The sequence below is a fragment of the Micromonospora rubida genome (assembly GCF_009908295.1).
GTDB lineage: Bacteria > Actinomycetota > Actinomycetes > Mycobacteriales > Micromonosporaceae > Micromonospora > Micromonospora rubida.
Window position 1 is genome coordinate 1 of record NZ_JAAALO010000006.1, and the last position, 56,387, is coordinate 56,387.

The window sequence follows — 56,387 nt, forward strand, 5'->3', positions numbered from 1 at the left end:
AAGCCCTACGACATCGCCGGCGGCATCGTCAACAACGACGGCAAAGTCCGCCTCGACGACGAATCCATCGTCATCGACAACGACCCCACCAACTGCACCGGCCACATCCCCAACTGCTTCGCCTGACGGCAGGCAGGGCTGGTAGCCGGCAACGGTGACACCGGCCACGGGCAGTCCACCGGCCCCGCTCGGAAGGATCCGTACACGGATCCCACCGGGCGGGGCCGGCGGCCGTCTCCGGCGCGGACGGGCCGGGCGGGCGACGGCTACTCCTGGACGAAGACCGCCACACTGCGCGCCGGCACCGTGAAGGTGCCGGTGCCCCGGTCGAACGACGCGGTGCGCAGCACCGGGTCGGCGGAGGCCCTCAGCACCGGGTGCAGCGCCACGTCCGCCCCGCGCAGCCCGGCGACCCGCTGCCGCGCCGCCTCCGGGGTGGCGTTGAAGACGACGGTCACCGACCGCCACTTCCCGTCGAGCCCGCGGGCGTCGAGGGTCATGGTGAGCACGCCCGGGGTCTCACCGGTGCCGGAGAGCGGGAAGGCGACCCTCCTCTGCACCTGCTCGGCGGTGGTCAACCCGAACACCGGCGAGGACTCGCGGATGCGCAGCAGCTCCGCGTACCGGGCGTCGGCCAGGTCGATCGCCGCGCAGCCCGGCACCAGCGACGGATCGGCCAGCAGCGGCTTCGCGTACGGCCACTTGTCCTGGTTGTCCGCCGCCGGCGGGAGGCCGGCGCCGAAGCCGTTGCCCTCGGCGCAGTCCCAGCGGATCTGGTTGAACCAGTCACCGGAGTTGAAGGAGTTGCGGTCCAGCGACTTCGAGCGCAGCCGCTCCGAGCCGGCCGCCACGAACCCGGTCCCCTGGCCCATCACCACCGTGGAGAGGGCGAGCACCTGCATCCGGGCCCGGTCCGCCGCCGAGGTGGCCTGCGGCAGCTTGTACGCCAGCGCGTCGTACAGGATCTCGTTGTCGTGCGCGTCGACGTAGGTGACCGCCTCCCCCGGCGCGGCGGTGTAGCCGGCGGGCGAGCCGTTGTAGTCGACCTGGCCGCCGGTGACCTGCCGGCCGGCCGAGTCGGTGAACCGGTAGCCGCGCAGGTTGCCCGTCAGCCCGACCTTGATCAGGTCGTGGGCGTGCAGCAGCCGGGCCTTCTGCTCGGCCGCCGACCCGTTCACCGGGTCGCCGTTGGGGTCGGTGAACAGGCCCGACGCGAAGCCCTGCACCCGCGGGTTCGGGTCGAACGGCCCGCCGCCGCGCACCGCGTCGCGGAGCCGGTCGTTGAACGTGCCGATCCCGGTCCCCGCCATGTTGGCCTGGGTGGCCTGCACGAACCGGGCGTCGTCGGCCACCTCGCCGAAGTTCCAGCCCTCGCCGTACAGCAGGATCTTCCGCCCGTCCACGCCGTCGCGGGCGGGGGTGAGCCGGTCCAGGGCGGCCCGCACGGCCAGGATGTTCGCCTTCGGGTGGTGGCCCATCAGGTCGAACCGGAACCCGTCCACCTTGTACTGTTTCGCCCAGGTGACCAGGGAGTCGACCACCAGCTTTCCCATCATGGCGTGCTCGGGGGCGGTGTTCGCGCAGCAGGTCGAGTTGGCGACCGTACCGTCGGACAGCAGCCGGTGGTAGTAGCCCGGCACCACCTGGTCGAGCACCGACTTGCCGTCGGTGCCGGCCGCCGACGTGTGGTTGTAGACCACGTCCATGACCACCCGCAGGCCGGCGCCGTTGACCCCGGCGACCATCTGGCGGAACTCGGTGGTCCGCTTCGACCCGGCCGGGTCGACGGCGTAGCCGCCCTCCGGCACGGTGTAGTGCAGCGGGTCGTACCCCCAGTTGTAGCCGTCGGACTCCGCCACCGCCGCGACGCACTTCTGCTGCTCGTCGGAGTCCGGCGGCAGCTTCGCCAGGTCACACGCCGGCTGCCGCTGGTCGGCGCGGCGCTCGGGGATGGTGGCGAAGTCGAACACCGGCAGCAGGTGCAGGTAGTCGACCCCGGCGCCGCCGAGCGCCCGCAGGTGCCGCATCCCGGCCGTGTCCGGGTCGGTGAAGGCGAGGTAGGTGCCCCGCCGCTCGGCCGGCACGGTGCTGTCGGCGATGGAGAAGTCCCGGACGGAGATTTCCTGGATCTGCGCCTTCGCGGCGGGCGGCGCCGCCGGCTTGCGCAGGTTCGCCCACCCCTTCGGCGCCAGCGCCGGGTCGGCCAGGTCGACGATCTGGCTGTGCGTGGAGTTCGGCGCGAGCGCCACCGAGTACGGGTCGGTCACCGAGGCGGTGACCACCTTCCGCGCCGCCGGCTGCCACGCCTCGACCCGGTACCGGTAGTACTTGCCGGTCCAGCCCCGGTCGCCGCGCGCCGACCAGACGCCGGTGCGGTCGTCGCGGCGCATCGACACGGTGCGCGGAGCGGCGGTCGGCGAGTCGAACAGTTCCAGCGCCACCGTCCGCGCGGTGGGCGCCCACACCGCGAGGGTGGGCACCCCGCCGGCGAAGGTCGCCCCGAGCGCCGCGTCGGTGGCGGCGGCGTAGACGTCGTCGAGCACGCCCGGGACCTGCACCCCGGTCGCGCCGAGCAGCGCGCCCCGCGCGTCCCGCTCGGTCACCACGAGCTGCCCGCGCAGCGCCGCCGGCACCTTCGCCAGGTCGCCCCGGTCCAGGCCGAACGCCTGGTACGCCCACAGGTGTGGGTGCTTCGCGCGCTGGGCCTCGGTGAGCCCGTTGCGCTGCGCCCGCAGCGGCAGCGTGGTGTACGTCCCGGACAGCTCCCCGTCGACGACGGTCAGCCCGCCGGCCGGGGCGGCCACCAGGGCGTACGTCCGGCCGTCGGCGGGCCCGGCCTGCCAGGCGACGGTGGACCGGTCGATCCAGTGTGCCTTCTGGTGGGTGAGGTCCACGTCCCTGGACGCCCCGGACGAGGTCGACGGCAGCAGGCGACCCGGCGTGCCGGCGAGCAGCCACACCTCCCGGCCGGCGGCGACGAAGTCGAGCCGCTGGTCGTCCGGCAGGTCCTTGGCGTCTCCGTTGTGGATGATGTAGCTCAGCCTGGTGGCCCCGGCCGTCAGCGGCACCCGGAAGACCGCGCCGAACGCGTCGGTCCGCTCCGGCCTGAGCGGGGTGGACCACTCGGTCGGGTTGGCCGCGCCGTCCCACAGGTGCAGGCCCCAGCCGTCGTAGTTGTTGTCGGCCCGGCGGTAGTGGATCAGCGCGGTGTTCTCGTCGACCGGCGGGTCCGGCTCGCCGGTGGCGGCCTGCCTCGTCGGGTAGAGCGCGGCGTCGCCCTGCTTCACCCACACCTCGCCGGTCTGCGTGACGTCGATGGTCCGGTCGTTGGCGACGTCCTTGTTCCCGGCGGAGTCGACCACCAGAAAGCCGACCGACTTCGCGCCCGGCTTCAGCTTCACCCAGGCGAACCGGCCGAACGAGTCCTCACCGGCGAACGGCTGCCCCTTCGGCCACTCGGTGGCGTACGCGGGGTCGATGTCGCCCCACGCGTACAAACCCCAGTCGTCGTACCCGCCGGCCGGGCGCTGGTAGTGCACCACCGCCCAGTCCCGCGACGCGCCCTGCGCCGGGGTGCCGACGGTGGCGGTGGAGCGGGTGCTCGCGGTGCGTCCCCTGCCGTCGCGGACGACGGCCTTGTACTCGATCCTCGTGCCCCCGGCCAGGCCGGCCAGGTCGTGGTGCACGGTGTACGGGGCCCGGTGGGCGCTGCCCAGCAGCGTCCACCTGCCGCCGGCGACCCGGGCGGCGACGGTGACGGTGGCCAGCGGATCGCCGGTGACCTGGGCGGTGACGGCGGCGCGGGTGGCCACCGGGGCTTCCGGGGCGGGGGCGGTGATGCCGATCGACGGCTTCGCGTCGGCCTGCGGGATCGCCCGGCCGGCCCGGTACACCACGGCGGACAGCGCCGGCACGGTCACCGTCAGCCTGCCGTCGGCCCCGGCGGTCGCGGTCGCCGCGCCGCCGTAGATCCCGGCGAAGGCCGCCCCGGCCGACCAGGTGTCCACGGTGACGGTCTGCGCGGTGCCGGCGTTGTTCACGGCGACGACGTACTCGGTGCGGTGCTTCGGGTCGATCCGGGAGAAGGCGAAGACGCCGGGGCCGTCGGCGGCGTGCCGGGTGACCTGGATGCCGTCGCGCAGCGCCGGGTGGGCCCGCCGGAGCCGACCCAGCTCGGCGATGGTGCGGTAGAGCGGGTGCGTCGGGTCGAACTGGTCGCCGGCGTGGGTGCGGTCGGTGCCGATCAGGTCGTCGTCGAGGTAGTCGGGCACCTTCGACGCGAACATGTCCTGCCGGGCGTCCTTGTCGCCACCCGGGCCGGTGAAGCCCTGCTCGTCGCCGGAGTACACCACCGGCTGCCCCCTGGTGAGGAACATGAGCTGGTGGGCGAGCTGGTCGCGGCGTAGCTGCGCGGCGTCGTCGCCGCCGGAGGCCGCGATGAACGAGCCGATCCGGCCCATGTCGTGGTTGCCGAGGAAGGTGGTCAGCCGGTTGGCGTCGGTGTCCCGCGAGGCGTAGAGGTCGTCGCGGGCGTACACGTCGGCGAGCGCCTTCGCGGAGCCGTCGGCGGCGGTGTAGCCCCGGGCGGCCTCCTGGAACGCGAAGTCGAGGGTGGCGGGCAGGCCGCCGCGCCGCACGTACGTGGAGGTGATCTCCGGGTCGGCACTGTAGACCTCGCCGAACATGAAGAAGTCCTTCTTGCCGGCGGCCTCGGCGGCCCGCTGGATGCCCCGGCTGAACTGCGGCCAGAACTCCAGGTTGGTGTGCTTGACGGTGTCGAGGCGGAACCCGTCGACGCCGGTGCCGCCGATCCAGTCGCCGTAGACCTTGGTCAGGCCGCGCACCACCTCGGGGCGCTCGGTCCACAGGTCGTCCAGGCCGTAGAAGTCGCCGTACTCGCTGTTCTCGCCGGAGAAGGTCGAGTCGCCCCGGTTGTGGTACATGGTGGCGTCGTTGAGCCACGCCGGGACCTTGGCCTTCGCGTCGGCCGGGGTGTCGAAGACCGGGGTGTACGGGAAGGAGCCGGTGTTCACCTTCGGGAAGTCCCGGCTGCCGTCGGCGTAGTTGCTGTCCTCGAAGGCCCGCCCCTGCGCGTCGGTGTACGGCGCGGTCTTCTTGTCGATGTACGCGTACTTGCCCTCGGCGTACTTGATGACGTCGGCGGTGTGGTTGACGATGACGTCGAGGTACACCTTGATGCCCCGCTGGTGCGAGAGCTTGACCAGCCTCTTCAGCTCCTCATTGGTGCCGAAGTGCGGGTCGACCTGGGTGAAGTCGGTGATCCAGTAGCCGTGGTAGCCGGCCGACACGTCCGCGCCGACGCCCTGCACGGGCCGGTTCTTGAAGATCGGGGCGAGCCAGATCGCCGTGGTGCCGAGCCCCTGGATGTAGTCGAGCTTGTCCAGCACCCCCTTGAGGTCGCCGCCGTGGTAAAAGCCCTTGTCCTTGGGGTCGAGGCCGGTCTTCAGCCGGTCCCCGGCGAGGCCGCCGGAGTCGTTGCGCGGGTCGCCGTTGGCGAACCGGTCCGGCAGGACGAAGTAGAACTGCTCCGCGCGGGCGTCGCCGGAGCCCGCCTTCAGCAGGGCCTCGACGGAGGGTTCGGAGCGCCACTGCACCGCGCCGGCGGCGGCGAGGGGGTCGGCGCCGGTCGGGTTCGGGGCGGCCTCGGCGGCGAGCTGGTGCGCGGCGACGGGGGTGCCGACGAGGGCGAGTGTGAGGGTGGAGACCAAGGCGAGTAACGCCTTACGGGACATCGGCGAGGGTTTCATCGACGGCCTTCCTCTGGTCGTGATTCGCCCGCACGCTAGCCCTTGCCGAAACGTTCTGCAATACCTTGCAAACGAGAGCGCAACAATGCAGTCATCTTGCAAGCGTCGGCTCGCGGGTGGACACCGTCACGGCCGGCCCGGACGCGGCCGGCGGCAGCGACCGGGCCTGGCTGCGGCCCGGGGAGGCGACGCCGTCGTCGCTCAGCGCTGCGGGATGCGTACCTCGATCTCGGCGCCGAGCTGGGCCCCGGCGGCCAGGCCGAGGTCGTCGCCGCTCCAGAACCGGCCCGGGTCGTACCAGTTCGGCCGGCGGCCGGCGGGCAGCAGGCCCATCGCCTCGTAGGTCACCGCGACCACCTCGGCGCAGTACGCCGTCTCCAGCGCCCGGTCGCGCACCGCGCCGCCGCCGGGGGTGTCCCGCCGGGCCGGCAGGGGCAGCCGCACCCGTGGCACCCGGCCCCGCGCCCAGCGCCAGGCGAGCTGGGCGGTGGACGGGAACGGGGTGCCGTCGAGGCGAGCGACGGTGCGAAGCACCGCCTTCTCCATCTCCGCGTCGGCGGACGGTTCGAGCTGCCGGAGCCAGGCCCGCTGGCCGTACCGGTTGGCCCAGACGCAGACCGCGTCCCGCAGGTCGTGCAGCTGCACCCCGCGCTGGTGGGTGCCGGTCCACATGTCCGGCAGCGACCGGCCCAACTCGGCGTGCCACATCAGCGGCGGCATGTCGTCCAGCACCACCGCCATGCCGACGTGGTTGACCGGACTGTTGGTGGTGAACTGGATGGCGCGGTCGGGCGCGCTACGACCCCGGAACACCCACACGTCGCCGGTGCGGGTCAACTCCACGGCCTCGTCCAGGCTGATGCTCATGCCCTCACCCCGGCGCCGTCGCCGCTCTGCTCGCTCATGGGGGTCTACCCTAAGCGGATGCGGCAAGGGATGCGGTGGTGGAAGGTGCTCGGGCTGGCTGGTCTCGCGGGGGTGGCCGCGACCGGGGTGGTCGTCGCCCGGGCGGAGCGACGGCGACGGGCGTACACCCCGGAGGAGATCCGGGCCCGCCTGCGCGACCGGCACGCGGAGGCCAGCGCCCTCGGCTCCGGCTCCGACACCCCGGCCTGAGCCCTTCGGACCGCCCGGCCCGTCCCCCAACAGGGCCCCGGTGTGGTCCGGTCCAGCACCCGCCTCATCGTGTTGATCAAGAGGTTTGTGTCAGGATCCGCCGCCCCGCAGACGCAAACCTCTTGATCAACGGGGTGAGGGACCGAGGGGGTGTTCGGTTTGGGGGGTTTTGGCGTGGAATAGCCGGTGGTCGGGGTCACCGTGGGTGTGGAATCGGTGGGGGGTCGGGGGCGTTGTACATGGTTCACCCGGGTGAGACCGGCCCGGGGCAGCCCCCGGAACCCGGGCCCGCGTGGAATGTGGGGCCGGCCGGGATGGTTACATCCCCCTGGACGCCCGAGCAGGTCCCCTGATCGCCGGGTTGGTCCTCTTGATCTGATCCCCCCTCGCGGTGCACACGTCGTTGTTCTGGCGGGTGTTGCCGTGTGTCCCCCGACCAGAGGAGCACGCCATTATGCGTACCGATCTGATCCGTAAGACTGTTCTGACCGCTGCTGGGTTCGCCGCTACCGCTGGTGGTGTCGCCGCCCCCGCTATCGCCGCGCAGGCCACCCCCACCACCCACACCCCCACCGCGTCGGTGCAGACCGACCGTAAGGCTGGCGGGGAGCGTCAGCTTGATGTGCGGTACGAGGCGCAGCCGAACTTCTACTTCTGTGGGCCGGCTGCCGCGCGTAATGCCCTGTCGGTGCAGGGTAAGGCCATCAGCGTCGACGCGATGGCGAAGGAGATGGGTACCACCGAGGACGGCACTGATTCGATCAACGACATCACTCCGGTGTTGAACAGGGAGACCGGTAAGGCTGACGCGTACCGCAGTGTCGAGATCAAGAGCGGTAAGGCCGATGGCGGTCAGACCGACAAGTTGCGCGCCGACGTCGTGCGTACCGTGGATGACGGTCGTGCGGTGGTGGCCAACATCGCGGGCACCGCCACTGACACCGACGGCACGGTCCACTCGTTCGAGGGTGGTCACTACATCAGCGTCGTCGGTTACCGCGACAGCGGTGGCATCGTGCGGATCGCCGACTCGGCCAACCCTGACCAGGCCAGCTACGAGGTCACTGTCGACAGTCTTGCCGACTGGATCGCCACCCGCGGCTACGCCACCTCCTGACCCGCCACGACGACCAAGGGCCGACCCCACCACGGGGTCGGCCCTTTCGTCGTACGAGGGGGATGTGGCGCCGACCCCGGAGGGTCAGCGGTCGGTGCCCGCGCGGACCGACTCGGCGGCGTCGTCCGCATCGGCCGGCTCCACCGGCTCCAGCCGCCGGGCCCGCCGCCGCAGCCACCAGGTGCTGCCCAGGCCGGCGAGCACCGCGAGGACCAGCCCGGCCCAGGAGATGTCCTTGAGCCAGTGCTCGGCGGCCCGGCCGACGCTGTACAGCAGGTAGGTGGTGCCGAAGGCCCAGACCAGGCCGCCGGCCGCGTTGGCCAGCAGGAAGCGGCGGTACGGCACGTGCAGCGCACCGGCCAGGGGGCCGGCGAGGATCCGCAGCAGCGCCACGAACCGGCCGAAGAAGACCGCCCACACCCCGTGCCGGGCGAAGCTCTGCTCGGCGCGGGCAAGGTGTGCGGGGCCGAGGTGTTTGGGGAAGCGCCGGCCCAGCCGGGCCAGCAGCGGACGGCCGCCCCGACGGCCCACCGCGTACCCGATCGAGTCGCCCGCGATGGCGCCGAAGGCCGCGGCGGCGCCCACCCACTCCGGCTCCACCACCCCGGTGGCCGCGAGCAGGGCAGAGCTGACCAGGACGATCTCGCCGGGCAGCGGGACGCCCATGCTCTCCACGCCGATCACCCCGGCGACGATCAGGTAGACCGCGACCGGGGGCAGCGCGGACAGCCATTGCGACACATCGATCACGCTCGCCCCTTCAGGTTCGGCCTCGAACCCTACCCGCGCCGCTGGGGCACCGAGGCCCCACGCCGCCGGCACCACCCACCCGGGCGGCCCGGCGCTGGTCAGAGCGGGGCGACGAACTCCAGGCGGTTGCCGTGGGCGTCCTCGGTGTGGAAGCGCCGCATCCCGGGCAGCTCGTCCTCGCCGCCCCAGTCGACGGGGTGGCCGGCGGCGGCCAGCCGGGCGGCGAGGTCGTCGAGGTCGGGACGGAGCAGGGCGACGTGGGCCTTGCGGGCGGGACGGAAGTCATCGGAGACGCCGAGGTGCAGCTCGGCGCCGTACCCGGTGAACCAGCAACCGCCGCGGGGGGCGAGGGCCGGGGGTTTGGGCTTCTCGGCCATGCCGAGCAGCCCGACGTAGAACGCCCGGGAAGCGGCTTCGGAGCCGGGTGGGCAGGCGAGCAGGACGTGATGGATCATGGTGACACCTCCTCGTCCCGGAGCCTGGCACGAGGTTGCGCCGATAGCAAGACGGACGTACGGTTTTGTTGGAAGCGGTAATCACGGTAAGTGTCACCTAACCGGGGCGTCGTCCCGGACGGTGCGACAGACTGCTCAGGACTACTCACGGTCGCTGGTGTGAAGGAGTACGACGTGGCGAGCCTCGACACCTTCGGTGCGAAGACCCAGCTACGCGTCGGAGACGCGAGCTACGAGATTTTCAAGATCAGTAAGGTGGAGGGGCAGGAGCGGCTCCCCTACAGCCTGAAGATCCTGCTGGAGAACCTGCTGCGGACCGAGGACGGCGCGAACATCACCGCCGACCACATCCGCCAGCTCGGCGGCTGGGACTCGGCGGCCGACCCGAGCGTGGAGATCCAGTTCACCCCGGCGCGGGTGCTCATGCAGGACTTCACCGGCGTGCCCTGCGTGGTCGACCTGGCCACCATGCGCGAGGCGGTCCGCGACCTCGGCGGCGACGCCACCAAGGTCAACCCGCTCGCCCCGGCCGAGCTGGTCATCGACCACTCGGTCATCGCCGACCTGTTCGGTCGTGCGGACGCCTTCGAGCGCAACGTCGAGCTGGAGTACGAGCGCAACAAGGAGCGCTACCAGTTCCTGCGCTGGGGCCAGTCCGCGTTCAACGAGTTCAAGGTCGTCCCGCCGGGCACCGGCATCGTGCACCAGGTCAACATCGAGTACCTGGCCCGTACGATCATGGAGCGCAACGGCCAGGCGTACCCGGACACCGTGGTCGGCACCGACTCGCACACCACGATGGTCAACGGCCTGGGCGTGCTCGGCTGGGGCGTCGGCGGCATCGAGGCCGAGGCCGCGATGCTCGGCCAGCCGGTCAGCATGCTGATCCCCCGGGTCGTCGGCTTCAAGCTGCACGGCGAGATGCCCGCCGGCACCACCGCCACCGACCTGGTGCTCACCATCACCGAGATGCTGCGCAAGCACGGCGTGGTCGGCAAGTTCGTCGAGTTCTACGGCCCCGGCGTCAGCGCGGTGCCGCTGGCCAACCGGGCCACCATCGGCAACATGTCCCCGGAGTACGGCTCCACCGTCGCGATCTTCCCGATCGACGCCGAGACCATCCGCTACCTGGAGCTGACCGGCCGGGACCCGCAGCAGGTCGCGCTCGTCGAGGCGTACGCCAAGGAGCAGGGCCTCTGGCACGACCCGGCCGCCGAGCCGGAATACTCCGAGCGGCTGGAACTCGACCTGGGCACCATCGAGCCGTCCCTGGCCGGCCCGAAGCGCCCGCAGGACCGGGTGCCGCTGGGCAGCGCCAAGACCCTGTTCCGCTCCGCGCTGACCGACTACGTGGCCGACGACTCCGCCGGCGAGCGGGACCTCAAGCCGGGCGTCGCCCGCGAGCAGCTCCCCCGGGGCGCCAACGGCCCCGCCGACGAGGCCAGCGCCGAGTCGTTCCCGGCCAGCGACCCGCCGGCCAACGACTTCAGCGACCCGGCCGACGAGCCGCGCGACCTGGAGACCGCCGCCGTGGGCTCGGGCGGCCGGGCCAGCAACCCGATCCAGGTGACCAGCGCCGACGGCGTCACCTACGAGCTGGACCACGGCGCCGTGGTGATCGCCGCGATCACCTCCTGCACCAACACCTCGAACCCGCAGGTGATGATCGGCGCGGCGCTGCTGGCCCGCAACGCCGTCGACAAGGGCCTGTCCCGCAAGCCGTGGGTGAAGACCACGCTGGCGCCGGGCTCCAAGGTCGTCATGGACTACTACGACCGCGCCGGCCTGACGCCCTACCTGGAGAAGCTCGGCTTCAACCTGGTCGGCTACGGCTGCACCACCTGCATCGGCAACTCCGGCCCGCTGCCGGAGGAGGTCTCCGCCGCCGTCAACGAGGCCGACCTCGCCGTCGTCTCGGTGCTGTCCGGCAACCGGAACTTCGAGGGCCGGATCAACCCGGACGTCAAGATGAACTACCTGGCGTCCCCGCCACTGGTGGTCGCGTACGCGCTCGCCGGCACCATGGACATCGACCTCGCCAACGAGCCGATCGGCGAGGACACCCAGGGCAACCCGGTCTTCCTGCGCGACATCTGGCCGAACAGCGCCGAGATCCAGGACGTCATCGCCCAGGCGCTCGGCGCGACCGGGTTCAGCGCGGCGTACGCGGACGTGTTCGCCGGCGACGAGCGCTGGCAGTCGCTGCCGACCCCCACCGGCGACACCTTCGCCTGGGAGGGCGAGAGCACCTACGTCCGCAAGCCCCCGTACTTCGAGGGCATGGAGCGCCTGCCGGCGCCTGTTTCCGACATCGGTCCAGCCCGGGTGCTGGCCAAGCTGGGCGACTCGGTGACCACCGACCACATCTCCCCGGCCGGCTCGATCAAGGCCGACTCCCCCGCCGGCACGTACCTCGCCGAGCACGGCGTGCCGCGCCACGAGTTCAACTCGTACGGCTCGCGCCGGGGCAACCACGAGGTGATGATCCGGGGCACGTTCGCCAACATCCGGCTGCGCAACCAGCTCGTCCCGGGCGTGGAGGGCGGCTTCACGGTCAACCACCTGACCGGCGAGCAGACCTCGATCTACGACGCCTCCACCGCCTACCAGGAGGCGGGCGTGCCGCTGGTCATCCTGGCCGGCAAGGAGTACGGCTCCGGCTCGTCGCGGGACTGGGCGGCCAAGGGCACCATGCTGCTCGGCGTCCGGGCGGTCATCGCCGAGTCGTACGAGCGGATCCACCGCTCGAACCTGATCGGCATGGGCGTCCTGCCGTTGCAGTTCCCGGTCGACGTCACCGCCGAGTCGCTCGGCCTCACCGGCACCGAGACCTTCTCGATCACCGGCGTGACCGCGCTGAACGACGGCGAGACCCCGCGCACCGTGCAGGTCACCACCGACACCGGCATCGAGTTCGACGCGGTGCTCCGGATCGACACCCCCGGTGAGGCGGACTACTACCGCCACGGCGGCATCCTGCAGTACGTCCTGCGCCGCATGATCGCCAGCTGACCCGACACGCACGACGAAGGGGCCCCTGCCGCAGTGGCAGGGGCCCCTTCGTCGGGGAACGGAGCGGCTGCCCGGCGAGACGCGCGGGCGGAGCCGGGCTACTCGGCCGGCTCGGCGCGGCGGGCGTCGCGGGTCTTCATGGCGTGCTCCATCAGCGTGATGAGCACCTCCTTGCTCGACTCCCGCTGCCGGGCGTCACAGAGCAGCACCGGCACCCCCGGGTCGAGGTTGAGCGCGGCCTGCACCTCGTGCAGCCGGTACTGGCGGGCCCCCTCGAAGCAGTTGACCGCCACCACGAACGGGGTGCCGCGCCCCTCGAAGTAGTCGATCGAGGGGAAGCAGTCGGCCAGCCTGCGGGTGTCGGCGAGCACCACCGCGCCGAGCGCGCCGAGCGCCAGCTCGTCCCAGACGAACCAGAAGCGGTCCTGGCCGGGCGTGCCGAACAGGTAGAGGACCAGGTCGTCGCCGATGGTGATCCGGCCGAAGTCCATCGCCACCGTGGTGGTGGTCTTGCCCTCCACCCCCGACAGATCGTCGATCCCGACCCCGGTCTCGGTCAGCACCTCCTCGGTCCGCAGCGGCCGGGTCTCGCTCACCGCACCGACCATGGTGGTCTTGCCGACGCCGAAACCACCCGCGATGAGGATCTTGATCGCGGTGGGCAGCGGCACGGCTCCCGCCGGCCGCTCAGAGTGCCCGTAGTCCATTGATAACCGCCTCGAAAATACTGTCGTCGGGAAGGCCCGCGGTGACCCGGGGCTCGCGCACCTCGACCAGGTCACGGGCCACCAGGTCGCCGAGCAGGACCCGGATGGTGCCCACTGGCAGGTCCAGGTGGGCGGCGACCTCGGCGACGGACTGGATCCGCTGGCAGAGCGCGACGATGGCCAGGTGCTCGGGGCCCAGCCCGACCTCCGGTGACGCCTCCACGCGGGTGGCCGTCACCAGGGAGATCAGGTCGAACGTGCCGGTGACCGGCCGGGCCCGGCCACGCGTCACCGCGTACGGGCGGACCACCGGGCCGGCATGGTCGTCGACCCACTGTTCCTCCGTGGACTCCCCTGGGGCCGTCATCGCGGCTACTTCTCGCCGACCGGCTGCTCAGGGAGCCGGGTCGGGGAGGCCACGTACTTGCCCACCCGGGTTACCAGCATGGCCATCTCGTACGCGATGAGGCCGACGTCGGCGTCCTCGGAGGCCAGCACCGCGAGGCAGGCGTTGCGGCCGGCGGCTGTGACGAAGAGGAACGACGACTGCATCTCGATGATGGTCTGCTGGACCTGCCCGCCACCGAACCGCTTCCCCGCGCCCCGGGCCAGGCTCTGGATCCCGGCTGCCATCGCCGCGAGGTGCTCGCCGTCGTCCCGGCTCAGCTCCCGCGACGATGCCATCAGCAGGCCGTCTGTGGAGAGCGCGACAGCGTGTTCGGCCTGCTTCACCCGGCCGACCAGATCATCCAGCAACCACGTCAGGTCGGCACTCGATGCCGTCTTCTGCCCCACTCGTCGTCCTCTTCTTCCCGGCTGGTGTCGCCGTTGTCGTCTGGGACCTGCGGCGCGGGTTCGTCCGCGCCGCCCCTCAGGTGGCCTCGCGCCCACCGGCGTCGGTGCCGTCGGCGGGCTCCGCCTCACCGGTCTCGGAGGCACCGTCGAACAGCAGGGCCGCGTCGGTGCGACCACGCCGGGTGCCGGTCTGGTAGGAGCTCATCATCTGGCGGACCTGCTCCGGCGGCCTGATCACGTCCTCGTCATCGTCCACCTGCTGCGCGGACGGATCCTCCCGCAGCTCGGGCACGATGTTCGCCTGCCGGACCCGCACCGGGAGCCCGGAACCGGTTTGCTGCGCCGGCGACGCCGCCGGGGTCAGCCCGGTCGACGTGTCCGAGGCGTCCGGGGCGTCCGGGGCGTCCAGAGCCGGCGGGCTGGCCTCGTCCGCGACCGGCCGGGGCGCGGTCACCGGGAACCCGCCCGGCACGGTCGGCGCGTCCAACGCCGACTGCCCGGCCGGGCGGCGCGGGCGTACCGGCAGCCCGGCGCCCTCCCCGGCCGACGCGTCCGGGGCCCCCGGAGCCGTGCGCTGACGCGCGCGGGTGGGCAGGGCCGGTCCGCTGTCGGCCTCGGGTGCCGTCGGCGCGACTGGAGCCGTCACGGGCTCCGCCACCGCCACCGCGACCGGCGCGGCCGGCCGGGCGGGCAGGTGGGCTGCCGGGCCGGCGGGCGGCGGGGCCACGGCGACCGGCGCGGAGGTCCCCGGCAGGCCGGGGCGCTCCGGGGCGTTGGCGTCGCCGCCCGGGTCGGCGACCATCTCCGGCGGGATCAGCACGACAGCGGTGGTGCCGCCGTACGCCGACTCCTTGAGCTGCACCCGGACGCCGTGCCGCTCGGTGAGCCGGCTGACCACGTACAGCCCGAGCCGGGCGGCGTTGGCCAGGTTCAGCTCGGACCGGTCCACGATCCGGTCGTTCGCGGCAGCGAGGTCGTCGTCGCTCATCCCGAGGCCCCGGTCCTCGATCTCCAGGACGAAACCGTTGGCCACCATCTGGCCGCGCACCTCGACCGTGGTGTGCGGGGGCGAGAAGGACAGGCCGTTCTCGATCAGCTCGGCCAGCAGGTGGATGACGTCGCCGACGGCCCGGCCGGCCAGCGACACCGCCCCCAGCGGCAGCACGTTGACCCGGGTGTAGTCCTCCACCTCGGCGACCGCGCCGCGCACCACGTCGACCATCGGGACGTTGCGTCGCCAGGCCCGGCCCGGGGTGGAGCCGGAGAGCACGATCAGGTTCTCGGCGTTACGCCGCATCCGGGTGGCGAGGTGGTCGACCCGGAACAGGTCCTCCAGCTCCTCGGCGTCGTGCTCGCGCCGTTCCATCGCGTCGAGCAGGGTGAGCTGGCGGTGCACCAGGGCCTGGGTGCGGCGGGCCAGGCTGAGGAAGACCTCGCGGACGTTGCGGCGCAGCTCGGCCTGCTCGACGGCGGTGCGCAGCGCGGTCTCCTGGACCACGTTGAACGCCTTGCCCACCTGCCCGACCTCGTCGTCGCCGAACTCCAGCGGCGGCGCCTCCTTGGCGACGTCCACCTCCTCGCCGTGGCCCAGCCGCTCGACCACGCTGGGCAACTGGTCGTTGGCGAGGGTGAAGGCCGCCTCGCGCAGCCGTTCCAGCTGCCGCAGCAGCGTCTTGGCGGTGGTGATCGACACGATGATGGACGCCACGACGGCGAGCAGGCCCAGGCCGGTGGCGAGCACCAGTCGGATGACCACCATGACGGCGACCGGGGTGGCCCGATCCACGACGTCGTCGCCGCCCTCGACCACCACCTCGCTCCACCGGGCCAGCGCCGGCGCCACGGCCTCGTCCCACTCGGCGGCCTCGAACCCCAGTCGGGGGGCGCTGCCCCGGCCCTGGAGGATGCTGTCCTCCAGGGCGCGCAGCTTCTCGAACGCCGGACCGCCGACCATGGCGGCGTAGCGCTGGCGGTCGGCGGCCGGCAGTCGGCTCACCGCGAGGTCGGCGGAGAACCGCTGCGCGCCGATGATCTGGGCGACCTGGGCCCGCTCGGCCTCGGTCACCCGGCCCGCCGCGAGCACGCCGGTGAGCAGGGCGTCCTCCTGGGCGAGCAGCTCGCGGGCGCGGTTGAGCTCGATCAGCGCGGCGGTGTCCTCGGCGACCTGCTCGTCGTCGAGCAGGCCCAGGGCCGTGTAGACGTCGAAGATGGACCGCACCACACTGCCGTACATGGTGAAGGTCGACGACCGGTCCGCGCTGCGGGCGTCCACCTCGGCGCGGGCCTGCCCCAGCCGGGACAGCTGCCCGTAGGCCACGTCGAGCCGCTGTTCCAGGGTGTCGCTGGCGGCCACGGCGGTGAGCCAGTCGCCGGACGACTCGCGGAACGCCGCCGCCAACTCGTCGGTGCGCCGCCGCTCCGCGCCCAGCGTCTCCCGTTGTGCGTCGTCCGGTCGCCCGAGGTACGCCAGCGACGCCCGGCGTTCCCGCTGCAACTGGAACACCAACGTCTCGCTCGGCTCGGACACCGACTCGTTGAGCGTCTGCACGCCGAGGAGGTTGAACCCGTCCCGCACGGTCACCCACGCCGCGAAGGCCCAGAGCGCGACGAGCGACGCCAGCAGAGCGACGACTTTGGTACGGAGATTCGTACTGCGGGAACGCATCACACCGTCCTGGCCGGGTGTTCGAGGGGGATGCCGGAGCGCCCGTGGCCGGTACACCGTCGGCCACGGGCGCACGCTAGCAGCGTCCGATTGTTCACTCAAGCGGCACTGATCAACGGGGGCGTCCGGTTCTCGGGCCTCTCGGCGGCGCCGTGACCGGCCCCGGCGCGGACGAGATGGTGGGCGGCGACGACGGCGGCGCGGACGATCACGGCCGGCCGGTACAGGTCCTTGTCGTGCCAGAGCGCGGGCTCCCCGTCGCGTCCGTCCATGGTGGCCAGGTAGCACCGGGCCCGCCCGAGCGCCGCCCCGACGCCGGCCGGCGCGGCAGGCCCGGCGGCGTGCAGGGCGTGCACGGCGTACGCCGTCTCCTCGACCGTGCCGCCCCAGCGCCCCCACGAGCCGTCGGCGCGCTGCCCCGCCAGCACCCACCCGGCCGCCCGGGCCACCGCGCCCGCCACGGCCGACCCCCGGCCGTAGCCGGCCAGGGCGAGCACCGCGCAGCTCGTGGCGTAGTACGGCGAGGCGTGCCAGCGGTCGGACCACCGCCCGTCGGGATGCTGCCGCTCGACGAGCCAACCCGTGAGCCGCCGCACCACCGCGTCGAGCCGGGCGTAGCCCGGCGCCCGGTGCCCCAGGTGCCAGCCGAACGCGTCGAGCACGTGGGCGTTGGTGGTGACCGAGGCTCCGTCCTCCCCCTGCCAGGTGCAGAAGTGCTCGCCGGTGTCGTACCCCCAGAGGCTGTCCGGGCCGACGGGGCGGCCGAGCCGGGCCAACGCGTACAGGGTCACCGCCGTGGTGTCGGCGTCGGCGGGCAGGCCGGGGGCGGTGGCGGTGCCGGCGGGACCGACCGTCGCCACCAGGCCGGCCAGCAGCCGGGGCGGGACCGGCAGCGCGATGCCGGCCCGGCTCATCGTGCTCAGCGCCCAGGCCCGCTCGAACACGGTGATCGGGGTGGCGCAGGGCACCGGCCCGCCCTGCTGACGGGCCACGTCCTCCAGGTAGGACACCGCCGCGCGGACCCCGGCCCCGGGGACGGGCACGCCGAGCCAGGCCGCGGTGGCCGCCGGCGAGGCACCGACGGTGCCCGGCCCGACGGGGGCCACCTCGGCGGCGCGGTGGGCCGCCGGGCCGCCGACCTCCAGGGCGTGCAGCAACTTCTCCGGCAGCGGCCGGCCGGCGGTGAGCAGCGCACGGACCCGGTCGAGCCGGGCGCCGTCCAGCCCTGACGGCAGCGGCAGCGCCCGAACGTCGCGCCAGGCGGTCAGGCCGGGCAGCGGGTCGGCACGCAGCGCGTCGAGGTGCGCGTTGAGCGAGTCGACCAGCGCCGGGACGGTCAGGTCGGTGGCCGGCAGGTCGGGCAGCTCGGGGCCGGCCGGTCCGGTGAGCCGGGCGTACAGGACGCGCAGGCCGCCGTCGACGGCGCGGGTCAGCCGCTCGGCGGCGCGGGCCTCGCGCAGCCAGGCGGCGTCGCCGCGACGCAGGGCGGTGAGCAGCGCCTCGGTGGCGCTCAACGTCGGCACCAGGGCGTACCCCTCCGGGCCGCCCCACGTCCCGTCCGGGCGCTGGGCGGCCAGCAGGTACGCGATCCGCTCCACGTGGTGGGTCAGCCACGGCGCGAGGCCGACCAGACGGGCGGTCTCGTAGACCGACACGGAGGACTGCCCCGAGAAGGTGAGGGTCATCGCGGAGATCAGCTCGCGGGCGTCGGCCGCGGACTCCGGGTCCCGCCGGGGCGGGTGGGTGACGCCGTCGCCGGTGGCCCGCGAGGGCCGGTGGGCGGCACCGCCGGACCCGCTGTCGTGACCGGTCCACGACCGGACGGCCGTCACCGTTCCCCCCAGAAGTCGGTCGACCGGTAGAAGCCGCTGCTGAACCCGATCTGCCGGGACAGGTACGCCGCCTGCAACGGGCAGCCGCCGGCCAGCGGGGCGAGCAGTTCGGTGCACCGCTCGACCAGATCGACGATGCGCTGGTCCACCTCGGCGCGGTCGGCGACGAGCAGCAGGGCGTTCAGGTCCCCCCACTGGAGGTCCCGCTCGTAGGTGGCCAGGTCGTTGACCAGCCGCAGCACCCGCTGCACCTCGTCGCTGACCGTGACCAGCCGGTCGAGTCGCCGGTGCGTCTCGGCGTCCCCCGTCCAGATCCAGTGCGCGACGTTGACCACCGTGCAGGCGAGGTTGTCGGCGTTGTCGAGGTACTCGGCGAAGCCGGGCAGCGGCGCGCCGTCGCGCTCCCGGGCGGTCTTCCAGTCCCACTCGCGGGCCATCGCGGTGACCGTCCGGCGTACCGCCGCGCGCCAGGCGTCGCCCAGTTCGGCGAAGGCCGGAACTCCGGCCAGCTCGTCGCGCAGCTCGGCGAGCAGACGGCCGAGCGGGTCGTCGGCGTCCGGGCTGGCGCCGTCGGCGACCGCCAGGGCGCCGGCCACCACCCGGTCGACGTCCGCCCGGGACTTCGCCAGGTAGTCGATCTGCCAGTCCAGGGCGAACCCCCACAGCACCGCCCGGTTGGTCAGCCGCAGCTGCTCGGCGGTGCACCAGGGCGCCCCGAAGGCGATGGCCAGGGCGATGTTGCTGAACAGCGCGCCGTCGAAGGGCGGGCCGGTGAAGAGGTCGGGGTACCGGGCGGCCTGCCGTTGCAGGTCCCGCTGCCCCTTGGCGGCGAGCGCGCAGATCCGGCCCTGCTCGGCGGCGGCGGAGAGCTGGTCGGGCAGCACCGTGGACGGACGGGTGGAGACGTTCACGCGACGACCCCGGTGCGGGCGGGGCGCAGGTCCAGCTCGACGCGGTCCCTCGTGCGCAGCGCGGCGGCGAGTTGCAGGGCGGGCAGCCGAGGGCTTCGCACCCGCATCCGGTAGCGGCTCAACAGGTTGGCCACGATGAGCTGCGCCTCCAGGTAGAACAGGTGCATCCCCACGCACTGGTGCGGCCCGCCGCCGAAGGGGAAGAACGCGTACCGGTCCCGGGCCCTGGCCCGCTCGGGGGTGAACCGGTCCGGATCGAAGACCTCGGGCCGATCCCAGTACCGCGCCAGCCGCTGGGTGATCAGCGGGCTGATCAGCAGGGTCGCGCCGGCATCGAGCCGCACCCCACCGAGCACCGCCGGGCGGATCACCTGCCGGGGCGCCATCCAGGCCACCGGGTAGAGCCGGATCAGCTCGTCCAACACCATCCGGGTGTAGCGCAGCCGCGGCAGGTGCTCGGGGCCGACCCGGTCGCCGCCCACCACCCCGTCGATCTCCTCCTGCAACCGGGCGGCGATCTCGGGCGAACGCTCCAGGTGGGGCCAGAGCCAGGTCAGCACGTTGACGGTCGTCTCGGTGGTCACGGCGACCATCGCGACCGTGTCGTTGCGGACCTGCCGCTCGTCCAGCGGCCGGCCGTCGCCGGCGGTGCCGCGCCACAGCGTGGCGATGACGTCGTCGCCGTCGGCGCCCCGCGCCGACCGGACGATCGGCGCCAGCACCTCGTCGATGCGCCGGGCGGCGTTCCGGAAGGCCCGGTCGCCGGGCATCGGCAGCGCCAGCGGGACGAACGGCGCCAGCACCCGGGGGATCACCGAGGTGGCGATCGCGTCCTGAGCCTCGATGACGCGCAGCGCGTCGGCGACGGAGATGCGGTCTCCGAAGAACGTGCGCATCATCGCGTGGCAGACGATCCGGGCCTGCTCGGCGCCGATGTCCACCGGGCGGCCGGCGCGGGCGGGCGCGTCCAGCTCGGCGACCGCGTCGGCGATCGTCTCGGCCATCGGGCCCATCAGCGCCTCGACCCGGCGGGCGGTGAACAGCGGCTGGAGGATGCGCCGGCTGTCCGACCACACCGGACCGTCGCCGAGGATGCCGTCGCCGAACAACCGGCGCAGCGGACCCCAGAACGCGCCGTCGCCGGCCCGGCCGAAGTTGTCGGCCCGGTCGCCCAGCACCTGCTGTACGTGGGCGGGGTCGGTCACGAGGTAGGGACGAAACGCCCCGAGGTTGAGCCGGACCACCTCGCCGTCGGCCCGCTCGCCGAACCCGATCAGGGCCCGGGCGGGGTCGCGCAGCAGTGCGGGCGCGACGTGGCGCAGCGGAATGGTTCTCGCTCGCCGGCTACCGGTGGGGGCGGTGTGTGGGGTTACCACCTGCGGTGCACTCCCCTAATTAACAGTGCGTCGCGTGACGACTGTACGGAGTCACGGTCCCGCCGAGCATGCCATTGAGCAGGTCATCTTCTCCAGTACGGAGCGGAATAATTTTCGCGGGCAAAATTTGAATCTTCCACAAGGGACGCGGTGCGCGGCTCCTAGCTGCGGAAATCCCGCCGATACCGCCACTGCGCCGCGACCGGCCAGTAGCCCAGTCCGGCGTTGAGGCCGAGCATCGCGTCGTTGCCGGCGTCGTTCAGGGTCACCGCGCACCGGAACCCGGCCGCCCGGGCCCGGGTCAGCCCGGCGTGCTTGACGAGCCGGGCCAGCCCTCGCCTGCGGTACGCCCGCCGGGTGCCGGTCATCCCGGACTGGTAGCAATCCCGGCCGTCGGTCAGCGCGATGCCGAACGCGGCCACCTCGTCGTCCACCACGGCCACCGTGGTCAGTGCCCGGTCCAGGTCGGGGCGCTCCCAGTAGGTGGCCAGCCAGTCGGCGTACCCGATCTCGTCCATCCCGACCTCGCCCGGCTCGTCCCGCGCCGCGTCCAGGTCGGCCTCGTACAGCGGACGCGGGTCGGGCAGGTCGGCGGCGCTCAGCAGCCGGACGCCGGGCACCGGCGGCGGGGCCGGGGGCAGCGGTGCCGCGAGGTCACGCAGCAGGAGCTGGGAGCGCCGGCCGCGCCGGTACCCGTGGCGCTCGGCGAACGCCAGGTCCGCCGGCGCGGCGTCGACCCTCGCGTACACCGCCCGAAGCACCCCGCGACGGCCTCGGCGTCGGCGTCCGCGAACGGCCGGACAGTAAGCGTCATGACGTGGCAATGTACCGAAGCCACCCGGCGTCCCGCCCGCGAGCGCATCCGCCGGCCCTCGGCAGCCCCTCGCCGGGAGCGGCGGGCGTGGTGCGCGGGAGACCCGGACACGCCCCGACGCGCTGTGCCAGGCTCAGGGGCATGGACGACAAGACCATCCTGAACCGGATCTCCGAGCTGGTCGACGAGGAGCACCGGCTCCGCTCGACGGCCCAGGCCAACGAGTCCGGCACCGAGGACGAACGGGACCGGCTGCGCGGGCTGGAGGAGTCCCTGGACCAGTGTTGGGACCTGCTGCGCCGCCGGCGGGCCGCGCGCGAGACCCACGGCGACCCCGACGCCCAGGGAGAACGCCCCAGGCCGGAGGTCGAGCGCTACCTCCAGTGACCGGCGCCGGGAGCGGAGGGCGGGCGCGCCGCCGTGGCCCGGGGTCTCAGGCCGACGCGCCGCCACGGCCCGGGGTGGCTCGGGCGGCGAGCACCGTGGCGACGGCGGCGATCAGTCCGTCGACCGTGTACGTCGGGGCGAAGCGGGTGTCCGTCCAGGCCCGGCCCCGGTGCAGCCAGACGCTGGGCAGGCCCACCGCCGCCGCCCCGCCGATGTCCGCCTCCGGGCTGTCCCCCACCACCCACGCCCCGCGCAGCGGCATCCGGACCCGCTGGGCCGCCAGCGCGAAGATCCGCGGGTTGGGCTTGCTGACCCCGACCTCCTCGGAGATCACCCAGTCGGCGACGTACCGGTTCAGGCCGGTCCGGCGGATCATCGCGTCCTGCTGGCGTACGGCGCCGTTGCTGACCACCACCGGCATCCAGCCGGCCCCGTCGGCGATGCGCAACGCGCAGGCCACCAGCGGGTCCAGCCGGCTACTCGCCAGCACCCCGTCGTGCAGCTCCTCCACCAGGTCGACCGAGGGGATGAGCAGCCCGTACCGGTCCCGGATCGCGTCCGCGACGTCCCAGCGGTCGGTCAGCCCGTCGGCGTCGACGGACAGCAACCAGTCGATGTCGGTGGCCGGGGCGCCGACGCCGTCGAGGAAGCGCTCGCCCCAGGCACGGAACGGGCCGGCCCGGTCGAGCAGGGTGTTGTCCAGATCCAGCAGGAGCAACGGCACTCGGGCACTTTAAGGCAGACGGGCCGCCCACCGACAGGGTCAGCCCGCAGCGACCTCGGTCAGCTCAGCCTCGCAGCGCCGCGCGGGCCGCCCCGGCGTCGGCGGGACGGTCGGCCAGCATCGAGTGCGCCGCCCGGGTGTCCGCGAGCACCGCCGGGTCGAGGACGGCCACCAGCACGTCCTCGCCGGTGTCCGCGCCCCGGGCCAGCGGCCGGCCCTCCGGGTCGTAGACCGCCGCGCCGCCGTTGAACCGCCACGGGTCCACGCCGTCCACGGCGTTGGCGAACACGACGAACATGGTGTTGTCCAGGGCACGGGCCGCGTAGTAGAGGTCCCTGCGGTGCGCGGAGCCCGCGAGGTAGCCGCTCGGGCAGAGGTAGCCGTGCGCACCGTCAGCCGCAGCGGCGCGACCGTGCTCGGGGAAGCAGCCGTCGTAGCAGATGCCCAGGCCGAACCGCCAGTCCTCGACGAGCAGGGTCGCCCCACGCCGGCCGGGCTGGAACAGCTCGCGCTCGTCGCCACAGAGCTGCTGCTTGTCGTACGCCGCGTGGGCGACGCCGCCGCGGTCGACGACCAGGGCGGCGATGGTCCGCCGGCCGTCCGGGTGCCGGACGGCCGCCCCGACGACCACGACCGCCGCGCCGTCGCGGGCGGCGGCCCGCAGCGGGTCGAGCCGGGCGTCGTCCACCGTGCCGTCCCCGGCCGCCACGAGGTCGGTGCCGGCCGGGTCGGCGGCCAGCGTCGGCGGGTGGTACGCGGGCAGGAACAGCTCCGGCAGCACCACCAACCGCGCGCCCTCGGCGACGGCCCGTCCGGTGAGCCGGGCGGCGGCGACGGCGTTGCCGGCGAGGTCCCCGGGCACCGGGTCGGCCTGGACGGCCGCCACGGTCAGTGGCGCGGCGGGGGTGGCGGGGGGTGTCATCGGGCGATCGTAGCCGGCCGAGGGCGGGACGATCACCGTGCGCGGCCCCGCCGGCCCCGGTCCCCGCTGCGGGCGACGTCCCGCCACCGCCCGCAAGCCGTACGTACGGTTTGCAGAGCGTCCGGGCACCTGACACGATCGTGCCGTGCCCAGAGTAAGTCAGGACCAGCTCGACGCCCGCCGGCAGGAGATTCTCACCGCAGCCCGGGCGTGTTTCGCCCGGCACGGATACGAGGGCGCCACGGTGCGGCGGCTCGAGGAGGCCACCGGGCTCTCCCGGGGCGCCATCTTCCACCACTTCCGCGACAAGGACTCGCTCTTCCTGGCGGTGGCCGAGGACGACGCGGCGGCCATGGTGGAGACGGTCGCCCGCAACGGCCTGGTCCAGGTGATGCGGGACCTGCTGGCCCGGGCCGTCTCCCCCGACACCACCGGATGGCTGGGCAGCCAACTGGAGGTGTCCCGGCGGCTGCGCACCGACCCCGCGTTCGCCCGGCGCTGGGCCGAGCGCTCCGCCGCCATCGCCGAGGCCACCCGGGAGCGGCTGGCCCGCCAGCGGGAGGTCGGCGTGCTCCGCGAGGACGTGCCGATCGACGTGCTGGCACAGTTCCTCGAACTGGCCTACGACGGCCTGGTGCTGCACCTGGCGATGGGGCGCCCGGCCGGCGACCTGGGCCCGGTGCTCGACCTGGTCGAGGAGGCCGTCCGCCGGCGCTGACCGGCGCCCGCCCGGCCCGGTCTCGGTCCGATAACTGCGCCCTCGGCCGAGGTCCACCATGGCGGTCCTGTTCCACAATGGGGTCGCGTTCCCCTCGCGCGACAGGAGAGCAGCATGACCGTCATCGCGGCGCCCGGCGACACCTGGGGCATCTCCGGCCCCACCTTCCTCTGGGTCTACCTGCTGGCGGCCCTCGTGGTCGTCGTGGGCTCGATCGTGCACCGGCGTCGGGTCCTCGCCGGCCCCCCGGCCGCCGACGTCGGCCAGCTCGGCCCCCAGCAGGTGGCCTTCCTCAACGGCGGCAACCAACTCGCGATCTGGACCTCGCTCGGCGGCCTGCGCGGCACCGGGATCGTCGGCGTCCGACCCGACCGGCGGCTGACGGTCGGCGGCCAGCTGCGGGTCGGGGCCACCCCGCTGGACCGGGCGGTCCACCACGCCGCCAGCCGCAACCTGTACGCCAGCGAGCTGGGCCGCGACGGGTGGGTGCTGCGGGCGCTCGAACAGCTGCGCGACGGCCTGCAGCGGCAGGGCCTGGCGCTGACGCAGGCGCAGCGGCTCTCCGCCCGGCGCGGGTCGTTCCTGCTGCTCTCGCTCGTGCTGCTCGGCGTTGCCCGGATCGTCGCCGGGCTGGCCAACGACCACCCGGTCGGCTTCCTGATCCTCCTCCTGATCCCGCTGGCCGTCGCGGCCGCGCTGATCGCCCGGGTGCCCTGGCGTACCCGGGCCGCCGACGTCGCCCTGCGCGAGCTGCGCCGGCGCAACCTGCACCTCGCCCCGGCGTCCGACCCGGCGTTCTCCACCTACGGGGCGGCCGGCGCGGCGCTGGGCGTCGCCCTGTTCGGTACCGCCTCGCTCTGGGCGATGGACCCGGGCTTCGCCGAGCAGGCCGAGATCCAGCGGCAGGCGCTCTCCCCCGGTGGCACCTCCAGCGGCGGCACCTCGTGCAGCGGCGGGGGGAGTTCGTGCAGCGGCGGCAGCTCCTGCGGAGGCGGGTGCGGAGGCGGAGGCGGGTGCGGCGGATGACCGGTCCGGGAACCGCCACGACCGACCCGGGTGTCTGGGCGGCCGGTCCGGGAACCGCCACGACCGACCCGGGTGTCTGGGCGGCCGGCGCGGGCCGGGACGCGGCCGGGGCGGGCGAGGCGGCCGGGGGCGGCCCGGGTCCCACCGGGGTCGGCATCGGCTGGCGGCCGGAGATCGCCGGCTTCGTCGCCGAGCTGCCGGGGCTGCGGTTCGTCGAGGTGGTGGCGGAGGCCGTCGCCCCGCACGGGCCGCCGCCGGCCGGGCTCGCCGAGCTGGTCGAGCGCGGCGTCACCGTCGTACCGCACGGGGTGCGGCTCTCCCTCGGCGGCGCGGAACCGGTCGACCCCGCCCGGGTCGCCCACCTGGCGCGGGTGGCCGAGCTGGTCGGGGCGCCGCTGGTCAGCGAGCACATCGCCTTCGTCCGGGCCGGCGGGCTGGAGGCCGGTCACCTGCTGCCGCTGCCGCGCAGCCGGGAGGCCGTCGCCGCGGTGGTGGCCAACGTCCGCCGGGCGCAGGCCGAGCTGCCGGTGCCGCTGGCGCTGGAGCCGATCGCGGCGCTGTTCGACTGGCCGGACGACGAGCTGGACGAGGCGGACTTCCTCACCGAGATCCTGGACGCCACGGGCGCGACGCTGCTGCTGGACATCGCCAACGTGCACGCCAACTCCCGCAACCGGGGCACGGACCCCCTCGCCCTGCTGGACCGGCTGCCGCTCGACCGGGTCGCGTACGTGCACGTCGCCGGCGGCGCCGAGCAGGGCGGCTACTACCACGACACGCACACCGACCCGGTGCCGCCGGTCGTGCTCGACCTGGTCGGCGCGCTGTGCGCCCGGCACCGCCCGCCGGCGCTGCTGCTGGAGCGCGACGGCCACTGGCCGCCCGCCCCGGAGCTGCGCGCCGAGCTGGACGCGATCGCCGCCGCCTCCGGGTACCCGGTGGTGACGTGAGCGCCGACCGGGGACACCCCGCCGCGCCGCACCGGCCCGGCGATCTGGCCGCCCGGCAGGCCGAGCTGGTGGCGACCCTGGTCGCGGGCGGGCCGCTGCCGCCCGGGTTCGCCCCGGGGCCGGTCGACGCCGCCCGCCGGGCCCTGCTGCGCAAGCGGGCCGGCGACGTGGCGCGGCACTGGCCGCTGCTCGCCGCCGGCCTCGGTGCCGCCTGGCCGGCGACGTTCGTCGGATGGGCGGCCGGCCGGCCCACCAACGGCTCGCTGCGCGACGGCTGGGACCTGGCCCGGGAGCTGCGGGGGCGGGACGAGCTGCCGCCGCTGGGCGCCGAGGAGCTGGCCGCCCGGGAGGCGGTCAGCCGTTACGACGGCGCGGGGGCGCCGCGCCGCCGCCGGCTGCCGTCCGTGGCCCACACCGGCGGTGCCGTCGCGGTGCAGCTCGCCGGCCGGGTACGCCTGCTGCGCCCGGCCCGACGCTGACCGACTCCCGCCTCGTACGGCAGGATCGGTCCCATGGATCTGGGACTCACCGACCGGGTATACGTGCTGACCGGCGCCTCGCGCGGGCTGGGCTTCGCCACCGCCGAGTGTCTCGTCGCCGACGGGGCGCGGGTGGTCGTCTCAGCCCGGGCCCCGGAGCGGGTGGCTGAGGCGGTGCAGCGGCTCGGCGGCCCGGAGCGGGCCATCGGCCTGGCCGCCGACCTGGCCGACCCGGCCACCCCCGAGCGGCTGGTCGCCGCCGCCCGGGAACACTTCGGCCGGCTCGACGGCGCGCTGGTGTCGGTCGGGGGCCCACCCACGGGCACCGCGGCCGGGGCGACCGACGCGCAGTGGCGCGAGTCCTTCGAGACCGTCTTCCTCGGCACCGTCCGCACCGCCCGGACGGTCGCCGCCGGGCTGTCCGACGGCGGCGCGATCGCGCTGGTCCTGTCCAGCTCGGCGCGCAGCCCGCTGGCCGGGCTGGGCATCTCCAACGGGCTGCGGCCGGGCCTCGCCGGGGTGGCCAAGGACATGGCCGACGAGTACGGCCCCCGGGGCGTGCGGTTCGTCGGCCTGCTCCCGGGGCGGATCATGACCGACCGGAACCGGGAGCTGCTCGCCGCCTCCGGGGACACGGGGCGGGCCCGGGCCGACGCCGAGGCCGGCATCCCACTGCGCCGCATCGGCGAGCCTGCGGAGTTCGGTCGGGTCGCCGCGTTCGTCCTCTCCCCCGCCGCCGGCTACCTGACCGGGATCACCCTCCCGGTCGACGGCGGCGCGCTCCGCAGCCTCTGATGCCCGCCCGCGCACCCGGGCCCAGCCGGGAGCCGACGCCGATCTCCCCTGGACTGGCCGGACCGACGCCGGCCGGAACGGAACCGACCGGCGCGAAGCCGACCGGCGCGGCCCAGGCCCGGCCGAAGCCGACCAGAGCGACGCCGACCGGAGCGGCCCAGGCCCGGCCGAAGCCGACCGGGGCGAAGCCGACCGGAGCCGCCCCGGCCAGGTCCGGTGGGGCGGAGCGGGGGCGGCGCCCGACGCGGGAGCAGCTGGCCGCCGCGGCGGACCGAACCATCCCCGACGTCATCGCGCCAGGGCTGGCCGTGCTCTTCGTCGGGATCAACCCCGGCCTCTGGTCGGCGGCGACCGGCTGGCACTTCGCCCGGCCCGGCAACCGGTTCTGGCCGGCCCTGCACCGGGGCGGCTTCACGCCCCGGCAGCTGCACCCGAGTGAGCAGGACACGCTGCCCGGGTACGGGCTGGGCATCACCAACATGGCAGCCCGGGCCAGCGCTCGGGCCGACGAACTGACCGCCGACGAGCTGGTCGACGGGGCGGAGATCCTGGCCGACAAGGTGCGGCGGCACCGGCCCGCCTGGGTGGCGGTGGTCGGGGTGACCGCGTACCGGATCGGGTTCGGTCGACCGAAGGCGACCTTCGGGCCGCAGCCGGAGCTGCTCGGCCGCGCCCGGCTGTGGGTGCTGCCCAACCCGAGCGGGCTGAACGCCCACTTCACGGCGGAGACCCTGGGCGTGGCCTTCGGCGAGCTGCACGCCGCGACCGCCGCCCCTGCCTGACCGGCCCAGGCCAGGCCAAGCAAGTCCGGCCGACCCGGCCGACCCGGGCGGGTCGGTCGGACCGGGCGGGTCGGTCGGACCGGGCGGGTCGGGCGGACCGGGCGGGTCGGTCGGACCGGGCGGGTCGGGCGGACCGGGCGGGTCGGTCGGACCGGGCGGGTCGGTCGGACCGGGCGGGTCGGTCGGACCGGGCGGGTCGGTCGGACCGGGCGGGTCGGTCGGACCGGGCGGGTCGGTCGGACCGGGCGGGTCGGGCGGACCGGGCGGGTCGGTCGGACCGGGCGGGTCGGGCGGACCGGGCGGGTCGGGCGGACCGGTCAGTTGGCGGCGGCCGGGGGCATCGCCTCGTCGGCGACGTAGTTGGCCATCGGCACGGTGATCACCGTCTCCCGCCCGGTCGCGTCCACGTACGGCGCGGGCGACTCGGCCAACGCGAACTGGGTGCGGTACAGCTCGGCGTAGAGCCCGCCGACGGCGACCAGCTCCTCGTGCCGGCCCCGCTCGACGATCCGCCCCTCGTCGAGGACCAGGATCTGGTCGGCGTCCCGGACGGTGGAGAACCGGTGCGCGATCACCAGCGCGGTACGCCCGGCCAGCGCCACCGACAGGGCCCGCTGCACCGCCGCCTCGCTCTCCGAGTCCAGGTGCGCGGTCGCCTCGTCGAGGATCACGATCGACGGGGCCTTGAGCAGCAGCCGGGCGATGGCGATGCGCTGCTTCTCGCCACCGGAGAAGCGGTACCCCCGCTCGCCGACGGTGGTCTCCAGCCCGTCGGGCAGCGACCGGACCAGATCGGCGACCTGCGCCCCCGCGAGGGCCGCCCAGATCTCGTCATCGGTGGCGCCCGGCCTGGCGTAGCGCAGGTTCTCGGCGATCGTCTCGTGGAACAGGTGGGAGTCCTGGGTGACCACGCCGATCTCGTCGCGCAGCGAGGCGAGCGTGGCGTCCCGGACGTCGACCCCGCCGACCAGCACCTGGCCGTCGCTGACGTCGTAGATCCGGGAGATCAGCATGGACAGGGTGGACTTGCCGGCGCCGGACGGGCCGACCAGGGCCACCATCTGGCCCGGCTCGACGGCGAACGAGACGCCCTTGAGCACCGGCTCGTTGACGGTGCGGTCCAGCGTGGTGACTTCCTCCAGGGAGGCCAGCGACACCTCGGCGGCGCTCGGGTAACGGAACCGGACGTCGTGGAACTCGACCCGGCCGTTGCCGCGCGGCACGGCGACGGCGTTCGGCTTCTCCTCGATCCCAGGGCGCAGGTCGAGCACCTCGAAGACCCGGTCGAAGGAGACCAGCGCGCTCATCACGTCCACCCGGACGTTGGACAGCGCGGTCAGCGGGCCGTAGAGGCGGGTGAGCAGCAGTGCCAGTGTCACCACCGTGCCGGCGCTGACGCTGCCGGCGACCGCGAGCCAGCCGCCGAGACCGTAGGTGAGCGCCTGGGCCAGCGAGGCGACCAGCAGCATCGCCACGAAGAACGTCCGCGAGTACATGGCGGACTGGATGCCGATGTCGCGGACCCGCTCGGCCCGGCCGGCGAACCGGCGCGCCTCCACGTCGGGCGAGCCGAACAGCTTGACCAGCAGCGCCCCGGCCACCCCGAACCGCTCGGTCATCGTGGCGCTCATCTTGGCGTTGAGGTCGTACGACTCGCGGGTGATGTCGGCCAGCCGCCGACCGACCCGGCGGGCCGGGATGATGAAGATCGGCAGCAGGATCAGCGACAGCACGGTGATCTGCCAGGAGAGGGTCAGCATCACCGCGGCGGTGAGCACCAGCTGGATGACGTTGCTGACCACCCCGGAGAGGGTGGAGGTGAACGCCCGCTGGGCCCCCATCACGTCGTTGTTGAGCCGGCTGACCAACGCGCCGGTCTGGGTGCGGGTGAAGAACTGCAGCGGCATCCGCTGGACGTGGTCGTAGACCCGGGTCCGCAGGTCGAGGATGATCCCCTCGCCGATCCGGGCCGAGTACCACCGCTGGGCCAGCGAGAAGAGCGCGTCGGCGACCGCCAGGACGGCGATGACCAGGGCCAGCCGGACCACGGTCGACCCGGCGTCCGGGCCACTGCGGCTGATCGCGTTGATCACGTCACCGGCGAGCACCGGGGTGGCGACGCCGATCACCGCGGCGATCACCACGGTGACCAGGAAGACGACCATGTCCCGCCGGTAGGGCCGGGCGAACTCGATGATCCGCCGGGCGGTGCCGCGCTTGAGCCGGTGGGCGGAGATCTCGTCCCGGTTGCGCATCGACCGGATCATGTGCCAACCGCCCATGCCGCCATCAGACATCGCGCGTCACCTCCGGGTTGTGGGCGGACTCGTGCCGTCGGGTCGATTCTCCCGACGCCTACGACAACCTCGGCCGTAACCCGATTCTTCCCGGACAGTCCTTACTGTCCGGGCCCGCCCGACGAGACCGTTCCGCCCCGCCCGACGAGACCGCTCCGGGCCCGCCCGACGAGGCTATTCGCCTCGGCCGGCGAGGTCGCGGAGGCGACGGGTCTGGGCCTCGCGTTCGGCCCGCTGCTGTTCGGCGTGGGACCGGCCCGCGGCACCGGCGAGCAGCGCCTTGATCTCCACCACGGCGTTCCGGTCGTTGGCGAGCAGACCGGCGGTGAGGTCGCGCACGGCGGCGTCCAGCTCGGCGTTCGGCACCACCAGGGTGGCCAGCCCGAGCCGGTCGGCCTCGGTGGCGTCCATCCGCCGGCCGGTGGCGCAGATCTCCAGGGCGCGGGCGTAGCCGACCAGCTCGACCAGCCGCTTGGTGCCGGCCAGGTCGGGGACGAGGCCCAGGGTCACCTCGGCCATGGAGAGTTTGGCGTCGGCGGCCAGCACCCGCAGGTCGCAGGCGAGCGCGAGCTGGAGGCCGGCACCGATGGCGTGCCCCTGCACGGCCGCCACCGAGATCACGTCCGGCCGGTGCAGCCAGGTGAAGCCGCCTTGGAACTCCGCGATCCGGTCGGCGCATTCCTGCTCGGGCAGGGTGGCCAGCTCGGCGAAGGAGCCCGGGCCGGAGGCTCCGGCCACCGACAGGTCGAGGCCGGCGGAGAACGCCCGCCCCTCGCCGCGCACGACGACGACCCGCACGTTGCCGGGCAGGTCCCGGGAGAAGTCGCTCATCGCGCGCCACATCGCCGGGGTCTGGGCGTTGAGCACGTCGGGCCGGCACAACGTGACCGTCGCGACCGGCCCGTCGCAGTCGAGTCGTACCCCGACCGCGCCGGGGGTCACCGGGCGGCCCGTGGGACGGCGCTGGTGGACGACGTCGGTGGGCGGGTCACGCCTTCTTGCGACGCCGGGCGCCGCCGCGCTGACGCAGCTGGACGCCGGACTCGGTGAGCACCCGGTGGATGAACCCGTAGGAACGCCCGGTGGAGGCTGCGAGCGCGCGGATGCTCTCGCCCGAGGTGTACCGCTTTACCAGGTCCTTGGCGAGCGTCTGACGCTCGGCTCCGACGATCCGGCGACCCTTCTCAGTGCTGGTGGCTGTGCCAGTGGCTGCCATGCTGATTCCTCACGTCCCAGACTGTGCGGTTCGGATACGGTCCCACCTATTAGACCGCCTCGAACGATCATGCGCCAGATATCAACTATTCGCCAACCGACACGCTATGCAGTGTCGGTTAACCGATAGAGTGACGATGTCCGCAGACTGAGGGTGCCCCCGCAACGGCGGGCGCGGCCGGGGCGGGCGCGGCGGCCGTACCCTGCCTGGCGTGACCGACCTGATCGCGACCGCGGCCAGCGCGGCGCTGGTGTTCGCCGCCACCAACATCGACGACGTCATCGTGCTGACCGTGCTCTTCGTGGCCGCCCGGAGCACCGGGAGGCCCCGGCCGTGGCACGTCGTCGGCGGCCAGTACCTGGGCATCGGCGCGCTGGTCGCCGCCGCCGTGGTGGTCGCCGCCGGGCTGCTCGTGGTGCCCGACCCGTGGACCGGGCTGCTCGGCCTGCTGCCGATCGCGCTCGGCGTGCGCGCCCTGCTGGCCCGGCGCGACGACGCCGAGCCGCCGGCCGTGGTCGGCGGGCTGCTGGGCGTGACCGGGGTGACGATCGCCAACGGCGCCGACAACATCGCCGTGTACGTGCCGGTGTTCCGCGCCCTCGACCCGCTCGACGGGCTGGTCTGGCTGCTGGTGTTCGTGGCGCTGGTCGGGCTGTGGTGCGGAGTCGCCGCCGGCCTCGGCAGCCACCCGGCGGTGGTCCGGCTGGTCGGCCGGGCCGGCCACTGGCTGGTCCCGGCCGTCTTCGTCGCGATCGGCGTGGTGATCCTGGTCAGCTCCGGCGTACTTACCCGCCTGACCGCCTGACCCCCGACCCGCCCCGACCCGCCGGGAGATCATGGAGTGCGGCGCTTCGCGAAAGGTGCATGAAGTCGCTTTCCGCCCGCCACAGCTCCATGATCGAGGCGGTGGGCGGACTCAGGCCAGCTCGACCAGTTCGAGCAGGTCGTCGCTCCAGGCGTCCTCGTCGCCGTCGGGGAGCAGGATCGCCCGGTCCGGCTTGAGCGCCAGCACCGCGCCGGGATCGTGGGTGACCAGCACGATCGCGCCCGGGTAGTTGGCGATGGCGTCGAGCACCTGCTCCCGGCTGACCGGGTCGAGGTTGTTCGTCGGCTCGTCGAGCAGCAGCACGTTGGCGCCGGAGCAGACGAGGGTGGACAGGGCCAACCGGGTCTTCTCCCCACCGGAGAGCACCCCGGCCGGCTTGTCCACGTCCTCGCCGGAGAACAGGAACGCGCCGAGGATCTTCCGCAGCTCGGTGTCGGTCTGCTCGATGGCGGCGGCGCGCATGTTCTCCAGCACCGTCCGGTTCACGTCCAGGGTCTCGTGCTCCTGGGCGTAGTAGCCCAGCCGCAGCCCGTGCCCGGCGTGCACCTCGCCCGTGTCCGGCTTGAGCAGGCCGCCGAGCATCCGCAGCAGGGTGGTCTTGCCGGCACCGTTGAGGCCGAGGATGGCCACCCGGGAGCCCCGGTCGACCGCCACGTTGACGTCGGTGAAGATCTCCAGCGAGCCGTACGACTTGGACAGCCCGGACGCGGTGAGCGGCGTCTTGCCGCACGACGCGGGGTTCGGGAAGCGGACCTTGGCCACCCGGTCGGAGACCCGGACCTCCTCCAGCCCGGAGATCAGCTTCTCGGCCCGACGGGCCATGTTCTGCGCGGCGACGGTCTTGGTGGCCTTGGCCCGCATCTTGTCGGCCTGGGCCATCAGCGCGCCGGCCTTCTTCTCGGCGTTGGCCCGCTCCCGGCGGCGGCGGCGCTCGTCGGTCTCCCGCGCCTCCAGGTACGCCTTCCAGCCCAGGTTGTAGACGTCGACCACGGAACGGGTGGCGTCGAGGAACCAGACCTTGTTGACCACCGACTCCAGCAGCGCGCCGTCGTGGGAGATCACGATCAGCCCGCCCTTGTGGTTGGCGAGGAAGCCGCGCAGCCAGGTGATCGAGTCGGCGTCGAGGTGGTTGGTCGGCTCGTCGAGCAGCAGGATGCCGCCGCCGTTCTCCCCGGCGTCGCGGAACAGGATCCGGGCCAGCTCGATGCGGCGGCGCTGACCGCCGGAGAGGGTGCCGATGGTCTGGGCGAGGGCCCGGTCGGGCAGGCCGAGGTTGGCGCAGATCCGGGCGGCCTCGGCCTCGGCCGCGTACCCGCCGAGGGCGGCGAACTGGTCCTCCAGGGCGCCGTAGCGGCGGACCAGCTTGTCCTCGACGCTGTCGGCGAGCTTGGCCTCGACCTCCTGCATCTGGGCCATCAGCACGTCGAGGCCCCGGGCGGAGAGCACCCGGTCCCGGCCGGTGACCTCCAGGTCACCGGTGCGCGGGTCCTGGGGGAGGTAGCCGACGGCGCTGCGCCGATCGATCTGGCCGGCGTACGGCTGCCCCTCCCCCGCGAGCACCTTCAGGGTGGTGGTCTTGCCGGCACCGTTGCGGCCGACCAGGCCGATGCGGTCGCCCGGCTGCACCCGCAGGGTGGTGTCGGACAGCAGGATCCGGGCGCCGGCGCGCAGTTCCAGGCCGCTGGCAGTGATCATGTGAGGGGCTCGCTCTCGAAATCTGGAAGGGCTGACTCATGGGCACGCGAAAGCGCCGGCGGGTCGATGGTTCCCGTCGGCGCGGGGCGGTTCAGCCTTCGCAGAGCAGCACGCCGCAATTGTACCGGGCGTCCCCGGGGACGCCCACGGTTACCGATCAAGATCATCGGGTACCGAGAATCCCGTCCGGACCCGGTCCGGTACCGCAACCGCCAAACGTGACGAATCGGTGATCGGGGTCAACATGGAGCTGAACGAGAACGCGCAGGTCGACACCAGCCAGGTGGACGATCGGCGGGGATCAGGGGGAGGCGGCGGCCTGGGCGGCATCCCGATCGGCGGTGGGCGCGGTGGCATCGTCGGCATCATCGTCGCCGTACTGGTCGCCCTGGTCGGCGGCGGCTTCGGCCTGAACGCCATGACCGGCGGAGGCGACGGCACCGAGCAGGGCGACAACACCTCGCTCACGCAGAAGTGCTCGGCCGAGGACGCCCTGAAGCAGCTCGACTGCCGCAACACCCTCTACGTCAACTCGATCCAGGCGTACTGGCGCACCGCCCTGCCGGAGGTCTTCGGCGAGCAGTACAAGGCGTCCAAGACGGTGTTCTTCAGCCAGGGCGTCAACACCGGCTGCGGCCAAGCCGACTCCGGCGTCGGGCCGTTCTACTGCCCCGCCGACGACCTGGTCTACATCGACCTGACCTTCTACCAGCAGCTCGCCGACCAGCTCGGCGCCAAGGGCGAGTTCGCCCAGCCGTACGTGCTGGCCCACGAGTACGGCCACCACGTGCAGGACCTGCTCGGCACCGAGGCGCAGATGCGCCGCCAGCAGCAGCGCGACCCGGACAGCGCCAACGCCCTGTCGGTGAAGCTGGAGCTCCAGGCCGACTGCTACGCGGGTGCGTGGGCGCGCAACGCCACCGGCACCGCGGACGAGAAGGGCCAGAAGATCTTCACCAGCATCACCGAGCGGGACATCTCCGAGGCCATCGACGCCGCCGAGAAGATCGGCGACGACGCCATCCAGCAGCGCTCGGGCCGCCCGGTCAACCCCGACGAGTTCACCCACGGCACGTCGGCGCAGCGCAAGCAGTGGTTCACCAAGGGGTACGACACCGGCGACCCGAAGCAGTGCGACACCTTCAGCGGGGCGCTGTGACGGCGGTGCGCGGGGCGCGCTGAACGCCTCCGCGCACAGGGGAACGGCACGGGTCCGGTCGTTGCGGCGACCGGACCCGTACGCGTCGAACCGGACTGCTCCGTGGATGCCGGCGACGGCGCGGGTCCGGCATAATCGTTCGAATGCGGGGCAATGCAACGACGTCGGACGGTGGCCCCGGCGGGCCGGCCGGGCGATGGTCGGCGCTGCGTGGCTCACTCGTCCTCACCGCCCAGCTGGTCACCGTGATGTTGATGACGGTCGTCACCGTCATCGCCTCCTGGCTCATCCCCCTGGGCGTCGGTGTGCTGATCTTTCCCGGCTGCGTACGCGTGCTGCACCGCCAGGCCGAGCGGCTGAGCCGGGCGGATCGGCGCTTCGCCGGCACCGGTTTCGCGGTGCCGAGCCTGCCGGACCCCGCCGGGTCCGGATTCGCCGCCGGGGCACGTCAGTGCTGGCGACTCCTCACCGACCGCGCCTTCTGGCAGCTGATGCGGTGGGCAGTCCTCGACCCGTACACCGGCGTCCTGCTCGCGATCACACCATTCGGGTACGTCGCCTGGGGCCTGTACGGCTGCGCGGCCATCCCGGTCCTCCACCTCGGCCTCGGCCTACGACCGACGGAGTGGTACGCGTTCGTTCCCGTCACGTCGACCAGCGCGGTGCCGTACGCCGTCGTCCTCGGCTGCGGCCTCGTCGTCTTCGGCGCCCTCAGCGGACCCTGGTGGTTGCGGACGCAGGCCCGCTGGTCGTCCGTACTGATCGGCAGCCACCTGGTCGATCTACAGGCGCGGGTCTCCGCCCTCTCGGCCACCCGCGAAGAGGTCCGCGACGACGCGGCCGCGCGGCTGCGCCGCATCGAACGGGATGTGCACGACGGCGCCCAGGCCCAGCTCGTGGCGATCACCATGAAGCTGGGAGTCGCCGAGACCCTCGTGCCCAGCGACCCGAACGCGGCGCTCGCCCTCATCGGGCAGGCGCGTGCCGACTCCCTGAACGCCCTCGGCGAACTGCGCGATCTCATGCGCGGGATCCACCCCCCGGTCCTCGCCGATCGGGGGCTCGGCGCGGCCATTGAGGCCATGGCCATCGAGGCGGCGCTGCCGACGACCACGCGGGTGCGGCTACCCGCACGGCTGGACTCCTCGCTCGAGAGCGCGGCGTACTTCGCCACCCGCGAAGTGCTCACCAACGCCGCGAAGCACTCCGGCGCGGCCCACCTCGCCGTGACGGCGGACATCGTGGACGGCCGCCTGCGCATCGGGGTGCGCGACGACGGCAAGGGGGGCGCGGTCATCGTGCCCGGCGGCGGGCTCGACGGTATCCGCCGGCGGTTGGCCGCCTTCGACGGCGCCCTCACCGTCAGCAGCCCGGCGGACGGCCCGACGGAAATCGTGCTGGAGGTGCCGTGCGCGTCGTCGTCGCAGAGGACCAGATAATGCTACGCGCCGGCCTGGTCAGCCTGCTCGAGGCCGTCGGTCATCAGGTCGTCGAGCAGGTGGGTACGGGACCCGAGCTGTGCCGGGTTCTCGGCGACTGGCGGGCCGACGTCGCGATCGTCGACATCCGCCTCCCCCCGACGCACACCGACGAGGGGCTGCAGGCCGTGCTCGCGGCACGACGGGTCCGTCCCGCCCTCCCGGTCCTGCTGTTCTCGCAGTACGTCGAGCAGCTGTACGTGCGCGAACTCCTCGCCGACCAGGTCGGTGGGGTCGGCTACCTGTTGAAGGACCGGGTGTCCCACCCCCGTCAGTTCATGGACGCCCTCACCCAGGTCGCCGGTGGCGGCACCGTGCTCGACCCGACGGTCATCAGCGCGCTCATCACCCGCGTCGAACGGCGCGGGCCCGTCGGCACCCTCACGGAACGCGAGCGGCAGGTGCTCGACCTGATGGCACAGGGACGCTCCAACGCGGCGATCGGCGACGAGCTGCACATCAGCGAGAGCGCGACGACCAAGCACATCTCGAACGTGTTCGCGAAGCTCGGTCTGCACGCGAGCCTCGACGACAACCGACGGGTCCTGGCGGTGCTGGCGTACCTCAACGAACGCTGAGCCCGCCGGTAGGGAAAACTGCACCCGGCCCGACGCCCAGCTCCAGTGTCCCGAGCCGTCGCCCGGTCGAGACTGGACGCATGGCGACAACGAACACCTTCCCTCCGGCCGCAGCGGCCAGGTCGCGCGTGACGACGATCATCGTCGCGTTCCTCGTGGCGTCGACCGCCGCCTCGCCGTTGTTCACGCTGGCCCAGGGGCTGACCGGGCTCCACCCGACCGTCCTGGTACTCACCCAGTTCTCCACCGCCGTCGGCGCCCTCGCCGTGTACGCGATCTGGCGAGGCCGCCTGCCCTACCCGCGTACGACCAAACGCGGTCTCCTCGCCCCCGCCTGCGCCGCCGTCGGGCTGGCGCTGGCGGTCATCCTCGTCCTCTGGCTGCTGGCGGTCGTCGAGCCGCACCGCTGGGAGCCACTCGACACCGCGACGCTTCCCGCACCGCTGGCCCTGATCCTGCTGGCGCAGTTCCTCGGCGCGGCCGGCGAGGAGGTCGGCTGGCGGGGGCTCGTACAACCCCTGCTCGAAACCCGCATGCCGGCGCTATTGGCCGCCGCCGTCACCGGCGTCTTCTTCGGGCTCGGCCACTTCTACGTGGCGGAGGCCGGAGTCGCGGTCTACGCCGTCTTCGTCGTCTCGACCATCGGACTCTCCGTCGCCGCGGCGGCCGTCACGGCCGGGCGCGCCTGGTGGATCCGCGTCCTCGTGGCCACCGTCCTGCACTGGGGCGTCAACATCGGCACACTTGTCGGCTTTCCGCACGCCGACGACTCCATGGCCTGGATGACCGACACCGCGATCGCCATGGGTCTCGTCGGCGTGGCCTGCGTCCCGTTCCTCATCCGGTCGACGCGCCGGGCATCGACCGCCTCACCAGCACCGCTAACGGCCGTCGGCGCCTGACAGATCTCACGCCAAGTTGCCGAGCAGCCAGGGTGGTCGGATGGCCCGGGGGAATCTCACCCCCGGGCTCCCACGGAACGGAGCGTGACAGTCTCCCGTCACTCCGCTCTTGCCATCTTGATCATCAGGGGTGTGTTGACCCAGGCCCAGTGGGCGAAGTACCTGGGGAACTGATTCACGATCCGTTCCCAGGCCGCCCGGACCTTCTTGCGGGGTCGTAGCCGTTTGTACTTCTTGCGGGTCCAGCGCACCAGGTAGGTGTTGATGCGCGCCAGGAGGGTGGCTGATGCCGTGCAGGGCGAGCATTTCGCGCTTCGCGGCCCGCTCGATGCTGGCGCGCTCGGCCTGCACCGCGTTGCGTTCGACCAGGTAGATGCGGATCCGCCGGTGTTCCCGTTCCAGGTCGCGGTGCCGGACGTGGTGGTCCTGCCAGGTCGGGCCCAGGTCGAACGGACGGGTCTCCAGCTCCCACGCCCCGACCTGGTAGTGCTTTCGGCTGCGGGCGATGCCGACGTCGTTCAGCAGACCCGGCAGGGCAGCGGAGAGTTCCCTGGTGACCCGGTGCCGCTCGTCCTGCGGCGGACGCCGCAGCAGCGAGCCGATCGTGGGGAGGTCGCCAGGCTGGTGCCCGGGTGCCGGCTCGGGCCCGTAGACGCCGTGCAGGTGGTTTTCCGACAGGGCGACGGTCAGGCCGGGCTTGGCCAGGAAGACCGCCGCCTGCACGAAGGGGATTCGGACCGGCGGCCCCGTACGTCGACCCTTGTGCTGGCCCGTAGCGACCTCGTCCTGGTTGGCGACGGTCTGGAGCAGGGCCTTGAGCTTCTTGGCCTTGGCGTCGGCGAGGTGCAGCGGATTGTCGAAGGTGCGGGTGCCGTTCGGGCCGTGCAGGATCCAGTTGGAGCCGCTGGACACCAGCCGGCCGGTGAGGCTCTTGATCTCGATCAGGTAGAGCCCGCTCGGGGCAGCCACCAGCAGGTCGACCTCGTAGGGGTGCCCGGTCTGAGCGGTGAAGGTGAAATTGGACCAGGCCCGGTAGGGCTCGGTGTCCGGTAGCAACGCCTGGACGTGCGCCAGCGCCTCCCGCTCGTGCGCGAATTGCGACGGCGTGATCGTGGTCCACCGGCCCTCTCGCATGGGTCGGATCTTAAGCCCCCGGCACACTCGGCGGGCTCGCCGCCGGTCGAAGATGATCGCAGTGGGCCCTTTAGGACACCGGCGACCCGAAGCAGTGCGACACCTTCGGCGGCAGCCTCTGACCCGCCGCCCCGGCACCCCCGCGACACGGCGGACGGGCCCGATCGCCGCCACGGCGACCGGGCCCGTCCCGTCCTCCGGGAGGGTTCAGACCTGCTGCCACAGGGCGGGGACGTTCGGCGGCTCCCAGCCCACCTGGGCCGTGTGCCCCTGCAAACACCGGTACGACTGGCCGGCGTAGATCACCGTCGCCCCGGCGGCGTACGAGGTACCCGCCTGCCAGGTCGTGTCACCGGGCGGATTGCTGGTGCCGGTGGGGGTGGGCGTCGGGCCGCCGCCGGAGGTGATCAGGCTCAGCCCGTACGCGGCCAGGATCGGGTTCACCGGCTGGAAGTACATGGTGCCGCCGCTGGTGCAGTTGCCCGAGCCGCCGGAGGTGACCCCCTGGGCCTGGCTGCCGGCCAGCCAGGAGCCGCCGGAGTCGCCCGGCTCGGCGCAGGCGTTGCTGCGGGTCAGCCCGGAGACGGTGCCCTCGGGGTAGGTGACGGAGGCGTTCTTCTGCTGGATGGTGCCGCAGCGCCAGCCGGTGGTGGACCCGGACCGGCAGACCGCCGCGCCGACGGCGGCCTCGGTGCTGCCGGCCACGGCGACCGTGCCGCCGCTGTAGGTGTTCACCAGCCCGCGCGGGGTGTTGCCGGCGTCCACCTGCACCCAGGCGTAGTCCCGGCCGGGGAAGGTGGAGCCCCGGAACGTGCCGCCCGGCTGGGAGGTCCGGGCGCCCACGCGGCCGCAGTGCCCGGCGGTGACGAACCCGCCCTGCACGGAGAAGCCGATCGAGCAGCGACTGCTGCCGATGTAGTACGCGTTTCCGCCGATCACGTCGGCGTACGGCCGGGGGTCCTCCGTGGTGGCCTGGACCCGGACCGTGCCGGCGGGCGCGCCGACGGCGAACGCCTCGGCCGCGGCGTCGCCGCCGGGGCGGGCCAGCACCACGACGCTGTTCGTGGGCAGGTCGGCGTACCAGCCGGTTACCCCGTCGGGTGCGTCGCCGGCCCGCCGGTCCAGCCGGTCCACCACCGCCGCCAGGGCCTGCTCGCCGTGCCGCACCCGCGCCGGGACCGCGCCGAGGTCACGCACCGTCGCGGCGTCAGCGGCGGTGGTGACGCCGACGGTCACGGCTGTGCCGTCGGGCGTCACCCAGGCGCCCCCGTAGCGGCTGCCGAGGGTGGCCCGCAGCACCTGCTGGACCCGGCCGGCCCGGGCGTCGGTGTCGAGCCGCGCGCGGGCCTGCGCCGGGGTCAGTCGCAGGTCCCGCTGGAGAGCGGCGAACATCTCCGGCGCGAGGCCGTCGGGGGCCGCGACGCCGGACGGGCCGCCGGGGGCCGGATCGGCACCGGGGTCGGCCTGCGCGGTCAGGGTGAAGGTGAGCACCGTGGCGGCGGCGCCCAGGAGGGCGGCGGCCATGGTGGCGGGTCGTCGGCGCATGGGGATCTCCTCGCGGACGGGGGGAGGGACCGGGTGGGCGGCGGGCGCGGTTGACCGCCCACCCGCCGCGCTACCGGCGAGCCAACTTTTGTTGTTAACTCTGTTGCCAGTACGGTAAGTGAGGCATACGGATGCGTCAATACGTTCCCCGACCGACCGCATCCGGCTGCCGCGACCGCCTGGAGTGGCCGTTGTCCCCCTCGCCCCACCCCGCCCCGGCCCGCCGCCGGACAGACCCCGGCCCACCACCGGCTCTGCCCCGGCACGTGCTGGACGTCCCCGCGTCCGACGGACTCCCGTTCGCCGTCGGCTCCTTCGCCGAGTTCGGGCCGCTGTCCCGCGCCGACTTCCCGCACCGGCACACCTTCTACGAGCTGTCATACGTGACCCACGGGCGCGCCACCCACGTCGTCGACCTCGTCGCGTACGCCGTCCAACCGCCCCAGCTCTTCCTCGTCACCCCCGGCCAGGTGCACCACTGGCGCGACGCGGACGACCTACGGGGGCACATCGTGCTGTGCGCCCCCGAGTTCCTGCTGGCCGACCCGAGCGACCGGGACGCGCTGCACCGCTCGGGCCATCGCTCGTGGCACCCGCGTGACGCCGCGCACGCGACCCGGATCCGGTCGGTGCTGGAACGGATGGCCGAGGAGCGGCGCCGGGCCGAGCCGGGCTGTCGCGGCGTGCTGCGGGCGTACCTGCACATCCTCGTCGTCGAGGTCGGCCGCTCGACGCCGGCCGGTCCGGCGGAACACCCTTCCAGCGACGCCCTGGCACACGTAGGCCGGGCCGCGACGGTGGCCCGCCGCTTCGACGAGTTGCTCGCCGACCCAGCCCTGCTCGGCGAACCGACCCAGGCCTACGCGCGCCGCCTCGGCGTCTCGGTGCGGCACCTCAACGAGACGGTCCCCCGGGCCACCGGCGCCACCCCGGCCCAGCTCATCCGCCGGGCCCGGGTGCTGGAGGCGAAGCGGCTGCTGGCCCAGACCGACCTCACCGTGGCCCGGATCGCCGCCCGGCTGGGCTTCGCCGACGCCCCCTACTTCTGCCGGTTCTTCCGCCGCGAGGTCGGCGACACCCCCGGCGGCTTCCGCCGGCACAGCGGAAAACACCACGACCCGGGCACCGATCACATCGACGATTACGGATAGATCTCCCTAGGGTCGGTGGCATCGGCCGGCCCGACCGGGTCGGCTCGGAAGGTCACCACCGAGCGACAGGGAGCTGCCATGACCGGCGCATCCACCGACGCGCACGAGCCCCGTGACACCAGCGGTGTCACCCGCAAGACCGTGCTGAGGGCCGTGGCCCTCACCCTGCCCGCCCCGCTGCTCCTCGGCGGCGCGGCGCGGGCGCTGGCGACGGCCGGCGAACCCACCGGGCCTGCGCTGACGCCCACTCCGATGTGCGACGACGGCGACGACCCGACGCCGGCGCAGACCGAGGGCCCCTACTTCAAGCCCAACTCGCCGCGCCGCACCTCCCTGATCGAGGCCGGCACGGTCGGCACCCGGTTGACTGTCAGCGGCTACGTCTTCGGCCTGGGCTGCCAGGCGATCCCCAACGTGCTGCTCGACTTCTGGCAGGCCGACGCGAACGGCGGCTACGACAACACCGGCTACCGGCTGCGCGGGCACCAGTTCACCGACGCGTCCGGCGCGTACCGGCTGACCACGATCGTGCCGGGCCTCTACCCCGGCCGGACCCGGCACATCCACGTCAAGGTCCAGGCCCCGGGTCGGCCGGTGCTCACCACCCAGCTCTACTTCCCCGGCGAGCCCCGCAACAACACCGACTCGCTGTTCAACCCGGACCTGCTGATGACCGTGCGCGCGGTGGACGGCGGCCGGGAGGCCACGTTCGACTTCGTGCTCAACGTGTCGCAGACCCCCTCCCCCACCGCCAGCCCCACCGGCACCCCGCCGTCGTCGGGCACCTGGGCGGCGGGGACCGCGTACCGGGCCGGCGACCGGGTGACGTTCAACGGCGCCAGTTACCGCTGTCTCCAGGCGCACACCGCCCAGGCGGGCTGGGAACCGCCGAACACGCCGGCGCTCTGGGCCCGCGGCTGAGCGGCTGAGCGGGCGACCCAGCCGACCAGGCGAGCGTGACGGGCGGTGCCCGGCGGGCGGCCCGCCACACCCGGCATCGGGCGGGCAACCGGGGACGGCGGGTACGCGTCAGGTGGCCGGGCGCACCGCCGAGGGCGGGCGCTCGCCGAGCCGCTCCACCGCGCGCAACCCCTCACGCATCAGGCCCAACGCCTCGTCGGGCCGGCCGGCGGAGGCGAGGTGATCGGCCAGCGCCAGCACGGTGCCCGCCAGCTCGCGCCGCCGGCCGGCGGCGCGGAACCCCTCGACCGCCGCCCGCAGGTAGCGCTCCGCCCCGGGCCGGTCGCCGGCGTCCGCGCGGAGCAGGCCGCGCACCCGCGCCGCCCGGGCGGCGCCGGGACCCTCGCCACCCCGGTCCAACACCTCCCCCACCAGCGCGTCCGCCGCCGCCGGCCGCCCGAGCGCCCGGTACGCCTCCGCCAACTCGACCGCCGCGTCCCCGGCCAGCCCCTGCTGACCGGCGGCGCGCAGCGCGTCGTACGCGGTGGTGAGGTCCACCAGCGCGCCCGGGACGTCCCCGGCGGCCCACCGGCCGCGCCCACGCGCCCGGTGGCACGACGCCAACTGCACGTCCAGGGTGGCCTGCCGGGCTGCCTGCCGGGCCTGTTCCGCCGCCGTGGCCGCCTCCGTTGTGCGGCCCCCCGCCAGCAGGCTGCCCGCCACCGCCAGGTGCAGCCCGGCCACCCGGGCCGGCTCGGCCAGCACCGCCAGGGCCAGGGCCCCCGCCGCAGCCTCCGCCGCCGCCGGTTCGTCGTCGAGCTGGAGGTGGCAGACCGCGAGTTCCGCGTGCAGGGTCAGCAGCACAGCGGGATCCGGATAGCCGTCCCGCACCAACCCGTCCCGGGCCGACGCCAGCAGGTATGTCGCGTACCGGAGGTCGCCACCGTGGCCCACCAGCACCGCGCGGACGGCGGTCGCCTCGGCGCGGACGTGCGGCACCGCCTCCGCCAACAACTCCTCGGCCCGGTCGAGCTGCGCCGCCGCCTCGTCGGCGTCCCCCCGCCGCAGGGCGAGGCCGGCGAGGCCGAGCCGGGCCCGGGCGACCAGGACCGGGGCGTCCAGCGACGCGGCGGCCGAGATCACCTCCTGGTAGCCCGTGCCCGCCCCGGCGGGATCGGCCGGCCCGGCGCAGTCGGCCTCGACCAGCCGCAGGTGCAGGCGCACCACCTCGGCCGGGGAGCGGCCGGTGGTCAGGTCGACCGGAGTGACTCCGAGCCGCTCGGCGAAGTGGGCGACGGCGTCGGCCGAGGGGGTACGCCGGCCGCCCTCCACCGCAGAGACGTAGGCCGCGGTGTAGCGCGGCTCGGCCAGGGCTCGCTGAGTGAGCCCCCGCGCGGCGCGTAGCCGCTGGAGGCGGGCACCCACCTGATCCCGCCGCTGCGTCACGTCAGTCGCTCCGCCGCGCGCAGGCCCCGGCGCAGCACCTCGGCCGCCCCGGGGCGGTCCCCCTCGGCGAGCAGCGACTCGCCGAGGTGTCGGCAGGCGACGACGACCTCCCCCATCAGCCCGGCCTGCTCGTACCGGTCGGCCGCCCGGGACAGCAACCGGCGGGCGTCCGCGCCGGCGCCCCGGCCCGCGCGCACCAGGCCGAGCACGAGGTCGGCCTCCGCCATCAGCTCCCGGTGCCGGCACTCGGCCGCCGTCCGGGCGGCCTCCCCGGCCAGTTCCTCCGCCTCGTCCAACGCGCCCTCCCGGCGGCGGGACTCGGCCAGCTCCAGGGTCGCCCCCGCGTGGTCGAGCACGGCACCGACCGCGCCGAGCATCTCCCGGGCCCGGCGCAGCTCCGGGCCGGCCTCGCCGGGCCGCCCGGCCCGGCGCAGTACGTACCCCCGGGCCCAGTGGCACAGCGCGATCTCCCGGGTGAGTCCCAGTTCGGCGTAGCGGCGAACCGCCTCGCGCAGGTAGCGGTCGGCCTCGTCCAGCTCGCCGTCGCGCCGGAGCTGGCCCGCGACGGCATAGAACTGGGCCACCCACTCCCCCCGGGTGGCCCGGCTCAACAGCGGCAGCGCGTCCCGCTCCAGCCGGCGGGCCCGATGCCGCCAGCTCAGCTCCAGGAACGTGTACATCAACGCGTTGGTCAGCCGCAGCTCGGCGTCGGGGTCGACCGGCGCCGACGCCCGCAGCTCCCGCAGCCCGTCCTCCAGCACGGCCACCGCGCGGGGGGCGTCCCCGTCGACGAGCAGGCAGTAGGACTGCCGGGCGAGCACCGCCGCGCGCAGCACGGGACAGTCCGCCGGCTGCCGCGCCGCCAGCCGCGCGTAGCCCGCCGCGGCGGCCGAAGCGCGGCCCCGGTGCAGGTCCACCTCCACCGCGTAGTACCGCGCCCAGCCGCCCAGCTCGGGCAGGTGGTAGTCGTCGGCCCGGCGACCGATGTCGGCTAGCGCGCGGTCAGCGGCGTCGAGGTCGCCGCCCGACAGGGCCCGTCGGGCCTCCGCCAGCTCCCCGCCCAGGCGGGACGCCGCGTCGGCCGGACGCCCGTAGCGCAGGTCGTCGACCGGCAGCCCAAGCCGGTCGGCGACGTGAACCAGCGCCTCCGGGCTCGGGGTACGGGTGCCGGACTCGATCGCGCCGAGGAACGCCCGGGTGTACCGGGGCGCGGCGACCTGCTGCTGGGTCAGCCCTCGGGCGGTGCGCAGGCGGCGAATCCGGTCACCGAGACGTTCCCCGCCCGGGCCGGCGCCACCGGCGACGCTGTCCGTCGCCTCCATTCCGACCCCCTTCGCGCGCTGCCGCCAGCCTAGTGGCCCGGGCACGCGCGTCGATCGGTCAGGGGGCGGCCGGTCCGGGATCCCGGACCAGGACCCGCACGGCGCGGGCCGCGTCCACCGCGGAGACCAGCACCGCGTGCCGGGGCTCCGGCACGTCGAGCAGCCGGTCGGAGCGCAGCGCGGCCAGCGGGGCCAGCCGCCCGCGGCGGTGCGCTCCTGCACGTACCGGGTGTCGACCTTGGACACCACGATGTCGCCGCCCGACCGTACGGCACTACCGGGCCGCGCCGGGCGCGGCCTCCGGTTCCGGTCGAGGACGCGATCGGCCGGGGCGGCCCGGGTCAGCGCACGAGCAGCATGACGACCGCGAGCACCCCGATGATCGCGCTGGAGACCAGAGCGGTCACCAGCCTGCCCCGGGGCCCGGTCAGCGCCCGGCCGACCAGCGTGCCACCGCCGGCGATCAGCAACTGCCAGCTCGCCGAGGCGAGGAACGCTCCGGCCACGAAGAGTACGGCGGATGGGCGGTCCGGGCCGACCGCCTCGTTGCGTCCGAGCACGAGCGCCACGAAGTAGACCACCGTCGCCGGGTTGAGCAGGGTCAGCGTCAGCACCCCGGCGAAGGCCCGCCCAGGGGTGCCGAGGCCCCGGCCGCCGCCCGCACCGGCGGACGTGGGGCGGGGGCGCAGCGCCCGCCACGCGGTGTGCCCGGCGAGGGCGAGCAGCACGGCCGCCGCCACCAGCCGCAGCGGCCCGGCGATCGGGGTCACCAGATCGGCGACCGCCGCCCCGCCGAGCACGGCGACGGCGGCGTAGAGACCGTCGGCGGTCGCCACGCCGAGCGCGGCGGCGGCGCCGACCCGGAACGACGTCCGCGCGCTGAGCCCCAGGATCAGCACGGCGATCGCGCCGACGGGCACGGCGACGCCGTAGCCGGCCACCAGGCCGGCCAGGAAGGACACGGTCACGACGGTCTGGAGTGGGCCGAGCCGGACCGGGGAGCCACGCGCTGTCGCCCCGTGGCCACGGCCACGACGACAGGGGCGAGGGTCATCCGGTACGTCTCGATCACGCGCTCATCCTGCCCCGCGTCCCCCCTCCCCACCACCCCTTTTCCCGCCCTGGTCCGGCGACCTCCGGGAGCGAGTTCCACATTCGGGCCACCCCGGGCGGTGGCACCCGTACCGCGACCGGGCGGCCGGGGCGCGGGGCCGAAGCCCCGCGCCCCGATGCCGGGCGGTGTGCCGGTGTGCCTGCGGCCGCTGCGCGATGGGGGTCCCGCCACGGTGGCGTGTGCCGGTCGCGCCGAGCGCGGCTCGGAGCTCGACCGCCGGATCGCCGTCGATCCGGCCGGAGGGCGCGAACGGGTCCTCCGAAGGCCGAGGCCCTCCGACGATCGCCGCGGCGTAACCGATCTGGTCACCGATCGCGTGCTGGAGCACCTGGGTTACCGTCCACTTCTCACATGGGGTGGGCCGCTCCCAGCGGAATCTTCCGTTCCGTTCCGAGATCAGCGGAGCGGAGCGGAATGATCCGTTCCACAACGGGGTTCGAGGGAGCGCGCCTCGGTGCTCACGCACGAACTGCCGCGCGCACCGAGGGCAGGTGCCGGGTGAGGACCCGGGCGTAGTCGGCCAGGATGTCGGTGGCCCGGTCGACGTGGTCGTACAGGGCCTCGTACTCGAGCTCACTCTCCTCGTTCTGGTCTTCCTTGAGCTGACGTGCGGCGGCGAGGACGCCGTCGACCTCGGTGGTCGCGGCATGGATCTCGTCGATCGCCGACGCGGGCAGGCCGATACGGGCCAGCGCCTGGCTCAGCTCTCCGGCGGTGGGTAGAGCGGGCATCTGGTGGTCGACCCAGGTGCCGGCCCAGAGTCGGCGGAGCCGCGCGTCCGGGTCGATGATGTCGTCCGTGACCACCATGCCTCCGTCCGGCGAGGGTCGCAGGGTGAGCCCCGCCCGCGCGACGTAGTCCGCTACGACGGCACGCAGCCCGTCGTCGGGGAGGTGCGGGCCCGGTGTGCCGGCGATGGCGACGGCGAGTTCGGCGAACTGCCGCTCGTCCTGCGTGGGATGCGGCAGATGACTCAGCTCCTCGTCGCCGAAGATGGCGCTGGGGTCGGCGGCGGCGGCGCGGTACCCGCTCACGGGCTGGCCCATCGCGGCGGACAAGACGGCGTAGCAGGCGAGGTCAGCCCACCAGGCCACGATGTGCCGGCTGTCGTCGCGGAGGTCCCGCGCGGCACGGCACGCGTGTGCCAGACGCACTGCGGCCAACGCCCGGGTCGGGTGGGGGCGGCTCCAGTACCCCGGACCCACCTCCCCCCGCACCAACGGTCCCTCGCAGTCGTCGTTGAGGACGCTCACCGCCTCTTCGACGGCGGCGCTCTCCGCGATGAGCTGCTCGGCCACAGCGGCGAGGCCGGTCAGCACGGCATCGACGGCCTCATCGGTCAGGCTCTCTCCGGCGGCGGCATTGGCGGCCGCGGCGGCTCCGTCTTGACGCTGGTCGCTCACAGGCTTCCTCCCGAGGGTTGGGTCAGCCAGCGCTGGCTCCGGCTGACCTGTGCCAAGAGGAGATCGTGACCGAGAGGGCTCCCTTTCCTGTCGCACGTGGCGTCCGTCCTTGTGGCACGCCGTACGCCGGCCAGGGCCGCCACGCCTCCGGCCCCCCGGGCGCGCGGAGGCGACTGCTGCGGGCTACGCCGGGTCGCGGACCAGGACGTGGACCGCCCGGGCGGCGATGACGGCCGCGACGAGCACCGCGCGGCGGGGCTCCGGCACGTCGAGCAGCCGGTCCGCGCGCAGCGCCGCCAGCGGGGCCAGCCGGCGGTCGGCGAGTACGGTCTCCACGGCCCGCCGGTCGCCCCCGCCGACCAGGGCGGCGAGCGTGGCCGCCTCGGGCAGGAGCAGCCGGACGGCCAGGTCGGCCGCGTCGCCCAGCGCCGCCTTCGCCTGGTTGTCCCGGCGGCGGGCGAAGCGCTGCTGCGACCAGCCGCCGGCGGCGGTGCGCCCCTGCACGTACTTCGTGTCGACCTTCGAGACGACGAGGTCGGGCCCCTCGGCGACGCCGACCGCCACCGCCCCCTTGCGGGCCAGCAGCAGCCCGATCCGGCGCGGCGCGGTCGCGGCGGCCACGAAGTTGGCGAGGTCGTCGGCCGGAGGCGCGCCCGGCGGGGCGTGCAGCTCCGCGGTGGCGCCGTCGGGGGCGGCGAGCAGCAGCCCGTACGCCTCGGAAGTGGTCTCCGGCGGGCCGTGCCGATCGGCGAAGTTGGCGACCCAGCGCGGTAGGCGGGCCGGGTCCACCTCGACCCATCGGCCGCCGCCGGCGGCGGGTCGGCTGTTCATTCGCCGACCGTACGGCATCCGGCGGCGCGATGGCCGGGGCGGGCGGGGCGGGCGGGGCGGGCGGGGCGCTCTGCCGCGTTCGCCCCGCCCCGGCGGGGACCGCGCCGTCACGCAGCGTGGCGCGCAGCAACGCCCGTCGGCGAGAGCCCTCGGGGCGGGTCAGCCGCGATCGCGCCGACCGGAACCGCGACACCCTAGCCGGCCACCATCCCGGCGAGAACCCCGCCGTCATGACGGAGGACGGCGGGTCGAGACGCAGCCGGACGAGTTCCGCTGTCGAGGCGCGGCGGGCGCGGCGTCGGCAGCGCAGACAGGGACCTGCATCGGGTACGCCTCGATCACGAGCCCACCATCGACCCTGCTCCCCCGCCGCCCAAGCATTTTCCTGGCCACCGCGCCGCCGGCAGCACCACCCCTGCCGCAGTCACGTTGCGTCACCTCCCCGCTCTGAGGGCCACGTCGCCTCGGTTCCTTTGCTTTGCTGCCCTCGGCGCAACACCAGCAATGAGCAGCCACTTCGCGTCGCAGGCCGGCACGAGCCAACGACAGGGCGAGTTACGCTCCGCAAGCGTTGCGTGGGGGGCAGCACGGCAAAGGGGCCGAGGTAGGTGCCCCGCAGGTCGGCGCGCCAGGCGCGGGGAACGCGGAAAGGCGGGGGGAACCCGGAAGACGTAAAGTCAGTGCGTTTGGCGCCTTGGCCGGCCTGCCCAAGAGCCAGCCGGGGCGGGCGGCGAGTGGGTGGGGCCGCCAGGGCGGGCGAGAAGAAAGCGCCGCGAGCGGCCCCCTGGACGGGGGCGCGCTCGCGGCGCGATGCGTGGTGCGGTTCGTTGGGTCAGACGTTGAAGCCGAGGGAACGGAGCTGGTCGCGCCCCTCGTCGGTGATCTTGTCGGGGCCCCACGGGGGCAGCCAGACCCAGTTGATCCGGATGTCGCCGACCAGTCCCCCGCCGGGGCCGGTGGTCAGCGCCTGCCGGGTCTGGTCCTCGATCACGTCGGTCAGCGGGCAGGCCGCCGAGGTCAGCGTCATGTCCAGGGTCGCGACGTTGTCGTCGTCGACGTGGACGCCGTACAGCAGACCGAGGTCGACCACGTTGATGCCCAGCTCCGGGTCGACGACGTCCTTCATCGCCTCCTCGACGTCGGCGACGGCGGCCTTGCCGCCGGCCGTCGGCGCGGTCGCGGTTTCTTCGCTGCTCATGCCTTCACCTCCGGGCTCGCGCCCACCCCGGCGCGTGCCGCGGCGTCCTTGAACGCCATCCACGGCAGCAGCGCGCACTTGACCCGGGCGGGATAGCGCGCGACACCCGCGAACGCCACCCCGTCACCGAGCACGTCCTCGTCCGGCGTGACCTGGCCACGGCCGGACATCAACTCGACGAACGCCTCATGCACCGCGAACGCCTCGCCCGCGCCCCGACCGCGCAGCAGCTCGTGCAGCACGCTCGCCGACGCCTGGCTGATCGAGCAGCCCATGCCGTCGTACGAGATGTCGTGCAGCACGTCGCCGTCGGTGGCGACCCGGACGGTCACCTCGTCGCCGCAGGTCGGGTTGACGTGGTGCGCCTCGGCGACCTGGTCGGCCGGGTCCTCGGCGTCGCGCAGGCCACGACCGTGCGGGCGCTTGTAGTGGTCCAGGATGATCTCCTGGTAGAGCTGGTCGAGCTGCATCAGTCGAACACCTTCCGCACCTGCTCCAGACCGCCCACCAGGGCGTCGATCTCCTCGGTGGTGGTGTACAGGTAGAACGAGGCCCGCGTCATGGCCGGCACGCCGAACCGGGTGCACACCGGCTTGGCGCAGTGGTGGCCGACGCGCACCTGCACGCCGAGCGAGTCGAGCACCTGACCCACGTCGTGCGGGTGGATGTCGCCGAGCGCGAACGAGATCGTCCCGCCCCGGCCCACCGGCACGGTCGGCCCGAAGATCCGCAGGTCGGGCACGGCGGAGAGGGCGTCCAACGCGTACGCCGTCAGCTCCTTCTCGTGCCACTGGATCGCCCGCATGCCGATCCCGGTGAGGTAGTCCACCGCCGCGCCGAGCGCCACGGCCCCGGCGATCGGCGGGGTGCCCGCCTCGAACCGGGCCGGCGGGGCGGCGAACGTCGACCCGGCCATGGTGACCGTCTCGATCATCGAGCCGCCGCCGAACACCGGGGGCATCGCCGCGAGCAGCTCGCCCCGGCCCCAGAGCACGCCGACGCCGGTGGGGCCGCACATCTTGTGCCCGGTGAAAACGATGAAGTCGGCGTCGAGGTCGACCACGTCGATCGGCAGGTGCGGCACCGACTGCGAGCAGTCGAGCAGCAGCAGCGCCCCCACCTCGCGGACCCGCGCGGTGATCCGGGCGGTGGCGTTGACGGTGCCGAGGATGTTCGACATGTGCACCAGCGAGACGATCTTCGTCCGCTCGGTGACCAGGTCGTCCAGCCCTGACTCGTCCAGTCGCCCCTGGTCGGTGACCGGGAACCAGCGCAGGGTCGCGCCGGTGCGCTCGGCCAGCAACTGCCACGGGACGATGTTCGAGTGATGCTCCATCTCGGAGATCACGATCTCGTCGCCGGGGCCGAGCCGGAAGCGGGGATCGGCGTCGGCACGCGGCGAGGCGTTGGAGAACGCGTACGCCACGATGTTGATCGCCTCGGTGGAGTTCTTGGTGAACACCACCTCGTCCACGCTCGGCGCGTTGACGAACGCGGCGATCTTCGCCCGCGCGCCGTCGTACGCCTCGGTCGCCTCGGTGCCCAGCGTGTGCACCGAGCGGGACACGTTGGCGTTGTGCAGCGCGTAGTGCTCGGTGAGCGCGTCGAGCACCTGGCGCGGCTTGTGCGAGGTGTTCGCGCTGTCGAGGTAGACCAGCGGGTGTCCGTTGACCTGCCGGTCGAGAATCGGGAAGTCCGCGCGCACCGCCGCCACGTCGAAGCGCGGCACGTCGTCGAACTGCGGCATCCCCTCGGGGATCGTGATGGTGGTCATCTGGGTGACCGGCCCCTTCCCTCAGGCCCGCGCCGAGCCGGCCCCGGCGATATACCGCTCGTAGCCCTCGGCCTCAAGCTTGTCGGCCAGCTCCGGGCCGCCCTGCTCGACGATCCGGCCGGCGACGAAGACGTGCACGAAGTCCGGCTTGATGTAGCGCAGGATACGCGTGTAGTGGGTGATCAGCAGCAGGCCGGTGTCGCCGGTGTCGCGGACCCGGTTCACGCCCTCGCTGACCACCCGCAGCGCGTCGACGTCGAGGCCGGAGTCGGTCTCGTCGAGGATCGCGATCTTCGGCTTGAGCAGCTCGAGCTGCACGATCTCGTGCCGCTTCTTCTCGCCGCCGGAGAAGCCCTCGTTGACGTTGCGCTGGGCGAACGCCGGGTCCATCTGGAGGCGCTCCATCGCGCCGCGCAGCTCGCCGCCCCAGGTGCGCAGCTTCGGCGCCGTGCCGTCGATCGCGGTCTTGGCGGTACGCAGGAAGTTGGCCACCGAGACGCCGGGCACCTCGACCGGGTACTGCATGGCGAGGAAGAGCCCGGCGCGGGCCCGCTCGTCGACGGACATGGCGAGCACGTCCTCGCCGTCCAGGGTCACCGAGCCGCCGGTGATCTCGTACTTCGGGTGGCCGGCGATGGAGTACGCCAGGGTGGACTTGCCGGAGCCGTTCGGGCCCATGATGGCGTGGGTCTCACCCGAACCAACCGTCAGGTCTACCCCGTCGAGGATCGGCTTGAGCTGACCCTCGGGCAGCTTGACCGACACCTTCAGGTCGCGGATCTCCAGGGTGCTCATTATCGGGTCACTCCATTGCTCGGCATCGGGCGGCCGTCGGCGCCCACGGGAAGGTAGATGTCGCCGTCGCGGATCTCGACGGCGTACACGGGAACGGGTTCGGTGGCGGGCAGCCCGGTCGGATCACCCGTACGCAGGTCGAAACGGGAGCCGTGCAGCCAGCATTCCAGCGTGCAGCCCTCGACCTCGCCCTCGGAGAGGGCGACCGCGGCGTGCGAGCACTCGTCGTGCACGGCGTAGAACCGGTCGTCCTCGCCGTGCACGAGGGCTACCTGCGTGCCGTCGACGTCGGCGCTGATCACCGTGCCCTTCGGCACGTCCTCGGTGGCACAGATCCGGATCATCATGCGCCCGCCCGGGCCAGCCGGGCCTCGATCGCGTCGCCGAGCCGCACGCGCAGCTCCTCGACCGGGATCTTGTTGATCAGCTCGGCGAAGAAGCCGCGGACCACCAGGCGGCGGGCCTCGTCCTCCGGGATGCCCCGGGCCATCAGGTAGAACAGCTGCTCGTCGTCGAAGCGGCCGGTCGCGCTGGCGTGCCCGGCACCGGCGATCTCGCCGGTCTCGATCTCCAGGTTCGGCACGGAGTCGGCCCGGGCGCCGTCGCTGAGCAGCAGGTTCCGGTTGATCTCGTACGTGTCGGTGCCGGTCGCCTCGGCCCGGATCAGCACGTCACCCACCCAGACCGTGTGCGCGTCCGCGCCCTGCAACGCGCCCCGGTAGCCGACGTAGCTGCGGCAGTCCGGCACGTTGTGGTCGACGAGCTGGCGGTGCTCCAGGTGCTGGCCGCCGTCGGCGAAGTAGACGCCGTACAGCTCGGCCTCGCCGCCGCGCCCGGTGTACTCCACCGAGGTGTACTGCCGGACCAGGTCGCCGCCGAGGCTGACCTGGATGTGCACCACCTTGGCGTCCCGGCCGAGCTTCACCCTCAGGTGCTGGGCCTGCACCGCGTCGGCGGCCCAGTCGGCCACGGTGACCAGGGTCAGCTTCGCCCCGTCGGCCACCGACACCTCGACGTTGTCGGCGAGGGTCGCCGAGCCGACGTGCTCCAGCACCAGGGTCACCTCGGCGAACCGGCCCACGTCGACGAAGGTGTGCCCGAACGCCAGGTGCTCGGCGGCGTCGCCGACCACCCGCAGGCCCACCGGCTCGCCGACCACCGCGTCGCGGGCGACCTCCACCAGCAGCGCCTCGCCGGCCCCGCCGTACGCCAGGGCGCTGACCCGGTCGACCGGGGTGAGTACGCTGCCGACCCGCGGGTCGTCCTTGCCGATCCGGGAGACGGTGACGCCGGAGGGCAGGTCGCCGTGCTCGTGCCGGACCGCGCCGGTCGCGGCCTGGGCCTCGCCGACCAGCCCGCGCAGCCGCTTGAGCGGGGTGAAGCGCCACTCCTCCTCCAGGCCGGTGAGGGCCGGGAAGTCGGCGACGTCGTACGAGCGGAGCGCCTGCGACTTGGTGCTGGGCGGCGCGGAAGCCTGGGTAGTCATCTCTTCCTTGGTCTGCTCTGCGAAGACGGTGTCATTAACCGGAGGGCGGGTTGGGCTGGTCGCGGCGCGGCGCGACGGGTCGGGGCCGCGCCGGGGTCAGCCGACCGCGCCCTCCATCTGGAGTTCGATCAGGCGGTTCAGCTCCAGGGCGTACTCCATCGGGAGCTCCTTGGCGACCGGCTCGATGAAGCCTCGGACGATCATCGCCATCGCCTCGTCCTCGCTCAGGCCCCGGCTCATCAGGTAGAAGAGCTGGTCGTCGCTGATCTTGGAGACGGTCGCCTCGTGCCCCATCGACACGTCGTCCTCACGGATGTCGACGTACGGGTAGGTGTCCGAGCGGGAGATGGTGTCGACCAGCAGCGCGTCGCACTTGACCGTGCTGCGGCTGTGGTGCGAGCCCTCCAGCACCTGCACCAGGCCCCGGTACGAGGTGCGGCCGCCGCCCCGGGCGATCGACTTGGAGATGATGGTGGAGGAGGTGTGCGGCGCGGCGTGCACCATCTTGGCGCCGGCGTCCTGGTGCTGGCCCTCGCCGGCCATCGCCACCGAGAGCACCTCGCCCTTGGCGTGCTCGCCGGTCATGTAGACCGCCGGGTACTTCATGGTGACCTTGGAGCCGATGTTGCCGTCGACCCACTCCATGGTCGCGCCCTCGTGGCACACGGCCCGCTTGGTGACCAGGTTGTAGACGTTGTTCGACCAGTTCTGGATGGTCGTGTAGCGGCACCGGGCGTTCTTCTTGACGATGATCTCCACGACCGCGCTGTGCAGCGAGTCGGACGAGTACAGCGGCGCGGTGCAGCCCTCGACGTAGTGCACGTACGCGCCCTCGTCGACGATGATCAGCGTCCGCTCGAACTGGCCCATGTTCTCGGTGTTGATCCGGAAGTACGCCTGGAGCGGGATCTCCACCTGCACCCCCTTCGGCACGTAGATGAACGAGCCGCCGGACCACACGGAGGTGTTCAGCGCGGCGAACTTGTTGTCGCCGACCGGGATCACCGTGCCGAAGTACTCCTTGAAGACGTCCTCGTGCTCCTTGAGCGCGGTGTCGGTGTCCAGGAACAGGACGCCCTGCTCCTCAAGGTCCTCGCGGATCTTGTGGTAGACGACCTCGGACTCGTACTGTGCCGCGACGCCGGCGACCAGCCGCTGCTTCTCCGCCTCGGGGATGCCCAGCCGGTCGTACGTGTTCTTGATGTCCTCGGGCAGGTCCTCCCAGCTGGTGGCCTGCTTCTCCGTGGACCGGACGAAGTACTTGATGTTGTCGAAGTCGATCCCGGTGAGATCGGCGCCCCACGCCGGCATCGGCTTGCGGCCGAACAGCCGCAGGCCCTTCAGGCGCAGGTCGAGCATCCAGGCGGGCTCGCTCTTCTTCGCCGAGATGTCCCGCACCACAGCCTCGTTGAGGCCGCGCTGGGCGGTGGCGCCGGCGACGTCGGAGTCGGCCCAGCCGTACTCGTAGCGACCGAGGGCGGCGAGCTGCTCCTCCTGGGTCAAAGGCTGGACGATCTGCTCGGTCATCTATCTGTCCTCACAGTGGTGACGGTTCTACCGGACTGGGCACGCGGCTGGGCGGGGATGTGCGTGGTGCACACCCCGTCGCCGTGCGCGATGGTGGCCAGGCGCTGCACGTGAGTGCCGACCAGGCGGGAGATCACCGCGGTCTCGGCCTCGCACAGCTGGGGAAACTCGGCGGCCACGTGCGCCACCGGGCAGTGATGCTGACAGAGCTGACCGCCGGAGGCGATCGTGGACGCGCTGGCGGCGTAGCCCTCGGCCGTCAGCGCCCCGGCGAGCGCCTCGGCCCGCGCCAGGGGGTCGTCGCCGGCGGTCTCCATGGCGGCCCGACAGCGGTCCTCCAGGGCGGAGACCTGGTCGGCCGCGAACGCCTCCACCGCCTTGGTACCGCTGTTGCGGGCGATCCAGCGCAGCGCGGCGGTGGCGATGTTGTCGTAGTGGTGGGTGCCGCAGCGACCCCGGGCCGCGTCCGTCAGCACGAACACCTTCGCGGGGCGGCCCCGCCCCCGGCT

52 protein-coding genes (1 of these 52 running past the window's edge) are annotated in these 56,387 nt (G+C 73.5%); 17 read left to right on the top strand and 35 right to left on the bottom strand.

What is annotated here, in order from left to right; translation table 11 throughout:
• Positions 1–266: 266 nt before the first annotated feature.
• Together pulA and GVV04_RS21870 are read right to left on the bottom strand one after the other, a co-directional pair.
• Positions 267–5,768 (bottom strand): pullulanase-type alpha-1,6-glucosidase, encoded by a 5,502-nt coding sequence (pulA, locus tag GVV04_RS21865; RefSeq protein WP_161689985.1) that lies wholly within the window; start codon positions 5,766–5,768, stop codon positions 267–269.
• Positions 5,769–5,969: 201 nt separating this feature from the next.
• Positions 5,970–6,635, bottom strand: coding sequence for a hypothetical protein (locus GVV04_RS21870; protein ID WP_161689986.1), 666 nt, complete (start codon positions 6,633–6,635; stop codon positions 5,970–5,972).
• A gap of 57 nt (positions 6,636–6,692) precedes the next feature.
• On the opposite strand from GVV04_RS21870, the gene GVV04_RS21875 reads away from it, so the two are divergent.
• Together GVV04_RS21875 and GVV04_RS21880 are read left to right on the top strand one after the other, a co-directional pair.
• Positions 6,693–6,884 (top strand): hypothetical protein, encoded by a 192-nt coding sequence (locus GVV04_RS21875; protein ID WP_235966709.1) that lies wholly within the window; start codon positions 6,693–6,695, stop codon positions 6,882–6,884.
• Between the two features lie 454 nt (positions 6,885–7,338).
• Positions 7,339–8,001, top strand: a complete 663-nt coding sequence (locus tag GVV04_RS21880; protein ID WP_161689988.1) for a C39 family peptidase — start codon at positions 7,339–7,341, stop codon at positions 7,999–8,001.
• Positions 8,002–8,085: 84 nt separating this feature from the next.
• Here GVV04_RS21880 and GVV04_RS21885 read toward each other — a convergent pair whose 3' ends face one another.
• Together GVV04_RS21885 and GVV04_RS21890 are read right to left on the bottom strand one after the other, a co-directional pair.
• Entirely contained in the window at positions 8,086–8,751 is a 666-nt protein-coding gene (locus GVV04_RS21885) for a DedA family protein (RefSeq protein WP_161689989.1), read from the bottom strand.
• 98 nt (positions 8,752–8,849) lie between these two features.
• Positions 8,850–9,206: a VOC family protein gene (locus GVV04_RS21890; RefSeq protein WP_161689990.1), complete on the bottom strand. Its 357-nt coding sequence runs from the start codon at positions 9,204–9,206 to the stop codon at positions 8,850–8,852.
• Positions 9,207–9,365: 159 nt separating this feature from the next.
• Here GVV04_RS21890 and GVV04_RS21895 point away from each other — a divergent pair, with 159 nt between their 5' ends.
• Complete coding sequence (locus GVV04_RS21895) at positions 9,366–12,218, top strand: aconitate hydratase (protein WP_161689991.1); 2,853 nt, start codon at positions 9,366–9,368, stop codon at positions 12,216–12,218.
• Between the two features lie 98 nt (positions 12,219–12,316).
• Here GVV04_RS21895 and GVV04_RS21900 read toward each other — a convergent pair whose 3' ends face one another.
• The 8 genes from GVV04_RS21900 to GVV04_RS21935 form a co-directional block, all read right to left on the bottom strand.
• Positions 12,317–12,925, bottom strand: coding sequence for a GTP-binding protein (locus GVV04_RS21900; protein WP_161689992.1), 609 nt, complete (start codon positions 12,923–12,925; stop codon positions 12,317–12,319).
• Entirely contained in the window at positions 12,906–13,292 is a 387-nt protein-coding gene (locus tag GVV04_RS21905) for a DUF742 domain-containing protein (RefSeq protein ID WP_161689993.1), read from the bottom strand. The genes GVV04_RS21900 and GVV04_RS21905 overlap by 20 nt, the downstream gene beginning before the upstream one ends.
• Before the next feature lie 5 nt (positions 13,293–13,297).
• Positions 13,298–13,720 carry a roadblock/LC7 domain-containing protein gene (locus GVV04_RS21910; RefSeq protein ID WP_161689994.1) on the bottom strand — a complete coding sequence of 141 codons (423 nt, stop codon included), beginning with the start codon at positions 13,718–13,720 and terminating at the stop codon, positions 13,298–13,300.
• Between the two features lie 76 nt (positions 13,721–13,796).
• Positions 13,797–16,385: a sensor histidine kinase gene (locus GVV04_RS21915; protein WP_161689995.1), complete on the bottom strand. Its 2,589-nt coding sequence runs from the start codon at positions 16,383–16,385 to the stop codon at positions 13,797–13,799.
• 98 nt (positions 16,386–16,483) lie between these two features.
• Positions 16,484–18,217, bottom strand: a complete 1,734-nt coding sequence (locus GVV04_RS21920) for a prenyltransferase/squalene oxidase repeat-containing protein (RefSeq protein ID WP_328822511.1) — start codon at positions 18,215–18,217, stop codon at positions 16,484–16,486.
• Positions 18,214–19,128 carry a terpene synthase family protein gene (locus GVV04_RS21925; protein WP_328822512.1) on the bottom strand — a complete coding sequence of 305 codons (915 nt, stop codon included), beginning with the start codon at positions 19,126–19,128 and terminating at the stop codon, positions 18,214–18,216. The genes GVV04_RS21920 and GVV04_RS21925 overlap by 4 nt, the downstream gene beginning before the upstream one ends.
• Entirely contained in the window at positions 19,125–20,456 is a 1,332-nt protein-coding gene (locus GVV04_RS21930) for a cytochrome P450 (protein WP_161690544.1), read from the bottom strand. Before GVV04_RS21930 ends, GVV04_RS21925 begins: the two co-directional genes overlap by 4 nt.
• A 209-nt stretch (positions 20,457–20,665) precedes the next feature.
• Positions 20,666–21,253 carry a GNAT family N-acetyltransferase gene (locus tag GVV04_RS21935; protein WP_161689996.1) on the bottom strand — a complete coding sequence of 196 codons (588 nt, stop codon included), beginning with the start codon at positions 21,251–21,253 and terminating at the stop codon, positions 20,666–20,668.
• Between the two features lie 206 nt (positions 21,254–21,459).
• Here GVV04_RS21935 and GVV04_RS21940 point away from each other — a divergent pair, with 206 nt between their 5' ends.
• Positions 21,460–21,705, top strand: coding sequence for a DUF2630 family protein (locus tag GVV04_RS21940; RefSeq protein ID WP_161689997.1), 246 nt, complete (start codon positions 21,460–21,462; stop codon positions 21,703–21,705).
• A gap of 46 nt (positions 21,706–21,751) precedes the next feature.
• Here GVV04_RS21940 and GVV04_RS21945 read toward each other — a convergent pair whose 3' ends face one another.
• Positions 21,752–22,429 (bottom strand): HAD family hydrolase, encoded by a 678-nt coding sequence (locus tag GVV04_RS21945; protein WP_161689998.1) that lies wholly within the window; start codon positions 22,427–22,429, stop codon positions 21,752–21,754.
• A 64-nt stretch (positions 22,430–22,493) separates the two neighbouring features.
• Positions 22,494–23,351 (bottom strand): carbon-nitrogen hydrolase family protein, encoded by an 858-nt coding sequence (locus GVV04_RS21950; RefSeq protein WP_161689999.1) that lies wholly within the window; start codon positions 23,349–23,351, stop codon positions 22,494–22,496.
• Between the two features lie 145 nt (positions 23,352–23,496).
• Between GVV04_RS21950 and GVV04_RS21955 the strand changes: the two genes are divergently transcribed.
• The 6 genes from GVV04_RS21955 to mug all read left to right on the top strand — a co-directional run bounded on the left by GVV04_RS21955 (position 23,497) and on the right by mug (position 28,101).
• Complete coding sequence (locus tag GVV04_RS21955; RefSeq protein WP_161690000.1) at positions 23,497–24,069, top strand: TetR/AcrR family transcriptional regulator; 573 nt, start codon at positions 23,497–23,499, stop codon at positions 24,067–24,069.
• 114 nt (positions 24,070–24,183) lie between these two features.
• Positions 24,184–25,095 carry a TIGR04222 domain-containing membrane protein gene (locus GVV04_RS21960; protein ID WP_161690001.1) on the top strand — a complete coding sequence of 304 codons (912 nt, stop codon included), beginning with the start codon at positions 24,184–24,186 and terminating at the stop codon, positions 25,093–25,095.
• The gene (locus GVV04_RS21965; RefSeq protein WP_161690002.1) at positions 25,092–26,045 is read left to right on the top strand and encodes a DUF692 domain-containing protein; all 954 of its coding nucleotides are present in this window, start codon (positions 25,092–25,094) and stop codon (positions 26,043–26,045) included. The genes GVV04_RS21960 and GVV04_RS21965 overlap by 4 nt, the downstream gene beginning before the upstream one ends.
• Positions 26,042–26,524, top strand: coding sequence for a hypothetical protein (locus GVV04_RS21970; RefSeq protein WP_161690003.1), 483 nt, complete (start codon positions 26,042–26,044; stop codon positions 26,522–26,524). Before GVV04_RS21965 ends, GVV04_RS21970 begins: the two co-directional genes overlap by 4 nt.
• 33 nt (positions 26,525–26,557) lie before the next feature.
• Complete coding sequence (locus GVV04_RS21975) at positions 26,558–27,319, top strand: SDR family oxidoreductase (RefSeq protein ID WP_161690004.1); 762 nt, start codon at positions 26,558–26,560, stop codon at positions 27,317–27,319.
• Between the two features lie 254 nt (positions 27,320–27,573).
• Positions 27,574–28,101, top strand: a complete 528-nt coding sequence (gene mug, locus GVV04_RS21980) for a G/U mismatch-specific DNA glycosylase (protein ID WP_161690546.1) — start codon at positions 27,574–27,576, stop codon at positions 28,099–28,101.
• 317 nt (positions 28,102–28,418) lie between these two features.
• On the opposite strand, the gene GVV04_RS21990 is transcribed toward mug, so the two are convergent.
• The 3 genes from GVV04_RS21990 to GVV04_RS22000 form a co-directional block, all read right to left on the bottom strand.
• A complete protein-coding gene (locus GVV04_RS21990) occupies positions 28,419–30,398 on the bottom strand; it encodes an ABC transporter ATP-binding protein (RefSeq protein WP_161690005.1) in 1,980 nt (659 codons plus the stop codon).
• 174 nt (positions 30,399–30,572) lie between these two features.
• Positions 30,573–31,340 carry an enoyl-CoA hydratase/isomerase family protein gene (locus GVV04_RS21995; RefSeq protein WP_161690006.1) on the bottom strand — a complete coding sequence of 256 codons (768 nt, stop codon included), beginning with the start codon at positions 31,338–31,340 and terminating at the stop codon, positions 30,573–30,575.
• Between the two features lie 46 nt (positions 31,341–31,386).
• Positions 31,387–31,614: a helix-turn-helix domain-containing protein gene (locus GVV04_RS22000; RefSeq protein WP_007462679.1), complete on the bottom strand. Its 228-nt coding sequence runs from the start codon at positions 31,612–31,614 to the stop codon at positions 31,387–31,389.
• A 211-nt stretch (positions 31,615–31,825) separates the two neighbouring features.
• Between GVV04_RS22000 and GVV04_RS22005 the strand changes: the two genes are divergently transcribed.
• Positions 31,826–32,419 (top strand): cadmium resistance transporter, encoded by a 594-nt coding sequence (locus GVV04_RS22005; protein ID WP_328822513.1) that lies wholly within the window; start codon positions 31,826–31,828, stop codon positions 32,417–32,419.
• Between the two features lie 111 nt (positions 32,420–32,530).
• Here the strand turns inward: GVV04_RS22005 and GVV04_RS22010 are convergent, their stop codons facing one another.
• Positions 32,531–34,135 carry an ABC-F family ATP-binding cassette domain-containing protein gene (locus tag GVV04_RS22010; RefSeq protein ID WP_161690007.1) on the bottom strand — a complete coding sequence of 535 codons (1,605 nt, stop codon included), beginning with the start codon at positions 34,133–34,135 and terminating at the stop codon, positions 32,531–32,533.
• Between the two features lie 244 nt (positions 34,136–34,379).
• Here GVV04_RS22010 and ypfJ point away from each other — a divergent pair, with 244 nt between their 5' ends.
• The 4 genes from ypfJ (at position 34,380) to GVV04_RS22030 (ending at position 38,252) form a co-directional block, all read left to right on the top strand.
• Positions 34,380–35,294: a KPN_02809 family neutral zinc metallopeptidase gene (gene ypfJ, locus GVV04_RS22015; protein WP_161690550.1), complete on the top strand. Its 915-nt coding sequence runs from the start codon at positions 34,380–34,382 to the stop codon at positions 35,292–35,294.
• A 143-nt stretch (positions 35,295–35,437) separates the two neighbouring features.
• Positions 35,438–36,733, top strand: a complete 1,296-nt coding sequence (locus GVV04_RS22020; protein ID WP_161690008.1) for a sensor histidine kinase — start codon at positions 35,438–35,440, stop codon at positions 36,731–36,733.
• Positions 36,703–37,350: a LuxR C-terminal-related transcriptional regulator gene (locus GVV04_RS22025; protein WP_161690009.1), complete on the top strand. Its 648-nt coding sequence runs from the start codon at positions 36,703–36,705 to the stop codon at positions 37,348–37,350. The genes GVV04_RS22020 and GVV04_RS22025 overlap by 31 nt, the downstream gene beginning before the upstream one ends.
• A gap of 128 nt (positions 37,351–37,478) precedes the next feature.
• Positions 37,479–38,252 carry a CPBP family intramembrane glutamic endopeptidase gene (locus GVV04_RS22030; RefSeq protein WP_161690010.1) on the top strand — a complete coding sequence of 258 codons (774 nt, stop codon included), beginning with the start codon at positions 37,479–37,481 and terminating at the stop codon, positions 38,250–38,252.
• 6 nt (positions 38,253–38,258) lie between these two features.
• On the opposite strand, the gene GVV04_RS22035 is transcribed toward GVV04_RS22030, so the two are convergent.
• Together GVV04_RS22035 and GVV04_RS22040 are read right to left on the bottom strand one after the other, a co-directional pair.
• The gene (locus tag GVV04_RS22035; protein WP_161690011.1) at positions 38,259–39,386 is read right to left on the bottom strand and encodes an NERD domain-containing protein; all 1,128 of its coding nucleotides are present in this window, start codon (positions 39,384–39,386) and stop codon (positions 38,259–38,261) included.
• A 207-nt stretch (positions 39,387–39,593) separates the two neighbouring features.
• A complete protein-coding gene (locus tag GVV04_RS22040) occupies positions 39,594–40,931 on the bottom strand; it encodes a carbohydrate-binding protein (protein WP_235966711.1) in 1,338 nt (445 codons plus the stop codon).
• A 191-nt stretch (positions 40,932–41,122) separates the two neighbouring features.
• On the opposite strand from GVV04_RS22040, the gene GVV04_RS22045 reads away from it, so the two are divergent.
• Together GVV04_RS22045 and GVV04_RS22050 are read left to right on the top strand one after the other, a co-directional pair.
• On the top strand, positions 41,123–42,082 hold the full coding sequence (locus tag GVV04_RS22045) for an AraC family transcriptional regulator (RefSeq protein ID WP_201753938.1): 960 nt from the start codon (positions 41,123–41,125) through the stop codon (positions 42,080–42,082).
• A 78-nt stretch (positions 42,083–42,160) separates the two neighbouring features.
• Complete coding sequence (locus GVV04_RS22050) at positions 42,161–43,003, top strand: carbohydrate-binding protein (protein ID WP_161690013.1); 843 nt, start codon at positions 42,161–42,163, stop codon at positions 43,001–43,003.
• A gap of 108 nt (positions 43,004–43,111) precedes the next feature.
• Here the strand turns inward: GVV04_RS22050 and GVV04_RS22055 are convergent, their stop codons facing one another.
• The 15 genes from GVV04_RS22055 to GVV04_RS22120 form a co-directional block, all read right to left on the bottom strand.
• Entirely contained in the window at positions 43,112–44,428 is a 1,317-nt protein-coding gene (locus GVV04_RS22055) for a helix-turn-helix domain-containing protein (RefSeq protein WP_161690014.1), read from the bottom strand.
• The gene (locus GVV04_RS22060; RefSeq protein WP_161690015.1) at positions 44,425–45,750 is read right to left on the bottom strand and encodes a helix-turn-helix domain-containing protein; all 1,326 of its coding nucleotides are present in this window, start codon (positions 45,748–45,750) and stop codon (positions 44,425–44,427) included. The genes GVV04_RS22055 and GVV04_RS22060 overlap by 4 nt, the downstream gene beginning before the upstream one ends.
• Before the next feature lie 58 nt (positions 45,751–45,808).
• Entirely contained in the window at positions 45,809–45,946 is a 138-nt protein-coding gene (locus GVV04_RS22065; RefSeq protein WP_328822537.1) for a hypothetical protein, read from the bottom strand.
• A 145-nt stretch (positions 45,947–46,091) separates the two neighbouring features.
• Complete coding sequence (locus GVV04_RS22070; RefSeq protein ID WP_161690016.1) at positions 46,092–46,718, bottom strand: LysE family transporter; 627 nt, start codon at positions 46,716–46,718, stop codon at positions 46,092–46,094.
• Positions 46,719–46,826: 108 nt separating this feature from the next.
• Positions 46,827–47,441 carry a maleylpyruvate isomerase N-terminal domain-containing protein gene (locus GVV04_RS22075; RefSeq protein ID WP_328822514.1) on the bottom strand — a complete coding sequence of 205 codons (615 nt, stop codon included), beginning with the start codon at positions 47,439–47,441 and terminating at the stop codon, positions 46,827–46,829.
• Complete coding sequence (locus GVV04_RS34465) at positions 47,323–48,267, bottom strand: hypothetical protein (protein ID WP_328822515.1); 945 nt, start codon at positions 48,265–48,267, stop codon at positions 47,323–47,325. The genes GVV04_RS22075 and GVV04_RS34465 overlap by 119 nt, the downstream gene beginning before the upstream one ends.
• Positions 48,268–48,450: 183 nt before the next feature.
• The gene (locus GVV04_RS22080; protein WP_161690018.1) at positions 48,451–49,098 is read right to left on the bottom strand and encodes an acVLRF1 family peptidyl-tRNA hydrolase; all 648 of its coding nucleotides are present in this window, start codon (positions 49,096–49,098) and stop codon (positions 48,451–48,453) included.
• Positions 49,099–49,930: 832 nt separating this feature from the next.
• A complete protein-coding gene (locus GVV04_RS22085; RefSeq protein WP_328822516.1) occupies positions 49,931–50,296 on the bottom strand; it encodes a metal-sulfur cluster assembly factor in 366 nt (121 codons plus the stop codon).
• Positions 50,293–50,766 (bottom strand): Fe-S cluster assembly sulfur transfer protein SufU, encoded by a 474-nt coding sequence (sufU, locus tag GVV04_RS22090; RefSeq protein ID WP_161690019.1) that lies wholly within the window; start codon positions 50,764–50,766, stop codon positions 50,293–50,295. Before sufU ends, GVV04_RS22085 begins: the two co-directional genes overlap by 4 nt.
• Complete coding sequence (locus tag GVV04_RS22095; RefSeq protein WP_161690020.1) at positions 50,766–52,070, bottom strand: cysteine desulfurase; 1,305 nt, start codon at positions 52,068–52,070, stop codon at positions 50,766–50,768. Before GVV04_RS22095 ends, sufU begins: the two co-directional genes overlap by 1 nt.
• Positions 52,071–52,091: 21 nt before the next feature.
• The gene (gene sufC, locus GVV04_RS22100) at positions 52,092–52,865 is read right to left on the bottom strand and encodes a Fe-S cluster assembly ATPase SufC (RefSeq protein WP_161690021.1); all 774 of its coding nucleotides are present in this window, start codon (positions 52,863–52,865) and stop codon (positions 52,092–52,094) included.
• Complete coding sequence (locus GVV04_RS22105; protein WP_161690554.1) at positions 52,865–53,209, bottom strand: non-heme iron oxygenase ferredoxin subunit; 345 nt, start codon at positions 53,207–53,209, stop codon at positions 52,865–52,867. Before GVV04_RS22105 ends, sufC begins: the two co-directional genes overlap by 1 nt.
• Positions 53,209–54,351: a Fe-S cluster assembly protein SufD gene (sufD, locus tag GVV04_RS22110; protein ID WP_161690022.1), complete on the bottom strand. Its 1,143-nt coding sequence runs from the start codon at positions 54,349–54,351 to the stop codon at positions 53,209–53,211. Before sufD ends, GVV04_RS22105 begins: the two co-directional genes overlap by 1 nt.
• A gap of 96 nt (positions 54,352–54,447) precedes the next feature.
• Positions 54,448–55,878 carry a Fe-S cluster assembly protein SufB gene (gene sufB / locus GVV04_RS22115; protein ID WP_161690023.1) on the bottom strand — a complete coding sequence of 477 codons (1,431 nt, stop codon included), beginning with the start codon at positions 55,876–55,878 and terminating at the stop codon, positions 54,448–54,450.
• Positions 55,875–56,387, bottom strand: partial view of a helix-turn-helix transcriptional regulator gene (locus GVV04_RS22120; RefSeq protein WP_161690024.1) — the 3' portion only. It continues 255 nt past the right edge of the window; only the last 513 of its 768 coding nucleotides appear in the window; its start codon lies beyond the right edge, outside the window — the gene reads right to left on this strand; the stop codon is at positions 55,875–55,877. The genes sufB and GVV04_RS22120 overlap by 4 nt, the downstream gene beginning before the upstream one ends.

What these genes read in the sequence shown, in the direction of transcription:
- pulA (WP_161689985.1), bottom strand. Translation starts at nt 5,768, where the DNA reads ATGAAACCCTCGCCGATGTCCCGTAAGGCGTTACTCGCCTTGGTCTCC.
- GVV04_RS21870 (WP_161689986.1), bottom strand. Translation starts at nt 6,635, where the DNA reads ATGAGCATCAGCCTGGACGAGGCCGTGGAGTTGACCCGCACCGGCGAC.
- GVV04_RS21875 (WP_235966709.1), top strand. Translation starts at nt 6,693, where the DNA reads ATGCGGCAAGGGATGCGGTGGTGGAAGGTGCTCGGGCTGGCTGGTCTC.
- GVV04_RS21880 (WP_161689988.1), top strand. Translation starts at nt 7,339, where the DNA reads ATGCGTACCGATCTGATCCGTAAGACTGTTCTGACCGCTGCTGGGTTC.
- GVV04_RS21890 (WP_161689990.1), bottom strand. Translation starts at nt 9,206, where the DNA reads ATGATCCATCACGTCCTGCTCGCCTGCCCACCCGGCTCCGAAGCCGCT.
- GVV04_RS21900 (WP_161689992.1), bottom strand. Translation starts at nt 12,925, where the DNA reads ATGGACTACGGGCACTCTGAGCGGCCGGCGGGAGCCGTGCCGCTGCCC.
- GVV04_RS21905 (WP_161689993.1), bottom strand. Translation starts at nt 13,292, where the DNA reads ATGACGGCCCCAGGGGAGTCCACGGAGGAACAGTGGGTCGACGACCAT.
- GVV04_RS21915 (WP_161689995.1), bottom strand. Translation starts at nt 16,385, where the DNA reads ATGCGTTCCCGCAGTACGAATCTCCGTACCAAAGTCGTCGCTCTGCTG.
- GVV04_RS21940 (WP_161689997.1), top strand. Translation starts at nt 21,460, where the DNA reads ATGGACGACAAGACCATCCTGAACCGGATCTCCGAGCTGGTCGACGAG.
- GVV04_RS21950 (WP_161689999.1), bottom strand. Translation starts at nt 23,351, where the DNA reads ATGACACCCCCCGCCACCCCCGCCGCGCCACTGACCGTGGCGGCCGTC.
- GVV04_RS21960 (WP_161690001.1), top strand. Translation starts at nt 24,184, where the DNA reads ATGACCGTCATCGCGGCGCCCGGCGACACCTGGGGCATCTCCGGCCCC.
- GVV04_RS21965 (WP_161690002.1), top strand. Translation starts at nt 25,092, where the DNA reads ATGACCGGTCCGGGAACCGCCACGACCGACCCGGGTGTCTGGGCGGCC.
- GVV04_RS21975 (WP_161690004.1), top strand. Translation starts at nt 26,558, where the DNA reads ATGGATCTGGGACTCACCGACCGGGTATACGTGCTGACCGGCGCCTCG.
- GVV04_RS21990 (WP_161690005.1), bottom strand. Translation starts at nt 30,398, where the DNA reads ATGTCTGATGGCGGCATGGGCGGTTGGCACATGATCCGGTCGATGCGC.
- GVV04_RS22000 (WP_007462679.1), bottom strand. Translation starts at nt 31,614, where the DNA reads ATGGCAGCCACTGGCACAGCCACCAGCACTGAGAAGGGTCGCCGGATC.
- GVV04_RS22010 (WP_161690007.1), bottom strand. Translation starts at nt 34,135, where the DNA reads ATGATCACTGCCAGCGGCCTGGAACTGCGCGCCGGCGCCCGGATCCTG.
- ypfJ (WP_161690550.1), top strand. Translation starts at nt 34,380, where the DNA reads ATGGAGCTGAACGAGAACGCGCAGGTCGACACCAGCCAGGTGGACGAT.
- GVV04_RS22020 (WP_161690008.1), top strand. Translation starts at nt 35,438, where the DNA reads ATGCGGGGCAATGCAACGACGTCGGACGGTGGCCCCGGCGGGCCGGCC.
- GVV04_RS22035 (WP_161690011.1), bottom strand. Translation starts at nt 39,386, where the DNA reads ATGCGAGAGGGCCGGTGGACCACGATCACGCCGTCGCAATTCGCGCAC.
- GVV04_RS22040 (WP_235966711.1), bottom strand. Translation starts at nt 40,931, where the DNA reads ATGCGCCGACGACCCGCCACCATGGCCGCCGCCCTCCTGGGCGCCGCC.
- GVV04_RS22050 (WP_161690013.1), top strand. Translation starts at nt 42,161, where the DNA reads ATGACCGGCGCATCCACCGACGCGCACGAGCCCCGTGACACCAGCGGT.
- GVV04_RS22060 (WP_161690015.1), bottom strand. Translation starts at nt 45,750, where the DNA reads ATGGAGGCGACGGACAGCGTCGCCGGTGGCGCCGGCCCGGGCGGGGAA.
- GVV04_RS22080 (WP_161690018.1), bottom strand. Translation starts at nt 49,098, where the DNA reads ATGAACAGCCGACCCGCCGCCGGCGGCGGCCGATGGGTCGAGGTGGAC.
- GVV04_RS22085 (WP_328822516.1), bottom strand. Translation starts at nt 50,296, where the DNA reads ATGAGCAGCGAAGAAACCGCGACCGCGCCGACGGCCGGCGGCAAGGCC.
- sufU (WP_161690019.1), bottom strand. Translation starts at nt 50,766, where the DNA reads ATGCAGCTCGACCAGCTCTACCAGGAGATCATCCTGGACCACTACAAG.
- GVV04_RS22095 (WP_161690020.1), bottom strand. Translation starts at nt 52,070, where the DNA reads ATGACCACCATCACGATCCCCGAGGGGATGCCGCAGTTCGACGACGTG.
- sufC (WP_161690021.1), bottom strand. Translation starts at nt 52,865, where the DNA reads ATGAGCACCCTGGAGATCCGCGACCTGAAGGTGTCGGTCAAGCTGCCC.
- GVV04_RS22105 (WP_161690554.1), bottom strand. Translation starts at nt 53,209, where the DNA reads ATGATCCGGATCTGTGCCACCGAGGACGTGCCGAAGGGCACGGTGATC.
- sufD (WP_161690022.1), bottom strand. Translation starts at nt 54,351, where the DNA reads ATGACTACCCAGGCTTCCGCGCCGCCCAGCACCAAGTCGCAGGCGCTC.
- sufB (WP_161690023.1), bottom strand. Translation starts at nt 55,878, where the DNA reads ATGACCGAGCAGATCGTCCAGCCTTTGACCCAGGAGGAGCAGCTCGCC.